The following is a 57,156-nucleotide window of genomic DNA, read 5'->3' as shown; positions in this document are numbered from 1 at the left end:
ACCGCGGCGACGGCCAGGTTCCAGATGAGCTCGTACAGGAACGTGGGCTGCACGATCGCGATCGGGTTCGCGGTGTCGACGGCCACGCCGCCCAGCGGGTCCGACGCGCCGGTCGCCGGGTCGACCCGCTCGTAGATCTCCAGGCCCCACGGCAACGTCGTCGGGGCGCCGTAGAGCTCCTGGTTGAAGTAGTTGCCCAGCCGGCCGATCGCCTGCGCGACGACGATCCCGGGCGCGACCGCGTCGGCGAAGAAGGGCAGCGGGATGCCGCGCCGCCGGCAGCCGATCCAGGCCCCGACCGCGCCGAGCGCGATCGCCCCCCAGATCCCGAGGCCGCCCTCCCAGATCTTGAGCGCGTTGACCGGGTCGCCGCCGGGGCCGAAGTAGGTCCGCCAGTCGGTGGCGACGTGGTAGAGCCGCCCGCCGATCAGGCCGAACGGCACCGCCCACACCGCGACGTCGACGACCGTGCCGGCCGGACCGCCGCGCGCGACGAACCGCTTCTCGCCCCACCAGATCGCGACGACGATCCCGGCGATGATGCAGAGCGCGTACGCCCGGATCGGGATCGGCCCGAGATGCCAGACGCCGCGGTCCGGGCTGGGGAGGTAGGCCAGCACGGTGCTGCTCGCGAGGGCGCTCACGCGGCCACCGTAGCGCGGGCTCGGAGGGGAGCGGCTCCCCCACCTCCCCCGGCGGCACTCCGGGACCGCGCGCAACGCGCGGCCCCGGGCGGCCTCAGGCCCGCTGCGGCAGCCCCGCCCGCGCGACGCCGGCGGCGAGCTCCCGGGCGAGGTCGCGGACCGCGTCGGGCCCGCCCTTCTCCGCGGCGGAGACGAAGGCCGAGCCGACGATGACGCCGTCGGCGAAGCCCGCGATCTCGGCGGCCTGGTCGGCGTTGCGCACCCCGAGCCCGACGCCGATCGGCAGCGAGGTGTGCGGCCGGGTCCGGCCGACGATCTCGCCGGCGGCCGAGTTCACCGAGTCCCGCGCGCCCGTCACGCCCATGATCGAGGTCGCGTACACGAAGCCGCTGGAGGCGGCGGTGGTCGAGGCGATCCGCTCGTCCGTCGACGACGGCGACACCAGGAAGGTCCGGGACAGCCCGTACTTGTCCGAGGCGGCGAACCACTCGTCGGCCTCGTCCGGGATCAGGTCCGGCGTGATCAGGCCGAGCCCGCCGGCGGCGGCGAGGTCCGCGGCGAAGCGGTCCACCCCGTAGCGCAGCACCGGGTTGAAGTAGGTCATCACGACGCAGTTGCCCCCCGCCGCCGTGACGCGCTCGACCGTGCTGAACACGTCCCGCAGCCGGAACCCGTTGCGCAGCGCGGTGTCCGCGGCGGCCTGGATCGTGGGCCCGTCCATCACCGGGTCCGAGTACGGCACGCCGACCTCGAGCAGGTCGCAGCCGCCCTCGCTCATCGCGGCGAGCAGCTCCACCCCCTCGTCGACCGTCGGGTACCCCGCCGGCAGGTAGCCGACCAGGGCGCCGCGGCCCTCGGCGCGGCACTTCGCGAACACGTCGGCGACAGATCGGCCGCTCACGCCTGGATCCCCTCGGTCTCGCTGCCGGCGTCCGCGAAGGAGCCGGTCGGCTGCTCGGTACGGCCCTCGGCGATGGCCGTGCCGTCGGCCGCCTCGGCGCTCTCGTCCTGCCCGATCATCCCGAACCACTTCGCGGCGGTGTCGACGTCCTTGTCGCCGCGGCCGGAGAGGTTCACCAGGATCACCGCGTCGGGCCCCAGCTCCTGGCCCAGCCGCAGCGCGCCGGCCACGGCGTGCGCCGACTCGATGGCCGGGATGATCCCCTCGGTGCGGCAGAGCAGCGCGAACGCGTCCATCGCCTCCGCGTCGGTCACCGGCTGGTACTCGGCGCGGCCGAGGTCCTTGAGCAGCGCGTGCTCCGGCCCGACGCCCGGGTAGTCCAGCCCCGCCGAGATCGAGTACGACTCCGCGGTCTGCCCGTCCTCGTCCTGCAGCAGGTACGAGAAGGCGCCGTGCAGCGCGCCCGGCGACCCCTCGGACAGGGTCGCCCCGTGCCGGCCGGTCTCGACGCCGTCGCCACCGGGCTCGAACCCGACGAGCCGGACGCCCGGGTCGTCGATGAAGGCGTGGAAGATCCCGATCGCGTTGGACCCGCCGCCCACGCACGCGGCGACGGCGGTGGGCAGCCGGCCGGTCCGCTCGAGCACCTGGGCCCGGGCCTCGAGCCCGATCACCCGGTGGAAGTCCCGCACCATCTGCGGGAACGGGTGCGGGCCGGCGACCGTGCCGAGCAGGTAGTGCGTCGAGTCGACGTTGGTGACCCAGTCCCGCAGCGCCTCGTTGATCGCGTCCTTCAGCGTGCGCGAGCCGGTCTTCACCGGGATCACGGTGGCGCCGAGCAGCCGCATCCGGGCCACGTTGAGCGCCTGCCGGCGGGTGTCGACCTCGCCCATGTAGACCACGCACTCGAGGTCCAGCAGTGCGCACGCGGTCGCCGTGGCGACCCCGTGCTGGCCCGCCCCGGTCTCGGCGATCACCCGCTCCTTGCCCATCCGCTTGGTGAGCAGCGCCTGGCCGAGCACGTTGTTGATCTTGTGGGAGCCGGTGTGGTTCAGGTCCTCGCGCTTGAGCAGGATCCGGGCGCCGCCGGCGTGCCGCGAGAGCTTCGGCACGTCCGTCAGCGGGGACGGCCGCCCGGTGTAGTCACGGTGCAGCCGGTCCAGCTCGGTGAGGAACTCGGGATCGTGCCGGGCCTTCTCGTAGGCCGTCTCCAGCTCGTCGAGCGCCGCGACCAGGGCCTCGGGGACCCATCGCCCCCCGTAGCGGCCGAAGTGGCCGCGCCCGTCGGGCTCGTGGCCCGACGGCGTCTCGATGCCCTGACTGGCGGTGACCCGGCTGCTCGCCCGGACGCTCGTGGAGGAACTCACCGCACCATTCTGGAGCACGACGGGTGGAAGCCCGCAGCCACCAGCGCCCGGACGGCCGCGCCCGGATCCCCGCTGGTCACGAGGCCCTCGCCGACGAGCACCGCGTCGGCGCCCCAGCCCGCGTAGGTGAGCAGGTCACCCGGACCGCGCACGCCCGACTCGGCCACGCGCAGCACGTCGTTGGGGAGCCCGGGGGCCAGCCGCCCGAAGATGCCCAGGTCGACCTCGAGGGTCTTGAGGTCCCGCGCGTTGACGCCGATGACCTTCGCCCCGGCCTCGAGCGCCCGGTCGGCCTCCTCCTCGGTGTGCACCTCGACCAGCGCGGTCATCCCGAGGGACTCCACGCGGTCCAGCAGCGACTCCAGGACCGGCTGCTCCAGGGCCGCCACGATCAGCAGCACCAGGTCCGCGCCGTAGGCCCGCGCCTCGTGCACCTGGTACGGCGTGACGACGAAGTCCTTGCGCAGCACGCAGACGTCGACGGCGGCGCGCACGGCGGCCAGGTCGTCGAGGCTGCCGCCGAACCGGCGCTGCTCGGTGAGCACGCTGATCACCCGCGCGCCGTTCTCGGCGTACGCCTTGGCCAGGACGGCCGGGTCCGGGATCGTCGCGAGCGCGCCCTTCGACGGGCTGCGCCGCTTGACCTCGGCGATGACCCCGACACCGGGCTCGTTCAACGCGGCCATGACGTCCTTCGGCGGCGCCGCCGCGGCGGCCCGCCGTTTGATCTCCGCGAAGTCCACCGCGGCCTCCCGGGCCGCGAGGTCCTCCCGGACACCCTCCACGATGGAGTCCAGGACGCTGGGCCGGACTCCCGCACTCACCTCACCGTGCTCGCCCACGGGGCGCACTCCCCTTCCGGGTTCGGGCCTACCAGGCGTTCCGACCATGCTATTCCGTGCCGTGCGGGCGGCCGGGCCGGGGGCCGCCGTCCGGCCCACGGTCCCGCGCGAACGCACCCTCCGTGGTCGGGTCGACACCGGAGTCGAGCTCGTCCCAGGCCGCCCGCTCGGGGTCGGCCGGGCGGCGCGGCGCGCCCGGGGCGTCGTACCGCGCACCCATCCGTGGCAGCCGCCGGTCGGCCACCACCAGCAGCACACCCCCGGCCACGACCAGCAGCCCGCCGAGCACCCCGAGCAGCGGGGCGGCCGTGGTGGACACCGAGGCGCCGGGTGCCGTGGTCGCCCCCGCGGCCGCGCTGCCCACCAGCGCGGGCAGCTCCGACGCGGTCGGCGGGCGCAACCAGCCCGACACCGCGGCGTAGGCGCCGTAGCCGCCGGCCAGCGCCACGATCACACCGAGGACCCGCCGCACGGCGCCCGACACCGCGATCGCCGCGGCCACCGCCGCGACCGCGAGCGCGGCCAGCCCGAGCAGCGCCGGTGCGATCTGTGCGCCGGTGGCCGCGACCGGCACCGCCCCGGTCGCCCCGTGCCCGGCCACCTCGACCTGCGTGGACGCCCAGTCCAGCCGGGTCGTCCCCCACAGCCCGAGCGCACCGAGGAGCAGCAGCGCGGCCGTCAGGAGGAACAGCCGGCCGCTGCGGGCGGGGGCGGGCGTGTCAGGCATGCCCGCCCGGGCGGCCCAGGGTGGCCGCGGTCGCGACCGCGGACAGCACCGCCCGGGCCTTGTTGAGGCATTCGGTGTCCTCGGCCTGCGGGTCCGAGTCGGCGACGATCCCGCCGCCCGCCTGCACGTACGCCCGGCCGTCCCGGATCAGGGCGGTCCGGATGGCGATGGCGGTGTCGGCGTTGCCGGCGAAGTCGAGGTACCCGACGATCCCGCCGTAGAGGCCGCGGCGGGTGGGTTCGAGCTCGTCGATCACCTGCATCGCGCGGACCTTCGGCGCGCCGGACAGGGTGCCCGCGGGGAAGCAGGAGAGCACGGCGTCGACCGCGTTCTTGTCCTCCCGCAGGGTCCCGGTGACCGTGGAGACCAGGTGCATGACGTGGCTGTAGCGCTCCACGGAGAAGAAGTTGCGCACCTTCACCGTGCCCGGCTCGCAGACCCGGCCCAGGTCGTTGCGGCCCAGGTCGACGAGCATGACGTGCTCGGAGCGCTCCTTCTCGTCGTGCCGGAGGTCCTTCTCCAGCAGCTCGTCCTCCTCGTCGGTGGCGCCGCGCCAACGCGTCCCGGCGATGGGGTGCGTGGTGGCCTGCCGGTCGGCCACCGTGACCAGCGCCTCCGGGCTGGACCCGACGATCGTGAACGGGCTGCCGCCCGACTCGTCCTCGATGTTCAGCAGGTACATGTACGGGCTGGGGTTGGTGGTGCGCAGCACCCGGTACACGTCGAGCGGGTCTGCCCCGCAGTCCATCTCGAAGCGCTGCGAGACGACGATCTGGAAGCACTCCCCCGCACGGATCTGCTCCTTCGCCACCTCGACGGCGGCGAAGTGCTCGGCCTGGGTGCGCTTGCGCTCGAAGTCCGGGGACACCGCGCTGAACACCGCGACGGTCGACGCAGCGGGCGCGGCCAGCTCGGCGGTCATCCGGTCCAGCCGGGCCACGGCGTCGTCGTAGGCCTCGTCGACGCGCTCGTCCGAGTCGTCCCAGTTGATCGCGTTGGCGATCAGCGTGATCGTGCCCTCGTGGTGGTCGACGGCGGCGAGGTCCGTGGCCAGCAGCAGGACCAGCTCGGGGATGCGCAGGTCGTCGACCGGCGGGTTCTCCTCGCTGCCGATCCGCTCGATCCGGCGGACGATGTCGTAGCCCATGTACCCGACGAGCCCGCCGGTCAGCGGCGGCATGCCCGGCAGCGGCTCGCTCTGCAGCTCCTCGACGACGCCGCGGACCGCCTCCAGCACGTCGCCCTCGGTGGGCAGGTGGTCGGGGACCTCGCCGGTCCAGCGGATCCGCCCGTCGACCGTGGTCAGCGAGGCGGCGGAGCGCGCACCGACGAACGACCAGCGCGACCAGGAGCGCCCGTTCTCGGCGGACTCGAAGAGGAAGGTGCCGGGACGGGCGCGGCCGTCCGGGGCGGCGAGCTTGCGGTAGACGCCGACCGGCGACTCGTCGTCGGCCAGCAACCGGCGGGTCACCGGGATCACCCGGTGGTTCTCGGCCAGCGCGCGGAACTCCTCGCGGGTGGGGCTGACCGCTCCCAGCGCGGCGGGAGGTGCGGTGGGGCTCGTGGTGGCTGCGGTCACGGGGCTCATTCTCCCGTGCCGGGTGGGTGGGGTGACGGCGGGGAGGGTGAAGATGGCCCCGTGACCACCCGCGAACCGCGCCGCCGCGGCCGCCGCACCTCCGGCGAGGACACGCGCGCCGCCCTGCTCACGGCCGCGCGCGTCGAGTTCGCCGAACGGGGCTACGACGGCGCCACCGTCCGCCGGATCGCCGAGCGGGCCGGCGTCGACGCTGCCATGGTCAACCACTGGTTCGGGGGCAAGGCCCAGCTGTTCACGGCGTCGCTCGACGTGCCGGTCGACCCGTCCGCGATCGTCGCGACCGTCGAGCCCGGCGACCCCGAGCAGCTCGGCGAGCGGATCGTCGCGATGTTCCTGCGGGTGTGGGACGAGGCGTCGGGCGGCGCTCTCGTCACGCTGATCCGCAGCGTGGCCGGGCATCCCGCGGCGGCGCGGATGATGCGCGAGTTCATCGTCCGGGTGGTCATCGGGCCGCTCGTCGGGCGGGTGGCGCCGGACCGGGCCGAGGAGCGGGCGGCGCTGGTCGCGTCGCAGGTCATCGGGCTGGGGATGATCCGGTACGTCGTGCAGCTCGAGCCGCTGGCCTCCGCGTCGCACGCGACCCTGGTCGCACAGGTCGGCCCCACGGTGCAGCGGTACCTCACCGGGCCACTGCCCGACGGGTCGGCGGTGGACGGGTCGGTGGGCCGGTCGTAGCCCGAGCCTGATCGTCGCGCGGGGTCCGCGAGCGGCGCGGCTCGGGCGGGGTGCTGGATCTCGCGGGGACGCGAACCAGCGGCCGGTGGCCCACGGACGCCACGATCGGGTGGCCGGGTCCGCGGCGGGGCCGCATGATGGATCTCGTGGTCGATCTGCAGGTTCCCGGGCTGGGGGACGTGTCCGCCGCCCTCGCGGACCGGGTCGCGGGCCTGCGGGCGCGGCTCGGCGCGGACGTCTTCCAGAAGGTCGCCGGCGACGAGGGGCCGAACCGTCGCGCACGGATCCACTCGGCGCCCGGCCCGCGCTGGTTCGCCGAGGACCGCCCGATCCGGCGGGTGCACGGCGACGCGTCGATGTTCGTCGGCGGGCTGCGGGCGCTGCTGCTGCAGTCGTTGCACCCGTTGGCGATGGCCGGGGTCGCTGGGCACTCGGGCTACCGCGGCGACCCGTGGGGGCGCCTCGCCCGCACCAGCTACTTCCTCGCCGCCACGACCTTCGGGCCCGACGACGAGGCCCGCGCCACGATCGAGCGGATCAAGGCCGTGCACGGCCGGGTCCGCGGGGTCGCGCCCGACGGCCGGCCCTACTCCGCCGGGGACCCGCACCTGCTGGAGTGGGTGCACATCGCCGAGATCGACAGCTTCCTGCGCGCCCACCAGCGGTACGGGTCGCGGCCGCTGGACCGGGAGGGCCGGGACGGCTACGTCGCCGACACCGCCCGCGTCGCCCGGGAGCTCGGCGTCGTCGACCCGCCGGAGAGCGAGGCGGAGCTCGCGGCGCGCCTCCGGACGTTCCGCCCGGAGTTGCGCGGTACCCCCGAGGCGCGGTCCGCGGCCCGGTTCCTGCTGTTCAGGCCGCCGCTCGCGCTGCCCGCCCGGGCGCCGTACGCGCTGCTCGCGGCCGCGGCCGTCGCGTTGCTGCCCCGGTGGGCGCGCGGCCCGCTGCGGCTGCCCTACCTGCCCGTCGCCGAGGCGACGGTCGTCCGCCTGGCCGGCGAGGGCGTCACGCGGGGCATCCGCTGGGTGATGTCCGGCTGAGCTGTGAGTGGCGATAGTCGCCATAGCGACCATCGCCACTCACAGAGTCAGAGCAGGCGGTCGGCGTCGAAGCAGGTGTGGTCGCCGGTGTGGCAGGCCGCGCCCTCCTGGTCGACGACGACGAGCAGGGTGTCGCCGTCGCAGTCCAGCCGGACCTCGTGGACCTGCTGGACGTGTCCGGAGGTCTCACCCTTCACCCAGTAGTCCTGCCGCGAGCGCGACCAGTACGTGCCGCGGCGCGTGGTGAGGGTGCGGTGCAACGCCTCGTCGTCCATCCACGCGACCATCAGGACCTCGTTGGTGCCGCGCTGCTGCACGACCGCGCACACCAGCCCGTCCGCGTCGCGCTTGAGCCGCTTCGCGATCGCGGGGTCCAGCTCGGAGGTCTCGACCCTCATCGGATCTCCACGTGGTCGGCGCGCAGCACGTCCTTGACCTCGCCGATCCGCAGCTGCCCGAAGTGGAACACGCTCGCGGCGAGCACCGCGTCGGCGCCCGCGCGGACCGCCGGCGGGAAGTGCTCCAGCGCGCCCGCGCCGCCCGAGGCGATCACCGGCACGTCGACCACGCGGCGCACCTTCTCGATCAGCTCGAGGTCGAAGCCGGCGCGGGTGCCGTCGGCGTCCATCGAGTTGAGCAGGATCTCGCCGACGCCGAGCTCCTGGCCGCGCGCGGCCCACTCGACGGCATCGATCCCGGTGCCCGTGCGCCCGCCGTGCGTGGTGACCTCGAAGGTCGACGGCGTGGGCGGCCCGTCGACCACGCGGCGCGCGTCGACCGACAGCACGATGCACTGCGAGCCGAACCGCCGCGCCATCTCGCCCAGCAGCTCCGGCCGCGCGATCGCGGCGGTGTTCACGCTCACCTTGTCCGCGCCGGCGCGGAGCATGCGGTCGACGTCGTCGGGCGTGCGGATGCCGCCCCCGACGGTGAGCGGGATGAAGACCTGCTCGGCGGTGCGCCGGACGACGTCGACCATCGTCGCCCGCTCCCCGGACGACGCCGTGACGTCGAGGAACGTGAGCTCGTCGGCGCCCTCGGCGTCGTAGACCGCGGCCATCTCGACCGGGTCGCCGGCGTCGCGCAGCTCCTTGAAGTTGACGCCCTTCACCACCCGCCCGGCGTCGACGTCCAGGCAGGGGATGACGCGGACCGCGACGCCCACTAGCGAACCGCCGCGAGGGCCTCGGGCAGCGTGAACCGCCCGGCGTACAGGGCCTTGCCCACGATCGAACCCTCGATCACCCCGGTCTCCGCCAGCGCGACGAGGTCCTTGATCTCCGAGATCCCGCCGGACGCGACCACCGGCGCCGGGGTCTTCGCCGCGACCTGCTTGAGCAGCTCGATGTTCGGCCCCTGCAGCGTCCCGTCCTTGGACACGTCCGTGACGATGTACCGCGACACGCCGTCGCGGTCCATGCGGGCCAGGGTCTCCCAGAGGTCGCCGCCGTCCTGCGTCCAACCGCGGGCCGCGAGGCGATGCTGCCCGCCGGAGATCTTCACGTCCAGCCCGACGGCGATCTTCTCGCCGTGCTCCGCGCAGACCTTCGCGCACCACTCCGGGTTCTCCAGCGCAGCCGTCCCGAGGTTGACCCGGGCGCAGCCGGTGGACAGGGCGCGGGCCAGCGACTCGTCGTCCCGGATCCCGCCGGACAGCTCCACCTTGACGTCCAGCTCACCGACGACGGCGGCCAGCAGCTCCGCGTTCGAGCCCTTGCCGAAGGCCGCGTCGAGGTCGACGAGATGGATCCACTCGGCGCCGTCCTCCTGCCACTTCAACGCCGCCTCACGCGGCGCGCCGTAGGAGGTCTCGGTGCCGGCCTCGCCCTGGACCAGGCGCACGGCCTGCCCGTCGGCGACGTCCACAGCGGGAAGAAGCGTGAAACTCACCGCACGAGCCTACCCACCGGGCTCCGTGTCCTCGGCGCCGCGCTGCCGTGCACCACCCGTGATCACCGTTGACGGACGCAGAGAGTCGGGAACCGACCGTGCCTGCCCGGGAGCGATCAGGCGGGGTCGGCGCCGCCCGAGGGCTCCGGCCCGTCCGGGACCTGCTCGGCGGCGAGGGACCGGCGGCCGCGCACCGCGGCGTACCCGAGCCCCACCAGCAGCCCGACGACGATCAGCAGCACCCAGCCCCACCACGCCAGCCCGCCCAGCGCGGCCGCGATCACGCCGGCCAGCGCGGCGCCGACGACCGTGCCCAGCGAGCTCGCGGTCGACGTGCGCCGGCGGGTGGTGGTCCGGCGGCGGGAGCGCCCCGTGGTCGTGCGCCCCGTGGTCGTGCGCCGCGGGGACGTGCGCTTCCGGCTCGCCGTCCTCCGCCGCGGGGGGGCCACGGGGGTCAGCCGACCACGTCGCGCAGCCAGTTCGCGAGCACCTGCGCGCCCGCGTCGCCGGACTTCTCCGGGTGGAACTGGGTGGCGGCGAGCGGCCCGTTCTCGACGGCGGCGACGAAGTCCTCGCCGTGGTTCGCCCAGGTGACCAGCGGCGGCCGGATCGCGTGCGACTCCTCCAGCTCCCACCGGCGGGCGGCGAAGGAGTGCACGAAGTAGAAGCGGGTGTCGGCGTCGAGCCCGCTGAACAGGGTGGACCCCGCGGGGGCGCGCACCGTGTTCCAGCCCATGTGCGGCAGCACGTCCGCCTTCAGCCGCTCGACGGTGCCCGGCCACTGCCCGCACCCGTCGGCCTCCACGCCGAACTCGACGCCGCGGTCGAACATCACCTGCATGCCGACGCAGATCCCGAGCACCGGGCGCCCGCCGGCCAGGCGGCGGCCGATGATCTGCGGGCCGCGCACCGCGTGGAGGCCCTCCATGCAGTGCGCGAAGGCACCGACGCCGGGGACGACCAGCCCGTCGGCCTCGCAGGCGGCGTCGAAGTCGGAGGTGACGGTGACGTCCGCCCCCACCCGCCGCAGCGCGCGCTCGGCCGACCGCAGGTTCCCCGATCCGTAGTCCAGCACGACGATCCGCGACACGCCCCCAAGTGTACGGACCGCCGCGGCGCCGCCCGGCCGGGTCAGCAGGCGTCGACGGGCGCGGGCCGGTGGGTCCGCAGGGTGGCCTGTTCGAGGAAGGTGCGGGCGGCCGCGGTGACGGCGCCGGTGCGGCTGACGTAGGCGATGTCCAGGTGCGCGGGCGGCTCCAGCTCGACGACGCGGGCGCCGGCCCGCTCCGCCAGCTCACGCCAGGAGTCGGGAAGCACGGCCATCCCGACCCCGGCGAGCACCAGCGGCAGGATCGCCTCCCGGTGCTCGCACTCCGCCGCGATCACGGCCCCGTGCCGCTCGAGGCCGTCGACCACGGACCGCATGGTGGTGGCGGGCGGCCCGCCGATCAGGCGGCGGCCCTCGAGCTGGTCGGGCCGCACGGGCCCGGCGAGGCCCGACTCCGGGGCCGTGACCAGGACGAACCGCTGACGCGCGACCGGATGCAGGTCCAGCCCGGTCGCGTGGATGGGCCGCGCGCTGGCGAGCAGGCCGAGCTCGGTGGCACCCGACCGGACGGCGGTGATCACCTCGTCGGCGGTGAACGCGGCCCGCACCACCACTCGCACCTGCGGGTAGGCCGCGCAGAACCGGGCGATGGTCCCGGCGAGCGGCGACACCGCCTCCGAGGGCGTCGCGACGATCTCCACGCGCCCGGCGCGCAGCCCCTCGACCGCCTCGACCGCCGCGCGGGCCACCTCCAGCCCGTGCCCGACCTCCCGGGCCGGCCCGACGAGCGCGCGGCCGGCCTCCGTGAGCACGACGTCCGCCCCGACGTGGTGGAAGAGCGCGGTGCGCAGCTCGCGCTCCAGCGCCGCGACCGCCTGGGTCAGCGTGGGTTGCCCGACGGACAGCGCCTCGGCCGCGCGGTGGAACCCACCGTGGTCGACCACGGCCAGGAAGTAACGGAGGTGCCGGGCGTCCATCGCCCCCATCCTGGTCGGTCGGTGGCCGAGTTCCTAGAGGGTGCCCTTGGTCGAGGCGATGCCGGTGATCCGCTCGTCGGGCTCGGTGGCGGCCCGCAGCGCGCGGGCGATGGCCTTGAACTCGGCCTCGGTGATGTGGTGCGGGTCCCGCCCGTCGAGCACCCGGACGTGCAGCGCGAGGTGGCCGTGGAAGGCCAGCGACTCGAACACGTGCCGGTTCAGCACCGTCGGGTAGTGCCCGCCCACCACGAAGCCCTGCATGACCTCGGGCTCGCCGGAGTGCACCGTGTACGGCCGCCCGGAGACGTCGACGACGGCGTGCGCGAGCGCTTCGTCCATCGGGATCCAGGCGTCGCCGAAGCGGCGGATGCCCTTCTTGTCCCCCAGCGCCTGGCGCAGCGCCTGGCCGAGCACGATCGCGGTGTCCTCGACGGTGTGGTGGGCGTCGAGGTGCACGTCGCCCTCGGCCTGCACGGTGAGGTCGAACGCGCCGTGCTTGCCCAGCGCGTCGAGCATGTGGTCGAAGAACGGCACACCGGTGGAGATGTTCGTCTGCCCGGTGCCGTCCAGGTCGATCTCGACCAGGACCTTCGACTCCTTGGTGACCCGCTCGACGCGGCCGATCCGGCTCATGCGATCTCCTCCACCACGTCCCCGGCCGCGGCCAGGAACGCGTCGTTCTCCTCGGGGGTGCCGATCGTGACCCGCAGCCGCTCCGGGATCCCGACGTCCCGGATCAGCACGCCGCGGCCGAGGAACGCCCGCCACGCCCGGGGGGCGTCGGCGAACCGGCCGAACAGCACGAAGTTGGCGTCGCTGGGGACGCAGTCGTAGCCCAGGGCCCGCAGCTCCGGCACGATCCGGTCCCGCTCGGCGGCCAGCAGCGCGACCGAGCCGAGCGTGGCGTCGGCGTGGCGCAACGCCGCCCGCGCGGCGGCCTGGGTGAGCACGGACAGGTGGTAGGGCAGCCGGACGAGCTGCAGCGCGTCGACGACGGCGGGCACGGCGGCCAGGTAGCCCAGCCGGCCGCCGGCGAACGCGAAGGCCTTGCTCATCGTCCGCGAGACGACCAGCTTGTGCCCGTGCGTGGCCAGCAGGGTGGTCGCGCTGGGGTGCGCGGAGAACTCGGCGTACGCCTCGTCGACCACGACGATCCCCGGCGCGGCGTCGATCAGCAGCGCGAGGTCCGCGGGGTCGAGCGACTGGCCGGTGGGGTTGTTCGGGCTGGTCAGGAACGTGACGTCCGGCGCCTTCTCCTTGAGCAGGAGCTGCGCCGCGTCGACGTCGACCGAGAAGTCCGCGGTGCGCGGGATCTCGACCCACTCGGTCTGCGTGCCCGAGCTGATGATCGGGTGCATCGAGTAGCTGGGCACGAACCCGAGCGCGGTCCGGCCCGGTCCACCGAAGGCCTGCAGCACCTGCTGGAGGATCTCGTTGGACCCGTTGGCGGCCCAGAGGTTCGCGACGCCGAGCCGCACCCCGGTCTGCCGGGTCAGGTACGCCGCGAGGTCCTCGCGCAGCGCGACCGCGTCCCGGTCCGGGTAGCGGTGCAGGTTCCGCGCTGCCTCCTCGCAGGCGGCCGTGACGTCCGCGACCAGCTCGGGCGGCGGCGGGTACGGGTTCTCGTTGGTGTTGAGCCGGACGGCCACGTCGAGCTGCGGGGCGCCGTAGGGCGACTTGCCGCGCAACGACTCCCGCAGGGGGAGGTCCTCCAGCCGGACTCCGGCGCCGGGGGTGGTCACCGCGGGAACCTCGCGGTGACGGCCTGGCCGTGGGCGGGCAGGTCCTCGGCGGTGGCGAGCGTGACGACCCGGTCCGCCACCTCGCGCAGCGCCTCCTCGGTGTACTCGACCACGTGCACGCCCCGGAGGAACGTGCCGGTCGAGAGCCCGCCGGAGTGCCGCGCGCAGCCGCCGGTGGGCAGCACGTGGTTCGAGCCGGCGCAGTAGTCGCCGAGCGAGACCGGGGCGTAGGGGCCGATGAAGATCGCGCCGGCGTTGCGCACCCGTGCGCCCACCTCGCGGGCGTCGGCGGTCTGGATCTCGAGGTGCTCGGCGGCGTAGGCGTCGACGACCGCGATGCCGTCGGCGACGTCCCGCACGAGGATCGTGCCCGACTGCGGGCCGGACAGCGCGGTGCGGATGCGCTCGGTGTGCTTGGTGGCCGCGACCTGGCGCTCCAGCTCGGCGTCCACCGCGTCGGCGAGCGAGTCCGAGTCCGTGACCAGCACCGACGCCGCGTTCGGGTCGTGCTCGGCCTGCGAGATCAGGTCCGCGGCGACGTGCACGGGGTCCGCCCCGCCGTCCGCCAGGACCGCGATCTCGGTGGTGCCGGCCTCGGCGTCGATCCCGACCAGCCCGCGGAGCATCCGCTTGGCGGCGGTCAGGTAGATGTTGCCCGGGCCGGTGACCATGTCGACCGGCTCGAGGTCGGCGCCGTCCGTGTCGGTGCCGCCGTGGGCCAGCAGCGCGACGCACTGTGCGCCGCCGACCGCCCACACCTCGTCGACGCCGAGCAGTGCGGCCGCGGCCAGGATCGTGGGATGCGGGAGGCCGCCGTTCTCCGCCTGCGGCGGCGAGGCCACCACCAGCGACTCCACGCCCGCGGCCTGCGCCGGGACCACGTTCATGATCACCGACGACGGGTAGACCGCGAGCCCGCCCGGCGCGTACAGCCCGACCCGGCGGACCGGGACGAACCGCTCGGTGACGGTGCCGCCCGGCACGACCCGGGTGACGACGTCGGACCGGCGCTGCTCCTCGTGGACCTTCCGGGCGCGCTCGATCGAGGTCTCCAGCGCCTCGCGCACCGCGGGGTCGAGGTTCGCCAGGGCCTTCTCCAGCTCGGCGACGGGAACCCGGACCGAGGCCGGGCGGACCTTGTCGAACCGCTCGGTGGCCTCCAGCACGGCCTCGACGCCCCGCTCCCGCACCGACTCGACGATGGGCCGGACCGCCTCGAGCGCCGCGTCGACGTCGATCTCCGCGCGCGGCAGCATCCCGCGCAGCACGGCAGGTCGCGGCAGCGGTTCGGCGCGCAGGTCGAGGCGGCGCAGGAGTGGGCGGACCATGCGTCCAGGGTACGTCCCGCCCACCCTCCCCCTGTGAGTGGCAATCACTGCTATGGCGACTATCGCCACTCACAGCAGAATCACCGGTGTGGCGCTCCCCTCGATCTCGGCTGACCGGCGACGCGCGCGGCTCGTCGCGCGGCACCGGCTGGCCCCCGCGACCCGCACCGACGACGTCCCGCGGATCGTCGACGACCTGGTCGGCCTGCACTCCACCGACCCCGTCACCGTGTACCTCTCGGCCGCGACGCGGATGGCGCACCCGGACCTCGGCACGGTGGAGCGTGCGCTCTACGAGGACCGCAGCCTGCTCCGGCACCACGCCATGCGCCGGACGCTGTGGGTCTTCGGCCCGCACCACGCCCGGCTGGCCCACCATGCCGCGACGGTCGACGTCGCCGCCGTGCAGCGCCGCAACCTGCACAGGCAGCTGACCGCCGGCGGGTACGCCGACCCCGACGCCACCATCGCCGACGCCCGGGGCCGGATCCGGGAGCTGCTGCTCGCCGAGGGCCCGTTGCCCGCCCGCGAGATCGGGCTGCGGCTCCCGGAGCTCACCACGCCGGTCCCCATCGAGGCGACCACACAGTCGTTGCACTCGCGGGTCCTGCTGGTCATGGGGTTCGACGGCGAGGTCCTGCGCGCCCGGCCCACCGGCACGTGGATCAACGGCCAGTACCGCTGGGCCGCCGCCGACGCCTGGGTGCCCGGCGGGCTCGGCGAGCCGTTGCCCAAGCGCGAGGCCGCGGCCGGGCTCGCCCGCGCGTACCTCCGCGCCTTCGGCCCGGCGACCCGCGACGACCTCAGGTGGTGGGCCGGCTGGACCGTCGCGACCACCAAGGCCGCGCTCACTGACGTCGGCGCGGTCGAGACCGACGCGGGCCTCGTGCTGCCCGACGACGTGGATGCGGTCGAGCCGCAGCCCTCCGTCGCCCTCCTCCCGGGCCTCGACCCCACGACCATGGGCTGGAAGCAGCGCGACCACTACCTGGACCCCGCGCTCACGCCGCACCTGTTCGACCGCAACGGCAACGGCGGCCCCACGGTCTGGGTCGACGGCGCGATCGTCGGCGGGTGGGTGCAGCGCAAGGACGGGACGATCGCGCTGAAGCTGCTCGCCGACGTCGGGGCCGAGGCCCGCGCGCAGGTCGACGCCGCCGCGCACGCCCTGGAGGCCCTGCTCGGCGAGGTCCGGTTCACCGTCCGCTTCCCCGCCCCGATGGCGGCCGAGCTGCTGGCCTAGATTCCGCCAGGTGAGCGACTGGTTCCTGGCCGGTGAGGACGAGGCCGACGCGGTGGCCTCGGTGGCGTCCGGCGAGCACTCCTTCGACGACTGGCCCCATCTGTCGATCCCCCTGCGGCGCAGCGAACTCGCCGCCCTGTACGCGGCGCTCACCGAGGTCGGGCCGGCCGACCCCCGCAGTCCCGCCGGCCTGCTCGCCGTCGAGGTCGACGCCGGCATGATCGTGACCCGGGTGCCCGCGGCCGCGATCGAGGCCCTGGCCGAGATGACCCCGCGCACGGCGCCGCCGGTGATGGCCGCCTGGTCGGAGGCCATCGCGCACGACGAGCCCGACGCGCTCGGCGAGATCCTCTCCGACCTTGCGGCCTTCGCCCGGGACGCCGCGGAGTCCGGCCGTCCCGTCCTCGAGCTCGCCCCGTACTAGGAGGCCGCTCCGGCGACCTCGTACACCACCTCGGCGAGGACCTCGTCCGCGACGGGCATCGCGGCGACCTCGGCCGCGAGCCGCTGCGCCGCCCGCCGGAAGGAGGGCTCGCCGAGCAGGCGTCCCAGCGCCGTGGCGACCGCGTCGGGCGTGACCTCCCCGGGTTCCAGGGCGAGGCCCGCGCCGGTCGGCACCAGCGCCGCGGTGTTCGACGGCTGGTCGGTGCCCTGGGGCAGGCACAGCTGCGGCAGGCCGTGGCAGACCGCGCCGATCATCGTGCCGGCACCGGCGTGGGACACCACCGCGCGGCAGCGCGGGAGCACCTGGGCCTGCGGGAGGTACCGCGCCGCGAGGACCCCGGGCGGCTGCGGTCCGAGGCCGGCGGGGTCGACGTCCGGCCCGGTCGTCACCACGACGTTCACGCCCCGGCGCACGCACCCCTCCAGCACCGCGCGGAAGATCTCCGGAGCGCGGTTCGTGACCGTCCCGAGGGTCACGTAGACGGTGTCCTCGTGGGGCAGGGCGTCGAGCGCGGCGGCGAGGTCGGGATCGGGCTCGCCGACCTCACCGGCGGTGGGCCGCACCGGACGCAGGTCCGTCCACGGGTGCGGTTCCGGGCCGCGCAGGCCCGGCGGGCACGGGTCCAGGTAGGGCGCGGCGAACACGGCCGTGATCGGGTCGGGCAGCCCCGCGGCGCCGATCGTCTCCCCGATCACGTGGCCGAAGCGCGCGGTGTCGGGCACCGTCGGCCCGTACCCGTGGGTGACGTGCGGGACCCCGTGCGCCACCGCGGCGGTCGCCGATCCCAGCTCCAGGGTGTCGTGCACGACCAGGTCCGGCCGCCAGTCGTCGAGCAGCGCCGCGACGTCCCGGGCGCGCTCGACCGCGCCCGCGCCGAAGAAGTGCCGCGCGGCGACGAGGGGCCGCTCGTCCGGGGGCAGCCCGCCGGACGTCACGCCGTTCAGCCGGGCGAACGACGCGGCCAGCGTGGCCCCCGAGCGGTGCACGCGGACGCCGAGCCGCGCGGCCGTGGGCGCGAGATCGGCGCCCGTCGACACCACGACCTCCGCCCCGGCGCGCTGCGCGGCCCGGATCAGGGGCACCATCGGCAGCAGGTGACCGAACCCCGGCCACGAGGCGACGAGGATCCGCACGGCGACCACCTCCACCCTCGAGGAGCGGCGGGAGCGGCCGGCGGATACCCGCTACAGGTCCAGGCCCAGGTCCAGCGCCGTCACCGAGTGCGTCAGGGCGCCGACCGAGATGAAGTCGACCCCGGTCTCGGCGTACTCGCGGGCGTCGGCGAGCACGAGGCCGCCGGAGGACTCGAGCAGGGTCGGGGCGGTGCCGCGGCGGCGCACCGCCTCCGCGGTCTGGTGCGGGCTGAAGTTGTCCAGCAGGACCAGCTCCGCCCCCAGCTCCAGCACCTCGTCGAACTGCGCGAGCGAGTCCACCTCGACCTCGCACGGCAGCTCCGGGGCCCGCTCCCGCGCGGCCCGCAGCGCCGCGGACACCGAGCCCGCCGCCGCCACGTGGTTGTCCTTGATCAGGATCGCGTCGCCGAGCCCGAGCCGGTGGTTCACGCCGCCGCCGCAGCGCACGGCGTACTTCTCCAGCAGCCGAAGGCCCGGGAGCGTCTTGCGGGTGTCCCGGATCCGCGCCCGGGTGCCCGCGACGGCGTCGACCCACTGCGCCGTCGCCGTCGCCACCCCGGACAGGTGGCAGAGCAGGTTGAGGGCGGTGCGCTCGGCGGTGAGCAGCGCCCGGACCGGCGCCCGGACGACGAGCGCGGGCTCGCCCGGCGTCAGCCGTGACCCGTCCGGCAGCTCGGCGAGCAGCTCCCACTCCGGCACGACCAGGTCCAGCACGGCCTTCGCGACCGGGACGCCGGCCAGCACCCCGGCCCTGCGGGGCGTGAACGACCCGACGGCCACGGCGTCGGCCGGCACGGTGGCGGCCGTGGTGGCGTCGGGGCCGTAGCGCAGGTCCTCGTCGAGCGCGGTGCGCACCACGCGGGCCAGGTCGTCGGGGTCCGGCACCCCGATCTCGGTGGCGCCGCCGACGCCCGCGGCGATGCCGGCGCTCACGCCGCACCCGCCAGGGCGTCCGTGCCGACGACCGGGCGGCCGCCGTCGTCGAGGGTCACGAGCAGGGACTCCTTCTGCCAGACGTCGTCGCGGTCGGGGAAGTCCGTACGGACGTGGCAGCCGCGGCTCTCCCGGCGGGTGCCGGCGGCCGCGAGCACGGCCTGCGCGAGCAGGGTCAGCGCCGCGTCCTCCACGCCGGTGCGGTCGAGCGGGGTGGCCAGCAGCGTGGCCTGCTCGACGACGTCCGACGCCGTGGCCAGGCCCGTCGCGTCCCGGCCGATCGCGGCGTAGGCGCTCATTGCCCGCTGGACCACGCCCCGGTCGGCCACGCCCACCGCGGGCGCCGGCGCGACGAGCTCGGACGAGGTGGTGCGCGGGTGCGCCAGGTCCTCGACCACGGCCCGGACCGTGCGCTCGCCCACCACGAGCCCCTCGAGCAGGGAGTTCGACGCCAGCCGGTTCGCCCCGTGCAGACCGGTGCGCGCCACCTCGCCGGCGGCGTACAGCCCCGGGACCGCGGTGCGGCCGTCGATGTCGGCGACCACGCCGCCGCACGCGTAGTGCGCCGCCGGGGTGACGGGGATCGGCTCACGGGTGGGGTCGATGCCGGCCTCGCGGCAGGACGCGTACACCGTGGGGAACCGGGCCGCGAAGCCCTCCAGCCCGGTGGCGTCGAGGTACATGCAGTCCGCGCCGGTCTCGGCCATCCGGCGGGTGATCGCGGCGGCCACGACGTCCCGCGGGGCGAGGTCGGCGAGCGGGTGCCGGCCGACCATGAACCGGGTGCCGGCGCGGTCCCGCAGGACCGCGCCCTCGCCGCGGACCGCCTCGGTGACCAGCGGCCGGCGGCCGACCGCGGGCCCGGTGTAGAGCACGGTCGGGTGGAACTGCACGAACTCCAGGTCGGCCGCGGCGGCCCCGGCGCGCAGGGCCAGCGCCACGCCGTCGCCCGTCGACGTCCCGGGGTTGGTCGTGCTCGCGTAGAGCTGCCCGTACCCGCCGGTGGCCAGGAGCACGGCCGGGGCGCGCAGGACGCCGGGGCGGCCGGCGTCGTCGAGCACGGCGAGCCCGGCCACGCGGCCGGACGCGTCCTTGAGGGCGTCGACCGCGACGTGCCCGGTGAGGACCGTGAGCGACCGGGCGGCCTCGACCAGGGCGCGCTCGATCTCCGCGCCGGTCGCGTCGCCGCCCGCGTGCACCACGCGGAAGGCGGAGTGCCCGCCCTCGCGGGTCCGGTCGAGCCGGGCGCCGCGCGCGTCGAACAGCGCCCCGCGCTCGCGCAGCCGGCCGACCGCGGCGGGCCCGCCCGCGACGATCGCGGCGACCGCCTCGGCGTCGTTGAGCCCGCCGCCCGCGGCGAGGGTGTCCGCGGCGTGCGCCTCGACCGTGTCGCCCGGCACGTCGCCGAGCACGACGGCCACGCCGCCCTGGGCCCAGCGGGTGCTGCCGGCGTCGGTCGCGTCCTTGGTCACCACGACCACGCGCAGCCCGGCCTCGGCGGCGTCGAGCGCGGCGGTCAGCCCCGCGACGCCCGACCCGACGACGACCAGGTCGGCGCCCGCCTCCCAGGTCACTCGCCACCCCCGGGCCGGCCGATCGCGATCATCCGCTCGACGGCGGCGCGCCCGCGCGCGGCGAGCTCGGGGTCGACGTGCACCTCGTCCGTGCCCTCGCGGACACTGCGCAGCAGCGCCATGGGCGTGATCATCTTCATGTAGGTGCAGCTCGCGCGCTCGTTCACCGCGCGGAAGTCGATCTCCGGGGCGGCCCGGCGGAGCTGGTGCAGCATGCCGACCTCGGTCGCCACCAGGACCGACTTCGCGTGCGACGCGCGGGCGGCGTCGACCATCCCGCCGGTCGAGAGGATCTTGACCCGGTCCGCCGGCACGGTGCCCGACCCGGCGAGGTAGAGCGCCGACGTGGCGCAGCCGCACTCCGGGTGCACGAAGAGCTCGGCGTCGGGGTGGGCCTCCGCCTGTGCGGTCAGCTCGGCGCCGTTGATGCCGGCGTGGACGTGGCACTCCCCCGCCCAGACGTGCATGTTCTTCCGGTCCAGGGTGCGCCGGACGTGCGCGCCCAGGAACTGGTCCGGCAGGAACAGCACCTCGCGGTCCTCGGGGATCGACGCGACGACGTCGACCGCGTTCGACGAGGTGCAGCAGATGTCGGTCTCCGCCTTCACCGCGGCGGTCGTGTTCACGTAGCTGACCACGACGGCGCCGGGGTGCTCGGCCTTCCACGACCGGAGCTCGTCGACGGTGATCGAGTCGGCGAGCGAGCAGCCGGCCCGCGCGTCGGGGATCAGCACGGTCTTCTCCGGCGAGAGGATCTTCGCCGTCTCGGCCATGAAGTGGACGCCGCAGAACACGATGGTCTCCGCGTCGACCTCGGCCGCGATCCGGGACAGCGCCAGGGAGTCGCCCACGTGGTCCGCCACGTCCTGGATCGCCGGCAGCTGGTAGTTGTGCGCCAGCAGCACGGCGTTCCGGCGCCGCGCGAGCTCGCGCACCTCGTCGGCCCAGCCGGGGTACGGGACGCCGGTCCCCGCCTGCACGTCAGCCGTCACGGTCATCGCTCGTCCTCCTCGGATGTTTTCGCCTGTTGGTCGAAAACACGGCGATCGTAGCATCGCGGCCGCCCGCAGGACACCGTCCGCGTGACCCGGAACTCACCCGCCCGTAACCTGCGCGTCCCGGAACGGACGGTTCGCCCGGATCACCGCGGCGGCCCCTACGATCGGCGCATGCCCGCCCGTCCCACGGGCCACGAGGTGCTCGCGGCCGTCCTGCAGGTCCGTGAGGACGCCCTCCAGGTGCTGCTCTGGCAGCGCGGCAAGGATCCCCACCGGGGCCGCTGGGCGCTGCCGGGCGGCACGCTCGGCGACACCGAGGACGTCGAGGAGTCGGTGCGCCGCCAGCTCGCCGAGAAGGTCGACGTCCGCGAGGTCACCCACGTCGAGCAGCTCGGCGTGTTCAGCGCGCCGGAGCGGGTGCCCGGCATCCGGCTCGTCGCCACGTCGTTCCTCGGGCTCGTGCCGTCCGACGTCGACCCGGCCGTGCCCGCGGACACCGCCTGGTTCCCGGTCGACGACCTGCCGGAGACGGCGTTCGACCACGCCGAGATCGTCCACGACGCCCGGGACCGCCTGCGCGCCAAGCTCTCCTACACCAACCTGGGCTTCGCCCTCGCCCCGCGGGAGTTCACGATCTCCGCGCTCCGCGAGCTCTACGTCGCCGCGCTCGGGCACCCGGTGTCGGCGACCAACCTGCAGCGGGTGCTCACCCGGCGGCACGTCCTGGCGGCCACCGGCGAGACCGCGCCGCCCGGTCCGGCCGGCGGCCGTCCCGCCGCGGTGTTCCGGTTCACCGAGCGGGCCCTGCGCGTCACCGACGCCTCGGCCGTGCTCCGCCCGCCGGGCACCCGCGACTCGGCAGGCGACGGCGCGGTGCGGCCCGTACCGTGACGTCGTGGCTGCGACGATCCCCCTCTTCCCCCTGAGCACGGTGCTCATGCCCGGGGCGTCGCTGCCGCTGCACATCTTCGAGCCGCGCTACCGCCAGCTCACCGTCGACCTCGTGACGGGGGCGGTGCCGGACAAGGAGTTCGGCGTCGTCGCCGTGCGCGAGGGGCACGATCCCGACACCCGCGGGCTCGACGCGCTGCATGCGATCGGCTGCACCGCCCGGCTGCTCGACGTGCGGCGGCTCCCCGACGGGCGCTACGACGTCGTGACCACCGGCGCGCGGCGGTTCCGCCTGCTCGACCTCGACGCGGAGGTCAAGCCGTACCTCTGCGGCGCGGTCGAGTTCGTGCCGGACGACAAGGAGATCTCCGAGTCGGACGACCTGACTCGCATGCTCGCCGGCGCCGCCCGGGCCGCGCACCGCGACTACTGCGCCACGGCGTGGAAGAACGACGACTGGTCCGAGCCCGCCCGCGAGGTCCCGACGGCGGAGCTCGCGCACGTCCTCGCCGCGGACTGCCTGTTGCCGCTCGAGGACCGGCAGGCGCTGCTGGAGCAGACCTGCCCGGTCGAGCGGCTGCGCATGGTGCGACTGCTCATCGCCCGCGAGCGCGGGCTGCTGGAGCGGCTCCGGGCGGTGCCCACGCCGATGAGCACCTTCGCGGAGCCCTTCGGCCCCAACTGATCCGGCGCCGTCACTCCCAGCCGAAGCGGCCGCGCAGCTCGTCCGCCACCCGGTCGAAGCGCCCCCGGTCGAGCACCGCGCCCTCCCGGCGGATGTCGTGCTCGCCGACCTCGAGCACCCGGTCCAGCCGGATGAAGGACTCGCGGCCCTCGCGGTCCCACTCGCCGGACCCGATCGCCACCCAGTCCGGGTCGCCCTCGCGCTTGTGCTGGCTGGACAGCATCAGCCCGAGCAGCTCGCCGCCCTGCCGCCCGACGACGAGCAGCGGCCGGTCCTTGCCCTGGCTCGCGTCCTCCTCGAACGGCACCCAGGTCCACACGATCTCGCCCGGGTCCGCGGCGCCGTCGAGCTCGGGGGCGTAGGCGATGCGCCGGGCCCGGTCGCCCGTCGGCGCGCTGCGGACCCCGCCGTGGCCCTCCGGTGCGGGGCGGGCGGGCGCGTCGTCCGCCTGCGCGAGGATCTTGAAGCCCACGTCGACGGCTTGCTTGAGCAGGTTGCCCCAGTCCATGGTCGACAGCATCTCATCGGTCGACCGATGAGTTTCCGGCGCGGCGGTCGTTCCATGCAGCGACACCACAGCAGCGACACCACAGCAGCGACACCCCACCGCACAGGGAGGAACCACCATGGACTGCAGGCTCGAGGTCGTCGTCGTCCCCGTCTCCGACGTGGAGCGCGCGTACGAGTTCTACGCCGGGAAGCTCGGCTTCCCCGTCGACTCCGACTTCCACCCGAACGAGCACTTCCGCGCCGTCCAGGTCACCCCGCCCGGATCGGCCTGCTCGATCGTGTTCGGCACCGGCCTCGGCGGCGGGGCCGCGCCCGGCTCGCTGCAGGGCTGCCACCTCGTCGTCACGGACATCGAGAAGGCGCACGCCGAACTGGAGGCCGCGGGCGTCGAGAACAGCGGGCCGCAGCACTTCGTCGACGGCGCGCAGACGGCCGGGGTGCACCCGGAGCACGAGGACTACGGCACCTTCGTCTACTTCGCCGACCCCGACGGCAACTCCTGGGCCCTCCAGGAGGTCCGGAGCCCGAAGCGCTGATGGACCCCGCGCTGAGGGGCCCCGACCCGACGGTCGACCTGGAGGCGGGCTTCGCCCGGCACCGGCGCGAGCTGCACGTGCACTGCTACCGCATGCTCGCGTCGGTGGCCGACGCCGAGGACGCCGTCCAGGAGACCTACCTGCGGGCCTGGCGCGGGCGGGAGGGATTCGACGGCACGCACCTCCGGGCCTGGCTGTACCGGATCGCGACCACGGTCTGTCTCGACGCCGCCCGCGCCCGGGCCCGCCGCCCGGCGTCGGCGGCCGAGGTGGCCTGGCTGACGCCCTACCCGGACACCCTGCTCGAGCCCGCGAGCGCCGAGGAGGAGCCCGACGCGCTCGTCGTGGCGCGGGAGACGATCGAGCTCGCGTTCCTCGTGGCCCTGCAGGTCCTGCCGCCCCGGCAGCGGGCAGCGCTGCTGGCCCGCGAGGTGCTGGGGCTGCCCGCGAAGGAGACCGCGGAGATGATCGGGACGAGCGTCGCGGCGGCGAACAGCGCGCTGCAACGGGCCCGGGAGACGCTGCGGACCCACCTGCCGTCGCACCGCGACGACTGGTCCGTCCAGGAGCCGAACCCGGCGGAGAAGGAGCTGCTCGACCGGTTCATCGCGGCACACGAGCGGAACGACGCGGCGGCCGCGCTCGCCGCCGCGGCCGAGGACATCCGGGTCACCATGCCGCCCGCGCCCTTCTGCTTCGAGGGGCACGACCGGCTCCGGACATTGCTCGACCGGGCCTTCGGGCCGGACCGCGACGGCGACTGGCGGCTGCTGCCGACCGGCGTCAACCTCATGCCGGCCGCGGCGAGCTACCTGCGCCGCCCCGGGGACACGGTGTTCCGCCCGTTCAAGCTCGACGTCCTGCGGGTGGAGGGCGACCGGATCGCCGAGATCACCACCTTCGGCTGGTCCTGGTTCCCCGCCCTGAACCTGCCCCCGACCCTGTGAGTGGCGATAGTCGCTATAGCGACTATCGCCACTCACGAGGTCCGTTCGCCGTGGCGGGAGCAGCGGGCGGTCCAGCCGAAGGGGTCGACCTGGACCACCATCCGCCGGGCGCACTCCGGGCAGAACCGCGGCGGCTCCAGGGCGCGCTCGCGGACGCAGCGGGCGTGGTCGCCCTCGCCCGCGGGCGCGCCGCAGCGGTCGCAGAAGGTGCCCACGGCGCTCACAACGTCTCGTTGAGGGCCTTGATCGGCATTTCCAGCTCGCCGAGCAGGTCGATGTCCGACTCGGCCGGCCGCCCGAGCGTCGTCAGGTAGTTGCCGACGATCACGGCGTTGATCCCGCCGAGCAGGCCCTTGCGCGCGCCGAGGTCGCCCAGGGTCAGCTCGCGACCGCCGGCGAACCGCAGCACGGTGCGCGGCAGCGCGAGCCGGAACGCCGCGACCGTGCGCAGCGCGTCGGGCCCCGACATCGGCTCGAGGTCGCCGAACGGCGTGCCCGGGCGCGGGTTGAGGAAGTTCAGCGGCACCTCGTCGGGCGTCAGCGAGGCGAGCTGCGCGGCGAACTCCGCACGCTGCTCCAGGGTCTCCCCCATCCCGACGATCCCGCCGCAGCAGACCTCCATGCCGGCCTCGCGCACCAGCCGCAGCGTCTCCCAACGCTCCTCCCACGTGTGCGTGGTGACCACGTTCGGGAAGTGCGAGCGCGCGGTCTCGAGATTGTGGTTGTAGCGGTGCACGCCCATCTCGGCCAGCGCGGTGACCTGCTCCGGCGTGAGCATGCCGAGCGAGCACGCGACGTTGATGTCCACCGCGTCCTTGATCGCCGCGACGCCCGCCGCGACCTGCGCCATCAGCCGGGCGTCGGGCCCGCGGACCGCCGCGACGATGCAGAACTCCGTGGCGCCCGTCTTCGCCGTCTGCTTGGCCGCCTCGACCAGCATCGGCACGTCCAGCCACGCCGAGCGCACCGGCGACTCGAACAGCCCCGACTGGGAGCAGAAATGGCAGTCCTCGGGGCACCCGCCGGTCTTCAGCGAGATGATCCCCTCGACCTCGACCTCCGGCCCGCACCAGCGCATCCGCACCTCGTGGGCCAGCTCCAGCAGGGCGTCGAGCTCGGAGTCGGGCAGCTGCAGGACCTCGAGGACCTGCTCCTCCGACAGCCCCTCCCCACGCTCGAGGACCTGCTCACGGGCACGGGCGAGGACGAACGACGTCGCTGTGGTCACGGGCGCGAACTATGCCAAACACCACCCAGCGCGGGGGCGAGGGTGTGACGGGCGACCCGGGCGAATTCAGCCGGACGAAGGGCCCCGCTCCGCTCCGGCAGCGCCCCGAGGAGCGGCACGCCGGTGACGGCGGGCAGGTCGGCGAGGTTGCACCGCGCGGCCAGGTCCGGCTCCGCCGGCCAGGACCCGACGACGACGCCGGCGCACGCGAGCCCGCGGTGCGCCAGGGCCTCGGTGGTCAGGGCGGTGTGGTTGAGCGTGCCGAGCCCGGCCGCGGCCACGACGAGCACCGGCGCGCCGAGCTTCGCGGCAATGTCGGCCAGGGTGCCGTCGGGCGTGAACCGCACGAGCAGCCCGCCCGCGCCCTCCACCAGGACCACGTCGTGGTCGCCGGCGAGGTCGCGGGCGGCGTCGACGGCGGCCCCGGGCGTGACGGGCGGGAGCCCGGCGCGGCGGGCCGCGGTCTCCGGGGCGAGCGGCTCGGGATAGCGCGCCAGCTCGGCGGTGGTCACGCCGGGGACCAGCGCCGCGACGGCCGCCAGGTCACCGGGCTCCCCGGGGGCGACCCCGGTCTGGGCGGGCTTGAGCACCGCCACCCGCTCCCCCGCCGCCACGGCCAGGGCGGCGAGCGCGGCCGTGACGACCGTCTTGCCCACGTCCGTGCCGGTGCCGCTGACCACGAGCACCCGCCCGGTCACGGGCGGACCTCCGCGAGCACCTCGTGCAGGACCTCGCGCACGCGCCCCAGCTCCGCGGCGGTGAGGTCGGCGCGCGCCGTGAGCCGCAGCCGGCTCGTCCCCTCCGGCACCGACGGCGGCCGGAAGCACCCCACCCGGACCCCGCGCTCCAGGCACCGCCCGGCCGCCTCGAACGCCACCACCGGCGACCCGAGCACCACCGGCAGGACCGCGGACCCCGTGCGCGGCAACTGCCCCTCTAGGGTCAGTTGCCGCGCACGACCCCCGACGAGCTGCGACGACGTGAGCGCGGCCGCGGTGATCGCGGCCAGCTCCGCGGAGACCCGCAGGACCGCGGCGGCCCGGTCCGGCTCCTCCCGCAGCACCCGCAGAGCGGCGAGCGCCCCGCCGACGGACGCGGGCGCGAGCCCGGTGTCGAAGATGAACGTGCGGGCGGTGTCGACCAGGTGCTCGACCACGGCGCGCGGGCCGAGCACGGCGCCGCCCTGCCCACCCAACGACTTGGACAGGGTCACGGTCGCCACGACGTCGTCGGCGCCGGCGAGGCCCGCCTCGACCAGCACGCCGCGTCCGTCGGGCCCGCAGACGCCGAGGGCGTGCGCCTCGTCGACCACCAGCACCGCACCGCGCGCCCGGCAGACGGCGTGCAGCTCGCGCAGCGGCGCGATCCCGCCGTCGATGCTGTCCACCCCGTCGGTGACGACGAGGGCCCGCTCCTCGGTCCGGGCGGCGAGCGCGGCGTCGACCGCGGCCACATCCGCCCGCGGCGTGACGACGACGCGGGCCCGGGAGAGCCGGCAGGCGTCGACGAGCGAGGCGTGGCTCCGCGCATCGGACACGACGAGCGCGCCGCGGCCGGACAGCGCGGTGACCACGCCCAGGTTGGCGGTGTAGCCGGAGGAGAAGACCAGCGCGGCCTCGGCGCCGCAGAACGCGGCGAGCTCCTCCTCGAGCGTGGCGTGCAGCGCCGTCGAGCCGGTCACCAGCCGGGACCCCGTCGAGCCGGCACCCCACGCGCGCAGGGCCTCGACGGCGCCGTCGACCACCCGCTTGTCGCGGGACAGGCCGAGGTAGTCGTTGCCCGCCAGGTCGATCGCGTCGGCGTGCAGGGTCCGGGGACGCAGCGAGCGCCGCAGGCCTTCCGACCTGCGGCGCTCGGCGTTGTCGTGCAGCCAGTCCAGGGGGTGCGCCACCCCGGAGACCCTAGGCGGCGTCCTCACCCGGACCGGCCGCGGTGTGACGGACCACTACGGGGCGGTCTGCCCCTCCTGCTCCTCCTGCTGGCGGGCCACCTCGGCCTTGACCTGGTCCATGTCGACCTCCTGGACCTTGCCGATCAGCTCCTCCAGCGCCGGCGCCGGCAGCGCGCCGGGCTGCGCGTAGAGCACCACCCCGTCGCGCACCGCCATCAGCGTCGGGATCGACGAGATGCCGAAGGCCTGCGCCAGCTGCGTCTGGGCCTCGGTGTCGACCTTGCCGAAGGTGATGTCCGGGTGCTTCTCCGACGCCTCGTCGAAGACCGGCGCGAACTGCCGGCACGGGCCGCACCAGGAGGCCCAGAAGTCGACGAGCACGGTGCCGTCGCCCGCCACGACCTCGTTGAAGTTGTCGGTCGTCAGTTCCACCGTTGCCATGTCCGCCTCAACTCCTCCGGGTCGGCGTCTGTTCCGGCTACCCGCGCAGCGCCGCGGGCAGTCGCGCACCCGCCTGCGATCCGACTCCCGATCCGACTCCCGATCCGACTCCCGATCCGACCGAGTCGTGCGGCCGGAAGGCGCGGGCGTCGGCGTCGTAGACGAGGACGTCGGCGGTGCGGATGTCGAAGAAGAGGCCCATCAGCTCGGCGTCGACACCGAGCTCGCGCAGCTTGTCCAGCTGCATCGCGACGTTGACCATCGCCAGGCAGTCGCGCTGCGCGAACCCGGCCTCGGCCCCCGCCCGACCGGCCGGGTGCCCCGCGAGCCACGCGTCGAGGCTGGGCCGGCCGCTGCGCAGCCAGTCGCCCAGGGCGCCGTCGGGCATGTCGGTGGGGACGCCGTCGAGCAGGCCCTTCATCGCCCCGCAGCCGGAGTGCCCGCACACCGCGACGAGCGGGACGCGCAGCACCGAGGTCGCGTACTGGACCGCGGCCAGCGCCCCCGTGCCGTGCACGAGGTTGCCGACGTTCTGCACGGTGAACAGGTCGCCCGGCCCGCTGTGGGTGATCATGTTCGGCAGCACGCGGGAGTCGGCGCAGGCCAGCAGCAGCCCCGACGGGTTCTGCCCGCCGGTCAGCCCGGAGAAGGTCGCCCGGACGTGCTCGGCCGTCTCGCGATGGTAGGCGCGGACGCCGGCCAGCATCGGCGCGCTCGGGCCGTCGGGCGCGTCCTCGGCGTGCTCCGACTGCCACTGCGACCAGGTGGCGAACCGGCCGTGCTGCGGATCGGTGCGCGTGCCCGCCGGCTCGCTCACCTCGACCCACCCGCCGGTGGCGCGGTGCCGCCGGGTCCAGGACTCGAGGTGGTCGTAGGCGGTGTGGTCGAGGTAGTCGACGACGAGGTCGACGCGCACGGGCTCGCCGCCCGGCACCTCGTTCAACACCCGCGACAGGGCCGGCACCGAGAGGAAGCTCAGCGTGCCCTCGACGACGACGCGGCGCGGGGTGCTGTCCGTCGGCTCCTCCACTCGCACCCGGGCCCGGGCCGCGCGGCGCACCATCAGCAGCCCGGCGAGGACGAGACCGATCGCCACCCCCTCGAGCAGGTTGAGGAACACCACGCCGAGCACGGTCGCGACGTAGATCAGCAGCTCGCCGTGCGTTCGGGCGGTGCGGATGTCGGCCGGCTTGACCAGCTGCAGCCCGACGACCACGAGCAGGCCGGACAGCGCGGCCAGCGGGATCAGCTCGATCACCGCGACCAGCACGACGCCGAACAGCGCGATCCAGACGCCGTGCAGGACGGTGGAGGCGCGGGTCTGCGCGCCGGCGCGGACGTTGGCCGAGCTGCGGACGATCACCCCGGTGATCGGCAGGCCGCCGAGCAGGCCGGAGACGGTGTTGCTGGCGCCCTGGCCGAGCAGCTCGCGGTCGGCGTCCGTGCGGACGGCGCGGGCACCGCCGTCGCGGTCCTGGGCCATCCGGTCGACGGCGACGGCCGAGAGCAGGCTCTCCACGCTGGCCACCAGCGCGACGGTGAGCATGCCGCCGAGCACGCCGAGCCAGAGCCCGGAGTCGGGGAGGACGGGCAGCGCGATTGACTCGACGAGGTTGCCGGGCAGGTCGACCCGCGGGACGTCGGTCAGGGCGAAGCTCAGGGCGGTCGCGGCACCGACGGCGACGAGCGCGCCGGGCACGGACCGCTGCGGCCCGGGGAGCCGGGGCCACACGATCATGATCGCGATGGCGGTGAGCCCGACGACGACGGCGCCGCCGTGCAGGTTCATCAGCTGCGCCGGGAACTCGCGCAGGTTGTCCAGCGCGCCGGTCTGCGCGCTGCCGCCGAGCACGACGTGCAGCTGCGCCAGCGCGATGGTGATCCCGATGCCGGCGAGCATGCCGTGCACGACGGCCGGCGGGATGGCCTGCGTGAAGCGGGCGAGGCGGGACAGCCCGAAGCCGAGCTGCAGGAGGCCGGCTCCGACGGTGATCAGCGTGGTGACCTGCCAGCCGAACTGGTCGACCAGCCCGGCGACGATCACGGTCAGGCCGGCGGCCGGCCCGCTGACCTGCAGCGGGGAGCCGCCGAGCAGGCCCGCGACGACGCCGCCGACCACGCCGGCGATGAGGCCGGCCATGATCGGCGCGCCCGAGGCGAGCGCGATGCCCAGGGAGAGCGGGACGGCCACCAGGAACACCACGAGCGAGGCGCCGAGGTCGGCGCGCAGCGTGCGGGGGTCGAGGCGGCCGCGGGTGCGGGGCGGGACTGCATCCGGGAAGCGGTCGGGAGCGCGCCCGGTGGGGGCGGCGCTCGAGGTCTGGTCCGGCACGTCGGGTCCTCCGGTCAGGGGTCGGTCTGGCTGGGGGCGCACGAGTGCGGCTGTGCGGCCGTGCGACGGTCTGCCCACTGAGCAAATCGGACGGCGGAGCCGTCCGGTTCCCGTCGGTCCGTGCCGGAACGTCCGATTCCACTGAATCGATCACTCCGTGTGCCCGAGGCTCCGGCACCCACGCCATCGTGATCGTCATGAATCGGTTCTTTCGAGTGAGATCACCGCGCTGCGCGGTGCGCGGCGGGCGCCCTCAGGGCGAACCACTGGCCCGATCGTGTGGATCATGGTGGGCGGCGCCACAGAAGCACCGATCGGGTGATGCGCGGTGAACTCGGCGTTACGCCGCGGCCACGACGGCCGCGACGCCCTCGGTGATCCGGGCGAGGTCCGCGTCGTCACAGACGAACGGCGGCATCGTGTAGACGAGGTCCCGGAAGGGCCGCAGCCACACTCCCGCCTCGAGCGCGGCGGCGGTCGCGGCGGCCATGTCCACCTCGTGGTCCAGCTGGACGACGCCGATCGCCCCGAGAACCCGCACGTCGGTCACGCCGGGTGCCCGGCGCAGCGGGGCGAGCCCGTCGTCGAGCGCCTGCGCGATCCGGCCGACCCGCCCGCGCCAGTCCTGGTCGAGCAGCAGCCGGGTCGACGCCAGCGCCACCGCCGAGGCGAGCGGGTTGCCCATGAACGTGGGCCCGTGCATGAGGACCCCGGCCTCGCCGTCGGTGATCCCGCGGGCCACCTCGCTGCTGCACAGCGCCGCGGCCATCGTCACGTAACCACCGGTCAGGGCCTTGCCGACGCACAGGACGTCCGGGGAGATCCCGGCGTGGTCGGCGGCGAACAGCTCCCCGGTGCGGCCGAAGCCGGTCGCGATCTCGTCGAACACCAGCAGCACGTCGTGGGTCAGGCAGAGCTCGCGCAGCACGTGCAGGTAGCGCGGGTCGTGGAAGCGCATCCCGCCCGCGCCCTGCACGACCGGCTCCACGACGACCGCCGCGAGCTCGTCGGCGTGCCGCTCGATCGCCTCGGCCAGCTCGGCGACGTAGTCGTGGGAGAACTCGCGCGGCGGGGCGCCGACGAACACCTGCTGCGGCAGCACGTCCCGCCACAGGGAGTGCATGCCCCCGTCGGGGTCGCAGACGCTCATCGCGCCGAAGGTGTCGCCGTGGTAGCCGCCGCGCCAGGTCAGCAGCCGGTGCTTGCCCGGGCGCCCGCGTGAGCGCTGGTACTGCAGCGCCATCTTGATCGCGACCTCGACCGACACCGAGCCCGAGTCGGCCAGGAAGACGTGCTGCAACGGGCCCGGGGTGATCTCCACCAGGAGCCGGGCCAGGTCGACGGCCGGGCCGTGGGTGAGCCCGCCGAACATCACGTGGCTCATCCGGCCCAGCTGGTCGGTGATCGCCGCGTCGAGCACCGGGTGCCGGTAGCCGTGGATCGCCGCCCACCAGGACGACATGCCGTCGACAAGCTCCCGGCCGTCGGCCGTGGTCAGCCGCACCCCCTGCGCCCCGACGATCGGCACCGGGTCCACGGCCGCCGGCATCGGCGCGTAGGGGTGCCAGACGTGGGCGCGGTCGGCGGCGAGCAGGCCGGCGGTGTCGGGTCGGGCGTCGGCGGTCGTCACACGGGGACCCTACGTCCCGGCCCGTCGAGCGCGGGGCGGGCGAGGAGGGGCACTATCCTGACCCGACCATGTCCGCCGAAGCCAGCACGGACGTCGGTCCGGGGGGCGCCGACGCCGGGGATCTCGAGGGCCCCCATCCGGTCCTGTCCCGCCGCCGCGGACTCGGCCAGACCAGCGCGCGCTCGCTGCTGCTGACCCTGCTCGGCGAGTTCGTGCTGCCGCGCGACGAGCCTGTCTGGACCCAGGTGCTGATCGACGTCCTGGGCGGGCTCGGGGTGGAGAGCAAGTCCGCGCGGCAGGCCCTCGCCCGCACGGCCGCGGAAGGCCTGGTCAGCTCGGACCGGGCCGGCCGCCGGGTGCGCTGGACGCTCACCGACGCCGGCCGCGACCTGCTCTCCGCGGGCGCCGAGCGGATCTACACCTTCGGCAACCCCGCCCCGGCGTGGGACGGGCGCTGGCTGGTCCTGCTCGTCAGCGTGCCCGAGTCCCGCCGGCAGCTGCGGCACCGGCTGCGCACCCGGCTGGCCTGGGCGGGCCTAGGCTCCCCCGCCCCGGGCGTGTGGGTCTCGCCCGACCCCGGCAAGGAGGCGGAGGTCGCGGACGTGGTCGCCGACCTCGACCTCGAGGCCGTGACCAGCTCGTTCGTCGGCCCCTTCGGCCGGATCGGCGAGCAGGCGGACGTCGTGGCGCAGGCCTGGGACCTCGCCGGCGTCGAGCGGGAGTACGAGGACTTCCTGGCCGAGTTCGCCGACGCCGACCCCGCCCTCCCGGCCGACGTGCTCACCCACCAGGTCCTGCTCGTGCACGCCTGGCGCCGCTTCCCCTTCCTCGACCCCAAGCTCCCCGCCGAGCTGCTGCCCGAGGAGTGGGCGGGCACGCGCGCCGCCGCGCTCTTCGACACCCTGCACAGGCGCTGGCAGCGGCAGGCCCAGGCGCACTGGCGCTCGCTCGTGAGCCGCGCCGCCTGAACACACACGAACGGCGGTCTCGCTCACTAGAGGCGAGCGAGAGCGCCGTTCGTGCTGGTCGGGCTCGGCTCAGCCGAGGCAGCCGGGGCCCAGGAGGGCCTTGAGGTCGCCCATCAGCGCGGGGGTGTTGGTGACCTTGAGGGTGTCGGCGAGCTTCCAGTGCGTGATCTTGGTGCCGTAGACCAGCGCCAGGTGCACCTCCGAGGTGCCCGGGTGGTGGGTGAGCACCTCCTTGAGCTGCGCGACCCGCTCCGGGGTGCACAGCTCGGTGCGCAGGCTGACCTTCACCGGCAGCCCCGCCTCGCCGGCGGCCTGCAGCTCGGGGACGGCGAGGTCGTTGGCGATCAGGGAAACCCGGTCGTCCCGCTTGTTCACCCGGGCCTTGACCAGCACGATCGCGTCCTCCGCCACGTCGACGCCCACCACCTGGTAGGCCCGCGGGAAGAACAGCACCTCGATGCCACCGGCGAGGTCCTCGATCTGGGCCGACGCCCAGGGCTCGCCGTTCTTGTTCACCCGGCGGTTGACGTTGGTGAGGATGCCGCCGACGGTGACCTGCGCGCCCTCGCCGATCGTGCCCTCGAGGATGGACTGGATCGGGGTGTCGGCCTTGGCGGAGAGGGCCTGCTCGACGCCGTCGAGCGGGTGGCCGGAGACGTAGAGGCCCAGCATCTCCCGCTCGACGGCGAGCTTGTGCTTGGTGTCCCACTCGTCCTCGGGCACCTTGACGTCGAAGATGCCGCCGATGTCCGAGTCCTCGTCGCCCGAGCCGTCGAGCGAGCCGAAGAGATCGAACTGGCCCATCGACGCGGCCTTCTTGCTGCTCATGATCGCGTCGATCGCGTCCGCGTGGACGAGCAGCAGGCCCTTGCGCGAGTGGCCGAGCGAGTCGAACGCGCCGGCCTTGATCAGCGACTCGATGACCTTCTTGTTGCAGACCACCGCGTCGACCTTGCGCAGGAAGTCGGAGAAGTCGGTGAAGTCGCCCTTCTCCTTGCGCGCGGCGACGATCGCGTCGACGACGTTGTAGCCGACGTTGCGGATCGCGCCGAGGCCGAACCGGATGTCGTCCCCGACCGGGGCGAAGTTGCGGACCGACTCGTTGACGTCCGGCGCGAGGACCTTGATCCCCATCCGGCGGCACTCGGCCAGGTAGACCGCGGCCTTGTCCTTGTCGTCCCGGACCGAGGTGAGCACCGCGGCCATGTACTCGGCCGGGTAGTTCGCCTTGAGGTAGGCGGTCCAGTAGGAGACCACGCCGTACGCGGCGGAGTGCGCGCGGTTGAAGGCGTAGTCGGAGAAGGGCAGCAGGATGTCCCAGAGGGTCTTGACCGCGTTCTCGGAGTAGCCGTGGTCCTTCATCCCCTGGGCGAAGCCGGCGTACTCCTTGTCCAGGATCTCCTTCTTCTTCTTGCCCATCGCGCGGCGGAGCAGGTCCGCCTTGCCGAGCGAGTAGCCCGCGAGCTTCTGGGCGATCGCCATGACCTGTTCCTGGTAGACGATCAGGCCGTAGGTCTCGCCGAGGATGTCCTTGAGGGGCTCCGCCAGCTCCGGGTGGATGGGCGTGACGTCCTGCCGCCCGTTCTTGCGGTCGGCGTAGTCGTTGTGCGCGTTCGCGCCCATCGGACCCGGCCGGTAGAGCGCGCCGACGGCGGAGATGTCGTCGAACTCCGTGGGCGCCATCCGGCGCAGCAGGTCCCGCATCGGCCCACCGTCCAGCTGGAACACGCCGAGCGTGTCACCCCGGGCGAGCAGGTCGTAGGTCTTCGGGTCGTCCAGCTCGACGGTCTCGATCTCGAGCTTCGGCTTGCCGTTGAGCTCGATGTTCTCCAGCGCGTCGTCGATGATCGTGAGGTTGCGCAGGCCGAGGAAGTCCATCTTCAGCAGCCCGAGCGTCTCGCAGACGCCCATGTCGAACTGCGTGATGATCGCGCCGTCGGCCTCGCGGCGCTGGATCGGGATGACGTCGATCAGCGGCTTGCTCGACATGATCACGCCGGCGGCGTGCACGCCCCACTGCCGCTTCAGGCCCTCGAGGCCGCGCGCGGTGTCGACGATCTCGCGGACCTGCGCGTCCGCCTCGTAGAGCGCACGGACCTCCGTGGCCTCCGAGTACCGCTTGTGGCTCGGGTCGAAGATCCCGGACAGCGGGATGTCCTTGCCCATGACGGCGGGCGGCATGGCCTTGGAGATCCGGTCCGCCACGGAGTAGCCGGGCTGGCCGAACAGCACGCGCGCGGAGTCCTTGATCGCGGCCTTCGCCTTGATCGTGGAGTACGTGATGATCTGGGCGATCCGGTCCTCGCCGTACTTCTCCGTGGTGTAGCGGATCATCTCGCCGCGCCGGCGCTCGTCGAAGTCCATGTCGATGTCCGGCATGGAGATGCGCTCGGGGTTGAGGAACCGCTCGAAGATCAGCTTGTGCCGGATCGGGTCGAGGTCGGTGATCTCCAGCGCGTAGGCGATCAGCGAGCCCGCCGCGGAGCCACGGCCGGGGCCGCAGCGGATGCCGACGGACTTCGCGTACTGAATGAGGTCCGCGGTCACCAGGAAGTAGCCGGGGAAGCCCATCTGGATGATCACGCCGAGCTCGTACTCCGCCTGCCGGCGGTACTGCTCGGTGACGCCGTTCGGGAACCGCTTGTGCAGGCCCCGCTCGACCTCCTTGATCAGCCACGACTCCTCGGTCTCGCCCTCCGGGACGGGGGCGCGCGGCATGAGGTCCTGGCTGGCGAACGACACGTCGACCCGCTCGGCGATGGCGAGCGTGTTGTCGCAGGCCTCGGGGTGGATCGGGTCCCACTGGGCCCGCATCTCGGCGGCGGACTTGAGGTAGAAGTCCTGCGCGTCGAACTTGAAGCGGTTCGGGTCGGCGAGGGTCTTGCCCGTCTGCACGCAGAGCAGCACCTCGTGCGGCTTCGTGTCGTCCGGGTAGGTGTAGTGCAGGTCGTTGGTGGCGACGCCGGGGAGGTCGAGCTTCTTCTTCAGCGCGAAGAGGTCCTCCTGGACCCGCTTCTCGATCTCGATCCCGTGGTCCATCAACTCGCAGAAGAAGTTGTCCTTGCCGAAGATGTCCCGGTAGTCCGACGCGGCCTGGCACGCGTCGTCGAAGCGGTCCTGCTGCAGCAGGCGGGCCACCTCGCCGGACGGACAGCCGGTGGTGGCGATGATCCCCTTGCCGTAGGTCTCCAGCAGCTCCCGGTCCATGCGGGGCTTGTAGTAGTAGCCCTCGAGGCTGGCCAGGCTGGAGAGCCGGAAGAGGTTGTGCATCCCCTCGGTGTTCTCGGCCAGCAGCGTCATGTGGGTGTACATCTCACCCGGGTTGTCGTCGCTGACCGTCTGGCCGCCGAGGGTGGCGCGCTTGCGCTCGTGCCGCGAGCCCGGGGAGAGGTAGCCCTCCATGCCGATGATCGGCTTGACCCCGGCCGCGTTGGCCTTCTTCCAGAACTCGTACGCCCCGTAGACGTTCCCGTGGTCCGTCATCGCCAGCGCGGGCATCTCCATCCGCGCGGCTTCCTTGAACAGGTCGTCGAGTCGGGCCGCACCGTCGAGCATGGAGAACTCGGTGTGCGTGTGGAGGTGGACGAAGGAGTCCCTGCTGTTCCCGCTCGCCGGGGCCATGGGTCGTCGAGACTCCCTTCACGCGCTCGCGCGCGGGTGGTGCGGCGGACCCGCGGGCCCCGACGGCGGCCGCCCGGCCGCCCTCGGGGTACGGCGTCCGGGTGCACGGCCGGCGACCGGGCGGTGGCCCGTGCGGTGCCGGCGGATGTCGGGTCCCCGGGTCCGGGGGTGCGGCCAGACTAGCCCCGGCCACCGACAGTTCCGTGACCGCCGCCGGGCCCGTCGCGAACCCGCAGCTCACCGCGTCGAGGCGTGTCGAGGTCCCGGCGCGTCGCCTCCCGCCGGGCGTGTCGCGGCCCGGCTCAGGCCGCGAGGGCAGGTGCGGCGGGCCGGGCCGCGACCCGGTCGTAGACCCCCTCGAAGGCGTCGAGCGTGGCGTCGAGGGCGTGCCCGGCCACCAGCTCGCGGGCCGCCGCACCCATCCGCCGCCGCGCCGCCGGGTCGCGCAGCAGCGCGGCCAGGACCGAGGTGAGGACGTCGACGTCGCCCGGCGGGAAGAGCCAGCCGGTCCGCCCGGGCCGGACCAGGTGCGGCAGCGCCATCGCGTCGGCCGCGACCACCGGCTTGCCCGCCGCCATCGCCTCCAGCGTGACCAGGCTCTGCAGCTCGGCCACACCGGGCATGCAGAACACGGCGCAGCGCCGGTAGGCCGCGAGCAGGGTCTCCTCGTCGACGAACCCGTGGAACACCACCCGGTCCCCGAGGCCCAGCTCCGCCGCCAGCCGCTGCCACGCGGCCCGCTCGGACCCGTCGCCGACGATCTCGAGCCGGACAGGCGGGGCCAGCCGGGCGGTGGCCCGGAGCAGCTCGTCGACGCGTTTCTCCTGGTCGAGGCGCCCGACGAAGAGGATCGTCGGGGTCGGGTCCTCGCGGCCGCCGGCGTAGCGGGCCGCGTCGACGCCGCAGGAGATCGCGGTGGCCGGGAGCCCGGTCGAGCGCGTCAGCAGCTCGACGGCGCGGGGCGTGGGCGCGGTCAGGGCGTCGGCGCGCCCGAACACCCGGCGGACGTCCCGCCACGCCAGCCGGGCCGCGGCCCGGTGCAGCACGGCGGGGACCCGGGCGTGCGCGACCAGGTTCTCCGGCATGAAGTGGTTGGTCGCGACGAGCGGGCGCCCGGTCCCCGACGCGGCCGCCGCCAGCCCGCGTCCGACCGAGAAGTGCGCCTGCACGTGCACGACGTCCGGTTCCACCTCCGCGAGCACGGTCGCCGCCGCCGGGCCCGCCACCCACGGCAGGCACACGCGGAAGTTCTCGTGCAGCGGGTAGCGGTGCGAGCGCACGCGGTGGACGGTCACCTCCCCGTCGGTGCCGCCGAAGCGGTGCACCGCGGGCGGGCCGTCCGGCGACGGCGCGGCCACGTGGACCTCGTGACCGCGGCCGGCCAGGCCGGTGGCCAGGCGTTCGGCGAACCGGGCCGCGCCGTTGACGTCGGGCGCGAAGGTGTCGGCGCCGAGCAGGATCCTCACGTCGGTACCTCTCTCGGGGTGGAGGGCTGGTGGCTTCGGTTCTGGTGCCGGCTGGACGGGTGCCGGGCGGCGTCGGGGTGGTGCCGGGCGAGCAGGGCCACGCCGGCGGCCGCGACCGCGCCGGCGCCCAGGAGGAAGGCCACGCCGGCGGGGCCGAGCCCGCCTGCCTCGCCGAGCAGGCCGGCCCCGAGCCCGGTGGCCATGAGCGGGTCGACGACGGTCAGCGCGGCCACGACGACCGCCGGCGGGCCGGAGGCGAAGCCCTGCTGCACGAGCCAGCCGCCCGCGGCGAGCGCGACGGCCAGGGCGGCGGCCGCACCGAGGAGCGTCCCGACGTCCGCGGTCGCGATCTGCACCGAGACCGCCCGCAGCAGGGCGGAGACCAGGCCGAACGCCACGGCGCCCGCCGCGGCGCAGGAGACGCACCGGACCCGGCCGGTCGTCCGGGCCGCGAGGACCGCGAGCCCGAGGCCGGCGGCCGCCGCGGCGGTGCAGGAGACCAGGAGGAACCGCCCGAGGTCGGCGGGGGCGTCCGGGGTCGCCGCGGCCGCCGTCCGGACGACGAGCGCGACCCCGGCCACGCACAGGGCCGCACCGGCGACGACCCGGCCGGGAGGCCTGCGGTTCCGCAGGCTGAGACCCACCGCGAGCGGGACGGCGAGGACCCCGATCGGCTGCACGACGCTCACCGGCGCGAGGACCAGCGCGACGGCGTGCAGGCCCGCGCCGGCGACGGCCAGCCCGGCTCCGGCGAGCCAGCGCGGACGGGCGAGGAGCTCCCGGAGGTCGACCCGGCTCGTGATCGCCCCGTGCTGCAGGACGGCGGCCCCGGCGAAGCAGACCGCGCCCACGACGGCGAGGAGCAGCGCGAGCGCGGTCATCGGGCGGTCCCCGGGCGCAGGGCGCGGGCGGTCGTGATCAGCAGCGCGGTCACCGCCCCGTACAGAACCCGCTCCACCCCACCCAGCAGGGGAAATGCGGGTGAACCCGCGACGACGATCGGCAGATGGGCGAGGAGGAACGCCCCCGACAGGGCGGCGGTCAGGAGCGCCGGCGCGACGACCCGGCGGCGCGCGGCGGCCCGGACCGCGGGTCCGCCGGCGAGGAGCAGCACCGCGACCGGCAGGACGGCGAAGATCCACGCCCCGGCGTAGCGGTGCACGGCCGCGGCGAGGTCCGGCGGGGTGCCCGGCAGGTTCGTCGGGACGACCCCGGCGACCACCATCGCCCCCGCCCAGCTGCCGAGGAGGCCGACCGCGGCCCGCGATCCCCCGGCCCTGCGGGCCGCGACCGCCAGCACCGTCGCGCCGAGGGCCAGCGCCGCCGCCGCGATCGCGAGCACCAGGTGCCCGCCCGGCAGCAGGACGTAGTCGCTGACCGTGTGCACCAGCGGGTCCACGGGCGGGTCGTGCAGGGCTCCCGCGACGTGCAGCACGAGAACCGCCCATGCCGCCACCGCCACCCCCGCCGCCACCAGCACGGCAGGGAGGGTGAGGGTGCGGCCGGTGTGTGGAGGCGGAGTGCCCGTCGTCCGTGCTGCGGTCGAGGGCCGCGCCGTCGAGGTCGACGGCAGCGCTGCGCTCGCACGTGGCGGAATCGGAGACGGCAGGGCCGGTGCAGGTGGCAGCGCCGCGACCGAGGTCGGGGCGATCGGCGGCGGTGCGATAGGTGGCGGTGCGATAGGTGGCGGTGCGATAGGTGGCGGTGCGATAGGTGGCGGTGCCGTCGGTGGCGCACCCGCCGGTGTTCCGACGACCGTCCCGCAGGTCGCCGGAGCCGATGCCGCCTGCGCCGACGCGATCATGGTGGTGGGTGCGGCCACCGCCGCCGCACCCGCCTCGCTCCCCCGCTCGCTCACGTGATCAACGCTCGCAGCGCGGCGGCTCCGCGGTAATCCGGTGATCCACCGAGCCGACCCGGGGGTCACCCCGACCTTTCCCGGGGCCGCCCGCCCCACCACGGACGCGCCGAACAGGTCCTCAGGGGCGCGCACCCCAGGCGAAGGCGCGCTGAGTCGAGCGGGCCGCACACCCGTTTCGACGCCCGCCCACACCCGCGGGAGCAGTCGCACACCCGGTCGACCAGAGGTGCCGCGCCGGACGAGGTGTGGGAGCCGGTCGAGACGATGTACGACCTGCTCGCAGGGTGTGCGAGGGGTCAGCAACAGGTGTGCGGCGACAGGAGTGGGTGTGCCGCCACCTCGACGCATCTTCCCCAGCCGAGGGTCCGCCCCGAAGACGGTCAGGGGACGGGGCCGTCGTCCGGGAGGGGGGTGGCGGCGGTGGTCTGTTCCGGGAGGAGCGGGGAGAGGGCGAGCTCGGGCAGCGTGACCCCCACCGGCGCGGCCTCCACCGCCCGCACCCCGGGCGTCCCGGCGAGCGCCTCCAGCCCGGCCCGGTCGGCCGAGACCACCAGCGCCACCACGCAGGCGCACGGCCCCGCGTACGCCGCCGCCTCCGCCCGCGCGACGGCGGCGGGGCGGTCCGTGAGCCGGGAGGCGTCGGCCTCCGCGGCGTGCCCCGCGCGCTGCCGGGCGGTGTCCAGGGCGGCCGCGACCGGGGCTGCGGCGGGGAGGATCTCGAAGCGCAGGGCGGTCTGCACCCGCGGGATCGGCACCCGGAACACCACCTCGGCCGGGCTGGCGGACCCGGCCAGCGCGGCCGCGGCGTCCGTGGTGAGCTCCCGGTCGAGCTGCACCAGCGCGGGCGCACGCTCCCCCGGCGCGGGCAGGGTGGCGGGCAGCTGGGCGAGATAGTCCGGCACGGCCTCGCCCGGGTCGGGCCCGAGCCGCACCTGGCCCTGCGCGACCGCGGGCCCTCGCCCGGCGGAGGACGACCGCGCCTGCGCCGCCGCGTACCCGACGGCGACCAGCACCCCGAGCACGCAGACCACGATCAGCCAGCGGCGCCCCCGACGGGTCAGCAGACCGCCCTCGTCGTGGGAGTCGGGGTCCGGAGGCTCAGTCACGCAGCCGCTCGAGCGCCCGGGCGAGGTCGGGCGGGTACTCGCTCGTGAACTCGACCCACCGCCCGTCGGCCGGGTGCTCGAAGCCCAGCGAGCGGGCGTGCAGCCACTGCCGCTGCAGCCCCAGCCGCTTGGCGAGCGTGGGGTCGGCGCCGTAGGTCAGGTCCCCGACGCACGGATGCCGCAGCGCGGAGAAGTGCACCCGGATCTGGTGCGTGCGCCCGGTCTCGAGGTGCACGTCGAGCAGCGACGCGGCGCGGAACGCCTCGATCGTGTCGTAGTGCGTGACGCTCGGCCTGCCGCCGGCCACCACCGCGAACTTGTAGTCGTGCTTGGGGTGCCGGTCGATGGGCGCGTCGATGGTGCCGCTGGTCGGGTCGGGGTGGCCCTGCACGATCGCGTGGTAGCGCTTCTCGACCGTGCGCTCCTTGAACGCCCGCTTCAGCACGGAGTAGGCGTGCTCGGACTTGGCGACGACCATCACGCCGGTGGTGCCGACGTCGAGCCGGTGCACCACGCCCTGCCGCTCGGCCGCCCCGGAGGTCGACACCCGCACGCCGAGCGCGGCCAGCCCGCCGACGACCGTGGGCCCGGTCCAGCCCGGGCTGGGGTGCGCGGCGACGCCCACGGGCTTGTCGACGACGGCGATGTCGTCGTCCTCGTACAGCACCGTCATGCCGCCCACCAGCTCCGGTGGCGCGGTGATGACCGCCGGAACCTCGGACTCGGGCAGCTCGACCTCGAGCCAGCTGCCGGCGGTGAGCCGGTCCGACTTGCCGGCGGCGCGCCCGTCGAGCGCGATCATCCCGTCCTCGGCGAGGGTGGCGACGACGGTCCGGGACAGGCCCAGCAGCCGGGACAGGCCGGCGTCGACCCGCATCCCGTCGAGGCCGTCGGGGACCGGGAGCTGGCGGAGGTCACTCACCGGCGGGCTCCCGCTCGGCCGCGCCCGCCCGGGTCCCGTCGAGCTCCCGGCCGGTCAGCGCGAGCAGGACCAGCAGGATCCCGCCGCACACGATGCTCGAGTCGGCCAGGTTGAACACCGGGAAGAACGAGCCGTCCGTCCGCACCACGGAGATGACGTCGACGACGTGCCCCTGCAGCGGCCCCGGCGCCCGGAAGACCCGGTCGACCAGGTTGCCCAGCGCCCCGCCGAGCACGAGCCCGAGCGCGATCGCCCAGCCCACCGACCGCAGCTTCCGCGAGATCCGGATGATCACCAGGACCACGCCGAGCGCGATGATCGACAGCACCCAGGTGTAGCCGGTGGCCATGGAGAACGCGGCGCCGGGGTTGCGCACCAGGACCAGGTTGACCAGCCCGCCGAGCAGCCGCACGGGCGGCCGGTCCTCCAGCGTCGCGACCGCGAGGACCTTGGTCAGGATGTCCAGCAGCAGGACGACGGGTGCCACGAGCGCGAGCACCCACACCCGGCGTGGCGGGAGGGGGGCGGGTTCGGTGCGCTCGTCCGGCTCGTCGGTCACACCCTCGATTATGCGGGCCTTCCGGGGCCGTCCGGACGGGGGCCGGGATCGGTGTCCCGCCAGCGCACCAGCGCGCCGCCCCGGTCGACGGCCCGCAGCCGCTCCTCGGTGCGCTCCCGGACGTCGGCGGTGGCCACCACGAGCAGCTGGTCGTGCTCCCGCAGCCGGGTCTGCCCGTTGGGGGTGAAGGCCTGCTCGCCGCGCACGACGAGGCTGACCGTGGCCCCCACGGGCAGCCGCAGCTCCCGCAGGTAGACCCCGCGCAGCTTCGAGCCCGCCGGGATCCGGACCTGGAGCAGGTCGGCGTGCAGCTCGTCGAGCGGCGCGGCGTCGACCTCGACGTCCTTCGGCTCGGCGGTGCGCGCGACCCGCAGCCGCCGGGCGACCCACGGCAGGGTGGTGCCCTGCAGCAGGGTGAGGATCACGACGAGCACGAACACGACGTCGACCAGGTTGGCCGCGCCCGGCGCGCCCTCGACCAGGGAGATCAGCGCGAGCACGATCGGCACGGCCCCGCGCAGCCCCGCCCACGACAGGAAGGCCTGCTCCCGCCACGGCACCCGGAACGGCAGCGCGGCCGCGACCACCGACAGCGGCCGGGCGAGGACGAGCAGGACGCCGGCGGCGATCAGCGCGGGGATCACGGCGTCGACCAGCCGGGCCGGGCTGACGTACAGCCCGAGCAGCACGAACAGCCCGATCTGGGCCAGCCAGCCGGTGCCCTCGGCGAACGACAGCACGCCCCCGCGGTGCGGCAGCCGCGAGTTGCCCAGCACGAGCGCACACACGTAGGTGGCGAGCAGGCCCGACGCGTGCGCCAGCTGCCCGCTCGCGAAGGCCAGTACGCACACGGCCAGCGCGGCGAGCGGGTAGAGACCGGTCGCGGGCAGGGCCGCCCGGCGCAGCGCCCAGGCCCCGCCGAACCCGAGGGCGAGGCCGATCACCCCGCCCGCGACCAGCTCGTAGACCACGAGCAGCGGGGTCATCCAGGTCAACGGGTCGTCCGAGGCGAGGAGGAGGACGGCGAGGACCACCGGGGCGTCGTTCATACCGGACTCGAGCTCGAGGGCCCCGGCGAGCCGCGGCGACACCCCGACCCCGCGCAGCACGCTGAACACGGCGGCGGCGTCGGTCGACGACAGCACCGCGCCCCAGAGGAACGCGACCCGCCAGTCCAGTCCGAGCAGGTGGTGCAGGGCGGTGCCGGCCACGACGATGCTCACGACGACCGCGATCGTCGAGAGCCCGATGCCGATCCCGAGCGACGGCCGCACCGCCTGCCAGCGGGTGGTCAGGCCGCCCTCGACGAGGATGAGCACCAGCGCGGCGAGGCCGAGGTTCTCGGTCAGCGCGGCGTTGGAGAACTGGACGCCGAGGACCGCCTCGCCGAGCAGGATGCCGATGCCGAGGTAGAGCAGCAGCGAGGGCAGGCCGAGCCGGACGGACACGCGCACGGCGAGCACGCCGATCAACAGGACCGCGGCGACGACGCCGAGCAGGACCTCCAGGCTCATCGTCACCCCCGGCTCGTACGCGGACAACCCTATCCGCGCAGGTCACGCGGCCGTCAGGCGGGTGCCGGCACCGTGGGCCGGTGATGGCCGAAACGGCCGAAGAGCCAGATCACGGGCAGTGTGCAGAACAGCGACGCCGCGATCGAGCGCGAGCGCTCCTGCCACCAGACCAGGTCCGGCACCTCGCGCTCCCCAGCCGCCCAGGTTGAGGGGAGGCCAGCTCGGCGAACCCGGCGCGGAACCGCAGGATGTCGACGATCGCCACGAGGCCGACCACCGACACGAGCATGACGACGCCGAAGCGGCGCAACGGCCTTGGCGTTGCCGTGGAAGGTCGTCGGGACGGCGTTGCTGCTCGTCGTCGCCCGGGTCTGCGGCCTGGCTGTGCACGTGGCGGCGCGGGGACGGGCACCTGGTCACCCCCGGTGCGGGCGCACCTCGCCACGAACTCGTCGGGCGTGGTGTTCGCCTGGTTCCTGATCTCCTGATCAGGGCCGCCAGACCAGCGTGGCCGCGGTGCGCGGACGCGGCGGGATCCGGTCGAGCGCCGCGGCGACCTCGGGCTCCCGCTCCGGTGGCAGGCACAGCCGCCGCGTGACCCACACCGGCGAGTGCGGGGCGCGCCGCTCCCGCTCCCAGCGCGTGACCTCCGGCTCGACGCCCTGCTCGCGCAGCACGGCGACGGCGTCGTCGACGGTCGCGGGCTCGGGCCGGTGCAGGTCGTGGAAGCGCGCCCAGAGCGGGTCGAGCCACGCCATCGGGTGCTCGGACAGCATCTCGACGACGACCCCGCGGACCGCCGCCGCGGTCAGGGCGGCGAGGAAGGGCGGCAGGTCGACGACGTTGTGCAGCACGTGGTGCGACACCACGACGTCCGCGGTGCCGACCTGCCCCGCCACGTCGGGCCACGGGCCGAGGACGGTCCGGGCGGGCACGCCGCGGACGTCGGCGCCGGCCTCGAACAGGTCGAGCATGTCCTGCTGGGTGTCGACGCCGGTCGCGTGGGTCATCGGCCCGACCAGTGCGAACGCGGCGTCACCCCCGCCGCAGCCGACGTCGGTGACCGTGCCGGACGCGCCGAGCAGGGTCAGGCCCGCCGCGCGGGACGGCGTGTCCTCGGGGACGTCAGGAGCGGTGAAGTCGGCCGGGTCGTGCCCCCACGGGCTCGCCGGCGCCTGCGCCAGGATCTCGGGCGGGACACCCCGCCCCGACTGCAGCTCCGCCCACCGCTCGGCAGCACTCCCCACGGTGGATCACCCTAACGACCCCTGTGAGTGGCGATAGTCGCTATAGCGACCATCGCCACTCACAGGGTCAGTTCTTCGCGACGGCCACCCGGACCTCGGCGTTGTTCCCCGACGGGTCGGAGACGCCGCCGGTGCCGGTCGGCTCGGCGAGCTCGGCGTACGCCACGCTCGTCGCCAGGACCTCGCAGGCCACGAAGGCCTCGTGGGCCCGGACGGCGTCGAGGACCGGTTCCGGCGCGTCGAGGGTCAGGGCGATCCGGTCCGAGACCTCGAGCCCGGCGTCCCGACGGGCCTGCTGGACCGCGCGCACCACGTCGCGCGCCGTGCCCTCGGCCGCCAGCTCCGGCGTGACGTCCGTGTCGAGGACGACGAGCCCGGTGTTGCCGGGCAGCGCCCCGGTGGACTGCGGGTCCGCCGCGAGGAGCCGCTCGGAGAACTCGCCCTCCAGCAGCCGGATGCCGCCGGCGGTCACGGTGCCGTCCTGGTTCGCCGTCCAGTCCCCTGCCTTCACGGCCTTGATCGCCGTCTGGGTCTCCTTGCCCAGCCGGGGACCGCAGGCGCGGGCGTTGACCGTCAGCTCGAAGCGGCCGTGGGTCGCGACGTCCGTGGTCAGCACGACCTCCTTGACGTTCACCTCGTCCCGCAGGACGTCGGCGAACGGCGCGAGGGTCTCCGCGTCGGCGGCGGCGACGGTCAGGGAGGCCAGCGGCAGCCGGACGCGCAGCTTGCGCGCCTTCCGGAGCGACAGCCCCGCCGAGGCCACCTGCCGGACGCGGTCCATGGCGGCCACCAGCGCCGCGTCGTGCGGCAGCTCGGCGGTCGACGGCCAGTCCGTCAGGTGCACCGACCGGCCGCCGGTGAGCCCCTGCCACAGCTGCTCCATGGTCAGCGGCAACAGCGGCGCGGCGACGCGGGCGGTCACCTCCAGCACCGTGTGCAGCGTGTCGATCGCGTCCCGGTCGCCCTCCCAGAACCGGTCCCGGGAACGCCGCACGTACCAGTTCGTGAGCACCTCGGCGTGGTCGCGGACCTGCTCGCACGCCCCGGCGATGTCGTAGGCGTCGAGCGCGGTGGTCACGCCGTCGACCAGGTCCGCGGTCTTGGCCAGCACGTACCGGTCCAGGACGTGTGTGGAGTCCGTCCGCGTGGTCCCGGTGACCCCGGCCGCCCCGGCGTAGAGCGACAGGAAGTACCAGGTGTTCCACAGCGGCAGGATCGCCTGCCGGACGCCCTCGCGGATGCCCTGCTCGGTGACGACCAGGTTCCCGCCGCGCAGGATCGGGCTCGCCATGAGGAACCACCGCATGGCGTCCGACCCGTCGCGGTCGAAGACCTCGTTGACGTCCGGGTAGTTGCGCAGCGACTTCGACATCTTGGCGCCGTCGTCGCCCAGCACGATCCCGTGCGCCACGCAGCTCTCGAACGCGGGCCGGTCGAACAGCGCCGTGGCCAGCACGTGCAGTGTGTAGAACCAGCCGCGGGTCTGGCCGTTGTACTCGACGATGAAGTCGCCCGGGTAGTGGTCCTCGAACCAGTCCCGGTTCTCGAACGGGTAGTGCACCTGCGCGAACGGCATCGAGCCGGACTCGAACCAGCAGTCCAGCACCTCGGGCACGCGGCGCATGGTCGACTTCCCGGTCGGGTCGTCCGGGTTGGGCCGGGTCAGCTCGTCGATGAAGGGCCGGTGCAGGTCCGTCGGCCGGACGCCGAAGTCCCGCTCCAGCTCGTCGAGCGAGCCGTAGACGTCCGTGCGCGGGTGGCGCGGGTCGTCCGACACCCACACCGGGATCGGGCTCCCCCAGAACCGGTTGCGGGAGATGCCCCAGTCGCGGGCGCCCTCAAGCCACTTGCCGAACTGGCCGTCCCGGATGTTGCCGGGCACCCAGTTGATCTGCTTGTTGAGCTCCACCATCCGCTCGCGGAAGGCGGTGACCTGCACGAACCACGAGTCGACGGCGCGCTGGATCAGCGCGTTGCCACAGCGCCAGCAGTGCGGGTAAGGGTGGTCGTAGGTCTCGTGCCGGAGCAGGACGCCCGTGACGTAGGTGGCGGTGCCGGCCTTGAGGTCCCGGATGATGTTCGGGTTGGCGTCGAACACCTGCTGGCCGGCGTACGGCGGGACCTCGACGGTGAACTCGCCCCGCGAGTCGACCGGCACGACGGCCTCGATGCCGGCCGCGTCGGTGACCGCCTTGTCCTCCTCACCGAAGGCGGGCGCGATGTGCACGAGCCCGGTGCCGTCCTCGGTGGTGACGTAGTCCGCCTCCAGGACCCGGTGCGCGTTCTCCCGGCCGACGAAGAAGTCGAACGGCGGGGTGTAGCCCAGGCCGAGCAGCTCGCGACCGGTGAACGTGCGCAGGACCTCGGGCTCCGCGCCCAGCTCCCGGGCGTAGGCGCCGACGCGCGCGCTCGCCAGGACGTACTTCTCGCCGTTCGCGGAGAGCAGCGCGTACTCGACGTCCGGGTGCACGGCCACGGCGAGGTTCGACGGCAGCGTCCACGGCGTCGTCGTCCAGACCAGGGCCAGGGCGTCGTCGAGCTCCGGGTCGTCGCTCGCGAGCCGCAGCCCGACGGTGACGGCCGGGTCCTGCCGGTCCCGGTAGACGTCGTCCATCTTCGTCTCGGAGTTCGACAGCGGCGTCTCGCAGCGCCAGCAGTACCAGAGCACGCGGAACCCGGAGTAGACCAGCCCCTTGTCCCACAAGGTCTTGAAGGCCCACATGACGCTTTCCATGTAGTCCAGGTCGAGGGTCTTGTAGTCGTTGTCGAAGTCGACCCAGCGGGCCTGGCGGGTCACGTAGTCGCGCCACTCGCCGGTGTAGCGGAGCACGGAGGTGCGGCACGCCTCGTTGAACTCGGCGATGCCCATGCTCTCGATCTCGGACTTGTGGTTGATCCCGAGCTGGCGCTCGGCCTCCACCTCGGCCGGCAGGCCGTGGGTGTCCCAGCCGAAGCGGCGCTCGACGTGCCTGCCGCGCATGGTCTGGTACCGCGGCACGACGTCCTTCACGTACCCGGTGAGCAGGTGGCCGTAGTGCGGCAGGCCGTTGGCGAAGGGCGGGCCGTCGTAGAAGACGAACTCGTTGCTGCCGTTCTCGCCGGCGGGGCGGGCCTCGACGGAGGCGACGAACGTGTCGTCCGCCTCCCAGTACTTGAGGACCTCGCGCTCGAGCTGCGGGAACGCGGGATGCGCGGGAACCGGGGGGTAGCTCTCGCTCATGGCGGTCGGTGCTCCTCGTGCAGTGCGTGGCTGTCGCTGCACGGGGACGACTCGATGGTGCTGAGCCGCGGTACCACCCCGCTTGCCCCGCTCGCGCGGGACCGCTCGTTCGACGGCTGTGACGGGCCGAACCCGTCCGGTTCTACTCCCCGGCCGTGCCGGGTTTCTTCCGGAGGCTCCCCGGTGATGGCCGGATCGGTGCCTGTGCGACCAGGGTAGCGCGGGGCGGCGAACCGTTATTCCGCGAGGTGCACACGCCGACGACGCCCCCGCTCCTCAGGAGCGAACGGGGCGCCGTTCGTGCAGGTCAGCGGCAGGTCAGCGGGCCGCGGCCTGGTGCCGGCCCGCCATGGTGCGGTCCGGGGTGCACCAGCCGCACGGGGTGAAGCCCAGCTCGACGGCCTCCTTGGCCGGCAGCGGGATCACCGGGCGGCCGGGCAGCGACCGGCAGCCCGCGAGGTGGTAGCGCGGCTGCTCGTCGACCACGACGACCTCGTCGTCGAGCTCGGCGACCAGCGCCGCGACCGTCGCGTCCCGCGGTTCCTCCGGGGGCTCGCCGTGCGGCCCGGGCGGGGGCATCGAGCCCAGCGGCGGCGGACCGCCCGCGGGCTGCTGGCCCTGTTGGGCCGGCTGGCCCTGGGGCTGGCCGGGCTGACCCGGCTGCCCCTGCGGGGCCTGTGCGCCGGGCTGGCTCGCGGCCTGCGCGGCGGATCCGGTGTGCGCCGGAGTCGCCACGGTAGGGCCGTCGATGTCCGAAGGCGACGCGGCCGACGCGGACGTCGCGCCGGAACCGGGGGCGGACGTGCTCCCGGACGCTCCCGCCGTGGTCGCCGGGGCGCTCGCGTCGCCGGACGCGGTCTCCGTCGCGGAGCCCTCCGCAAACGTCGCGGACGCTGTGGACACCGCGGCCGGGGACACCCCGGGCGCGGCACCGGAACCAGCGGCCGGGCCGGCTGCCGCCGTGCCGCCGGCCCGACCGGGCTCCGGTGCCTGCTCCGGTGCCTGCTCCGCCGCCTCCGAGGAGGATGCCGAGGGAGCCGACGCCTGGGTCGCACTCTCGGTCGGCCCCGATGCCGCCGCGGGGGCGGCCGCATCCGTGCCCCCGTCCGCGTCGGGCTCCGCCGCGGACCGCTCCGCGGCCGCCGACGCACCCGCCGGCTCCGGGGCGTTCTCGCCGCGGGCGCCCGTCGGGGCGGGCTCCTGCGTCGGGGCGCCGGAGGCCGGCTCCTCGCTCTCGTGCTTCCCGTGTGCCGCAGCGGCCACGCCCGCGACCCCGGCACCGGCGGCACCCGCCGCGGCGCCGGCCGTCACCGCCGGACCGGACCCGGAGCCGCCCTCCCCCGACGGGGAGTCGCGACGCCCCGTGGCGTCGTCATGACCCTCGTCACCAGTCACGCTGCGTGATGAAGAATCGCTCGACCGGGTGTCGTCGTGCACAGCGCCGGACGGTCGCTCGGCTGAGCCGGACGGTCCCACGCGGGGCATCACGGAGGTGGCCTCCGCGTCCGGCCCGGCACCCGGGCCGGAGTCCGACGAGGACTGTCCACGCTCCACCCCGGCCTGCGGCGGGGGTACGCGCCCGGGCGAGCCCTGCCCGACGACCGGGAGCACCTCGGTGACCGGCTCGATGTCACGGCGTGTCCCCTGCGGGCCGCCCTGCGGCGCCGCGGCGGCGCCGGCGGCGGGCTGCTGCGACTCCGCGCCCGCCTTGACGGCCGAGCGGCGTTGCAGCCAGTCGACCAGCAGGGCCGCCGCGGCCGCCACGGAGACGGCCACGGAGATCCACGCCCAGAGGACGCTGCCCGAGAGCAGCGCCACGACCAGCAGGCCGAAGGCGATCAGGACCAGAACCAGAACCAGCAGCAGCACTGTTCACCCCGTGTACGGCGGGCGGCGGCACGAGTGCCGCACTGCCGCCCGCCAGTCGTTCGGACGACGGGCCGGGCCGTCAGCTTCCGGCGTCCGCGCGCTGGCCGTAGCCGGTGGCGGCGTACCCGCCGTTGGCGTTCGACCGGGCGGCGTCCGACGGCGCGGCCGACCCCCGACCCTCGAGGTCGCGCAGCTGCGACTCGAGGTAGGTCTTGAGCCGGGTGCGGTACTCGCGCTCGAAGGTCCGCAGCTCGTCGATCTTCTTCTCCAGCACGCCCTTGTCGCGCGTGATGGTGCCGATGATCTCGGTCTGCTTGCGCTCCGCCTCGCTGACCAGCGAGGACGCCTTGTCGCGCGACTGCCGCTCGAGGGTCTCGGCGCGGGTCCGCGCGTCGTTGAGCATCGTCTCGGCGCGGGCGCGCGCGTCGTTCACCAGGCCGTCGGACTTGGTCCGGGCCTCGCTGAGCAGCTGCTCCGACTTGGCGCGGGCGTCCGACAGCATCGCGTCGGCCTCGTTCTTGGCCTCGGCGGTCAGCCGGTCGGCCATCTCCTGGGCCAGGCCCAGGACCTTGGCGGCCTGGACGTGGTGGTCCCCGCCCCCGGCGTCGCCGTCGCCCATCGGGCCCATGGCGCGCTGCGGCTCGACCGGACGCGGCGGCTGCGGGGGCTCCACGGGCCGGATCTGCTGCGTGGGCGGCGGGCCGGCCTGGGCCCCCATCCCACCCTGCTGCGGGCGCGAACGCGCCTCCTCGAGGTCGGCCTCGGCGTTGCCGAGTCGCTGCTCGAGCTGGGAGACCTGCTCGCGCAGGTCCTCGTTCTCCTCGATCAGCCGGGCCAGCTCGGCCTCGACCAGGTCGAGGAACGCGTCGACCTCGTCCTCGTTGTACCCCCGCTTACCGATCGGGGGCTTGCTGAACGCGACGTTGTGAACGTCGGCGGGCGTCAGCGGCATCGGATCACCTCATGCAGTCCTCGGCGGCAAACCGGCTGGCGGGTGACTGGGGCTCACGCCACCGCCGGTCTGGCAATGCTCATCAGTATGAACACCACCAGCAGCAGAACCATAATCGAGAGGTCCAGTCCGACGCCCCCGATCCGGACGACGGGGATCACTCTCCGCAACAACTTCACGGGCGGGTCGGTGACGCTGAACACCATCTCGAGGGCCGCGGCCGGACGCCCGGCGGGCACCCACTCGCGCGCGAAGGAGTGCACCAGCTCCACCACGATGCGCGCGACGAGCAGGAGCCAGAAGAAGAACAGGATGTAGTAGATGACGAACTGGAGGGCGATCGGCACGCCCTAATCCTGTCGGAAGAGGCCCCGCTCTGCGAGCCTGCGGGCGTCGTCGGCCGAGACCTCGACGTCGGCGGGCGTCAGGAGGAACACGCGGCTGGTCACCTTGTCGATGGAACCGCGCAGCGCGAACGCCAGACCAGCGGCGAAGTCCACCAGGCGGCGCGCGGCGGCCTCGTCGAGGTCGGTCAGGTTGATGATCACGGGCACGCCGTCGCGGTACCGCTCGCCGATCGTGCGGGCCTCGGTGAAGCTGCTCGGCTGCAGGGTCGTGATGCGCGCCAGGGCGGCCGCGCCGCGGTCCCGCTGCTCGGGCACCGAGGAGGGCGCCGCGACCGGCGCCGGCGGCTCGGGGGCGGCGCGCAGCACGGACTCCTCGCGGTCCACGGCCAGGGCGCCGCGGGTCGCCGGGGACGAGGCCGAAAGGCCGCCACTCGCTGCGCCGGTCAGTCCAGCGGAGGCGCGCACGGGTTCCCGCGGGACCCGCGCCGGGCGGGGCGCCTCGCGCGCCGACCGGTGGTTCCAGTCGTCCAGGGGGCGCTCGTCGCGGCCCGCGTCGTACTCGGCGTAGCCGCCGCGGGGGTCCGGCGCGTCGTCGAAGCGGTCGTCCGGATCCGACCAGCGGTCGGCCCGGGCGCGGGGCGAGCGGCGCGGATCGGCGAAGGCCGCCGGCTCGTCGGCGTAGTCCATCTCCTCGGCGGGCACCATGCCGAAGTAGGCCTTGAGCCGGTACATCGCACTCATCCGTGCTCCCAATCCTCGACGCCCCCGATGCCGGTCCGCCCCCGCGGACCGGGCAGTCACCGGGAGGTTAACGTCCGGTCCCCCACAAGGGCCGTTCCGACACGCGCGACCGTCGAACCGTGACGGATCGCCACCTCCAGGTCCCCGCTCATCCCGGCCGACAGCACGGTCGCGCCGGGGTGCGAGGACCGCACCCGCCTACCCGCCGCCTCGATCGCGGCAAACGACTCCTCGACGTCGGCACCCAGCGGGGCGACGCTCATCAGTCCGTCGAGGACGAGCCCGGATGCCCCCGCGACCTGGTCCGCGAGCGCGAGCAGGCCGTCGTCGGGCACGCCGCCGCGGTCCGGGTCACCGTCCACGCTGTACTGGACGAGGACCGGCAGCGGCTCCGTCCGGACGCCCTCGTCGAGCGCCCGGAGCACCGCCTTGTCGAGCGCGGCGGCCAACCGGGCCGAGTCCACGCTCTCGACCCGTGTCACCCACGGGACCACCAGCTTCGCCTTGTTCCGCTGCAGCCCGCCGACGAAGTGCCACCGCAGCGGCGCGTCGGGCCGCAGGGCGCGGAGCTGTTCGACCTTGGCGGCCGCCTCCTGGGCGCGGTTCTCACCGAACGCGACGAGCCCGAGGTCGACCAGCGCCGCGACGTCCGCCGCGGAGATCGTCTTGGTGACCGCGAGCAGCTCCACCTCGTCCGGGTCGCGTCCGGCCGCGGCGCAGGCCTTCGCGATCCGGGCGCGCACCTCCCCGAGGCGCCGCTCGAGCTCGGCGCGCCGTTCCGGGGAGGCCTCCTGGGTCACCCGGCGAACCTTACGGAACGTGTCCGCCGGGACCCGCGAGCCGAAGGGGTGGTGTCGCGAGCGTCACGCAACCGTGATGTCTCCCGAACGTCCCCTGGGTCAGTTCGTGTCCTCCCGGCCCGGGGTGGCGCGGCCTCAGACGCCCGCGTCGAGCCAGACGACGCCGGCGAGGCGCCCGGTCCGCTGGTCCCGCCGGTGGCTGAACAGGGCCGGGTCCTCGAGGGTGCAGCGCGGGTCCACGCCGACCTTGGTGACGCCGAGCCCGGCCAGCTGGCGGTGGAGCCCGGCGCGGACGTCGACCGACGGCATGCCCCGGCGGGTCTCCGCCGCGCTGCCGGGCAGCGCGCCCTCGACCTCCGCGCGCATCTCCGCGGGCACCTCGTAGCAGAGCCCGCACACCGCCGGGCCGAGCAGCACCTCGATGTCCTCGACGGCCGCGCCCAGCTCCTGCATGGCGGCCACGGTCGCGGGCACCACCCCCGCGGCCGCCCCGACCCGCCCGGCGTGCGCCGCGCCGACGACGCCGGCCTTCGGGTCCGACAGCAGGACGGGGGTGCAGTCCGCCGCGAGCACCGCGAGCCCGATCCCGGGGACGGCGGTGACGGCGGCGTCGGTCTCCGGGACGTCCGGTGCGCTGCGCCGCGGCGGCTCGGTGACCGTCACGACGCGCGTGCCGTGCACCTGGTTCAGGAACACGGTGCCGCGCAGGCCCAGCTCGCGCGTGAGCCGGTAGCGGTTGGCGTCGACGGCGGCGGGGTCGTCGCCCACCGCGCGGGACAGGTTGAAGCTGTCGAACGGGGCGGCGGACCGGCCCCCCGCCCGGGTGGTCACGACCCTGCGGACCCGCGCGCGCTGCGCCGTCTCACTCACCCCACGACCCTAACCACGCCGCGAGCGCCCCCTCACACACCGCGTCGCCCTCCCCGCACAACCGCCGCAGATGGTGTGCGGCGGGCGGATGGTGGTGCGGGCGGATGGTTCGGCGCCTGCGGGTCGGGCGGGACAACCGATCGGCCCCGGCACCCGGCGAGCGCGTACACCCGCCGAAGCGCGCCACCCCCAGTCGACCGGATGTGGCAGCGACCTCGAGGGTGTGAGGCCGCACCGCGACGGGTGTACCGGGCCTCGGCAGTTGTGCCTGGCCGGCACCCCGTCCGTGGCTGTCGGAGCTCAGCGGCGCATGAAGGGCGGGACGTCGACGTCGTCGTCGACCTCCGTGTCCCGGCTCTCCGCGGCCGCGGGGGCGGCGGAGGACGAGGGGGACGGGGTCGGCGCCGGGGCCGGGTCGGGCTGGGCGTGGGCGCCCGACGGGGAGGACACCGGGCCCTCACCGACCGGCCCGCCCAGCTCGGTCATGGCCGGGTTCTGCCGGGCCACCTCGGGCTGCCGGGGCGCCGGCGGCGAGTACGGGGCGACGGGCGGGAGCGTCCCGCTCTGGTTCGCACCGGACCCGAACGCCGTCGACGAGCCCGCCGAGTAGCCGGTGTGCCCGTTGCCGGTGTTCCCCGCCACGGGCGGCGGGGTCTGCGGCACCGGCGGCGCGGGGGCCGGGGGCGGCGCGGCGGCCACCGGGGCGGCGGGCTCGGCCGAGCGGAAGGCGGAGGGCTCCAGCTTCTTGTGCGTGGGCGTGCCGCCCTCGAACCCGGCCGCTATCACCGTGATGCGCACCTCGTCGCCGAGGGAGTCGTCGATCACCGTGCCGAAGATGATGTTGGCCTCGGGGTGCGCGGCCTCCTGGACCAGCGACGCGGCCTCGTTGATCTCGAACAGTCCGAGGTCGGAGCCGCCCGCGATCGACAGCAGCACGCCCTGGGCGCCGTCCATCGACGCCTCCAGCAACGGCGAGTTGATCGCCTTGCCCGCGGCCTGCACGGCCCTGCCCTCCCCCCTGGCCGACCCGATGCCCATCAAGGCGGAACCCGCGCCGGACATGACCGACTTGACGTCGGCGAAGTCCAGGTTGATCAGGCCGGGGGTGGTGATCAGGTTCGTGATGCCCTGGACACCGGACAGCAGCACCTCGTCGGCGGAGCGGAAGGCGTCCATGAGGGAGACGCCGACGTCGCCGAGCTGCAGCAGCCGGTCGTTGGGGATGACGATCAGGGTGTCGCACTCGTTGCGGAGCTGGGTGATCCCGTCCTCCGCCTGGCCGGCGCGCCGGCGCCCCTCGAAGGTGAAGGGACGGGTGACCACGCCGATGGTGAGCGCGCCGAGCTTGCGGGCGATGGACGCGACGACCGGCGCGCCGCCGGTGCCCGTCCCGCCGCCCTCGCCGGCGGTCACGAAGACCATGTCGGCCCCCTTGAGGACCTCCTCGATCTCCTCGCGGTGGTCCTCGGCGGCCTTCCGGCCGACCTCGGGGTTGGCGCCCGCGCCGAGGCCACGGGTCAGCTCGCGCCCGATGTCGAGCTTCACGTCCGCGTCGGACATGAGGAGGGCCTGCGCGTCGGTGTTCACCGCGATGAACTCGACGCCCTTGAGGCCGACCTCGATCATGCGGTTGACGGCGTTCACGCCGCCGCCACCGATGCCGACCACCTTGATCACGGCCAGGTAGTTGTGCGGGGGCGTCATGCGCGGCACCTCTCGGTTGCTCGGGTCCGGGTCAGCTCCGTCCAGCAGGTCTGTCCGGGCCGTTCGCGATCGAACGCTAGGTCCGAGGAGGGGGCACGGTCCAGCAGGCGCGCCGCGCGTCGGCAACACCTCGATGGTGTGGGAGCGACTATCCGTGACCTGCTCGTGACCCAGCGTCCGTCCGGCCTGACGGACAGCGACGCACTGGTCCGGACGGAGCAGCGGATGTCTCAGGAACGGCGGGTCAGCGCGTGACGGTCGGGAGCTCCGGGCTCGAGACGTCGTAGACCGAGCCCTCCTGGGTCAGCAGCGGCACCAGCACGGCGATCTTCCGGTCCGCGCGCTCGGTGGAGCCGAACAGCACCTGCCGCTCCCCCAGCCCGAGCCGGACGGTGGGCTCGGTGGCCGCGTTGTCGACGTCGATCGTGGTGACCTGCCCCCGGAGGTCCGGCGGCAGCGCCTCGAGGACGGCGAGGGCCGCCCTGGTCGACGGGTCGTCCGGCCCGACGGCGCCGAAGCCCAGCATGGGCAGCGCCGGCGGCACCTCCGGCGCCTTCTGGTAGGCGACGCCGGTGGCGTCGACCAGCGTGACGCCCTGCGGGGTCCGCGCCAGCGCCACCGCCGTCCGCTCGACGACGGCGATCTCGACGGTGTGCGGCCAGCCGCGGCTGACCTGCACCGAGCCGACCCCGGGCAGCCGGGCGACCCGCCCGGCCACGGCCTTCGTGTCGACCTCGACGAGCGGGCCCCCGGTCTCGACGGCCGCGGCGCCGAGCACCGCGTCCCGGGACACGGTGAGCGTGCCGGTGACCTCGACGGTCTCGACGTCGGCCAGCCCGGAGCGGGCGAGCAGCAGCCACGACCCCACCCCGAGCGCGGCCAGCAGCACCAGGACGAGCAGGGTCAGCGCCACCCGCCGCCGTACCCGGAACCGCCGGTCGACGGGCCGGGCCGCCTTCCGGGCCGCCTTCGTCGACTTCCGGGCCGACCGGCGCGCCGTCCTCCGCGCCCGCTTCTCCTCCACCCGCCGCTGCTGCGGCAGCAGCCGGCCCCGCTGCGCCGCCCGCTCCTCGCGGATGCGGCGGGCGCGCTCGGCGGCGGCCGGACGCGCGGGCATGCGGTCGGCGGAGCGGTCGGCGGAGCGGTCGGCGGAGCGGTCGGCGGAGCGGTCGGCGGACCGCTCGGCCGCGG

At 74.7% G+C, this 57,156-nt stretch carries 55 protein-coding genes (1 of these 55 only partly in view); 9 read left to right on the top strand and 46 right to left on the bottom strand.

Annotated features, from left to right (window positions below; translation table 11 throughout):
• From lgt to PKE99_RS26635, 6 genes are all read right to left on the bottom strand, one after another.
• Positions 1-644 carry the 5' portion of a prolipoprotein diacylglyceryl transferase gene (gene lgt / locus PKE99_RS26660; RefSeq protein ID WP_081923807.1) on the bottom strand. The gene continues 331 nt to the left of window position 1, outside the view, so only the first 644 of its 975 coding nucleotides appear in the window; it begins with the start codon at positions 642-644; its stop codon lies beyond the left edge, outside the window.
• Between the two features lie 94 nt (positions 645-738).
• Positions 739-1,545 carry a tryptophan synthase subunit alpha gene (trpA, locus tag PKE99_RS26655; protein ID WP_037041378.1) on the bottom strand — a complete coding sequence of 269 codons (807 nt, stop codon included), beginning with the start codon at positions 1,543-1,545 and terminating at the stop codon, positions 739-741.
• A complete protein-coding gene (gene trpB / locus PKE99_RS26650; protein WP_231498069.1) occupies positions 1,542-2,858 on the bottom strand; it encodes a tryptophan synthase subunit beta in 1,317 nt (438 codons plus the stop codon). Before trpB ends, trpA begins: the two co-directional genes overlap by 4 nt.
• Before the next feature lie 50 nt (positions 2,859-2,908).
• Positions 2,909-3,736, bottom strand: coding sequence for an indole-3-glycerol phosphate synthase TrpC (gene trpC, locus PKE99_RS26645; protein WP_037041802.1), 828 nt, complete (start codon positions 3,734-3,736; stop codon positions 2,909-2,911).
• 67 nt (positions 3,737-3,803) lie between these two features.
• Positions 3,804-4,481, bottom strand: a complete 678-nt coding sequence (locus PKE99_RS26640; protein WP_051736862.1) for a Trp biosynthesis-associated membrane protein — start codon at positions 4,479-4,481, stop codon at positions 3,804-3,806.
• Positions 4,474-6,060 carry an anthranilate synthase component I gene (locus PKE99_RS26635; RefSeq protein WP_231498054.1) on the bottom strand — a complete coding sequence of 529 codons (1,587 nt, stop codon included), beginning with the start codon at positions 6,058-6,060 and terminating at the stop codon, positions 4,474-4,476. Before PKE99_RS26635 ends, PKE99_RS26640 begins: the two co-directional genes overlap by 8 nt.
• Positions 6,061-6,120: 60 nt before the next feature.
• Here PKE99_RS26635 and PKE99_RS26630 point away from each other — a divergent pair, with 60 nt between their 5' ends.
• Together PKE99_RS26630 and PKE99_RS26625 are read left to right on the top strand one after the other, a co-directional pair.
• Positions 6,121-6,756, top strand: a complete 636-nt coding sequence (locus tag PKE99_RS26630; RefSeq protein ID WP_037041375.1) for a TetR/AcrR family transcriptional regulator — start codon at positions 6,121-6,123, stop codon at positions 6,754-6,756.
• Between the two features lie 146 nt (positions 6,757-6,902).
• A complete protein-coding gene (locus PKE99_RS26625) occupies positions 6,903-7,796 on the top strand; it encodes an oxygenase MpaB family protein (RefSeq protein ID WP_231498053.1) in 894 nt (297 codons plus the stop codon).
• Between the two features lie 47 nt (positions 7,797-7,843).
• Here the strand turns inward: PKE99_RS26625 and hisI are convergent, their stop codons facing one another.
• From hisI to hisD, 9 genes are all read right to left on the bottom strand, one after another.
• Positions 7,844-8,194, bottom strand: coding sequence for a phosphoribosyl-AMP cyclohydrolase (gene hisI, locus PKE99_RS26620; RefSeq protein ID WP_037041374.1), 351 nt, complete (start codon positions 8,192-8,194; stop codon positions 7,844-7,846).
• Positions 8,191-8,961 (bottom strand): imidazole glycerol phosphate synthase subunit HisF, encoded by a 771-nt coding sequence (gene hisF / locus PKE99_RS26615; RefSeq protein WP_037041373.1) that lies wholly within the window; start codon positions 8,959-8,961, stop codon positions 8,191-8,193. Before hisF ends, hisI begins: the two co-directional genes overlap by 4 nt.
• Complete coding sequence (gene priA / locus PKE99_RS26610; protein WP_037041371.1) at positions 8,961-9,686, bottom strand: bifunctional 1-(5-phosphoribosyl)-5-((5-phosphoribosylamino)methylideneamino)imidazole-4-carboxamide isomerase/phosphoribosylanthranilate isomerase PriA; 726 nt, start codon at positions 9,684-9,686, stop codon at positions 8,961-8,963. The genes hisF and priA overlap by 1 nt, the downstream gene beginning before the upstream one ends.
• A gap of 116 nt (positions 9,687-9,802) precedes the next feature.
• Positions 9,803-10,135, bottom strand: a complete 333-nt coding sequence (locus tag PKE99_RS26605) for a hypothetical protein (protein WP_037041369.1) — start codon at positions 10,133-10,135, stop codon at positions 9,803-9,805.
• Between the two features lie 5 nt (positions 10,136-10,140).
• Positions 10,141-10,776 carry an imidazole glycerol phosphate synthase subunit HisH gene (gene hisH, locus PKE99_RS26600; protein WP_037041367.1) on the bottom strand — a complete coding sequence of 212 codons (636 nt, stop codon included), beginning with the start codon at positions 10,774-10,776 and terminating at the stop codon, positions 10,141-10,143.
• A gap of 41 nt (positions 10,777-10,817) precedes the next feature.
• Complete coding sequence (locus PKE99_RS26595; RefSeq protein WP_037041365.1) at positions 10,818-11,711, bottom strand: LysR family transcriptional regulator; 894 nt, start codon at positions 11,709-11,711, stop codon at positions 10,818-10,820.
• A gap of 33 nt (positions 11,712-11,744) precedes the next feature.
• Entirely contained in the window at positions 11,745-12,344 is a 600-nt protein-coding gene (hisB, locus tag PKE99_RS26590) for an imidazoleglycerol-phosphate dehydratase HisB (protein WP_037041363.1), read from the bottom strand.
• Entirely contained in the window at positions 12,341-13,453 is a 1,113-nt protein-coding gene (locus PKE99_RS26585) for a histidinol-phosphate transaminase (protein ID WP_037041361.1), read from the bottom strand. The genes hisB and PKE99_RS26585 overlap by 4 nt, the downstream gene beginning before the upstream one ends.
• Positions 13,450-14,781, bottom strand: a complete 1,332-nt coding sequence (hisD, locus tag PKE99_RS26580; RefSeq protein ID WP_037041360.1) for a histidinol dehydrogenase — start codon at positions 14,779-14,781, stop codon at positions 13,450-13,452. The genes PKE99_RS26585 and hisD overlap by 4 nt, the downstream gene beginning before the upstream one ends.
• Before the next feature lie 88 nt (positions 14,782-14,869).
• On the opposite strand from hisD, the gene PKE99_RS26575 reads away from it, so the two are divergent.
• Positions 14,870-16,024 carry a winged helix DNA-binding domain-containing protein gene (locus PKE99_RS26575; RefSeq protein ID WP_037041357.1) on the top strand — a complete coding sequence of 385 codons (1,155 nt, stop codon included), beginning with the start codon at positions 14,870-14,872 and terminating at the stop codon, positions 16,022-16,024.
• A 10-nt stretch (positions 16,025-16,034) separates the two neighbouring features.
• A complete protein-coding gene (locus tag PKE99_RS26570) occupies positions 16,035-16,448 on the top strand; it encodes a hypothetical protein (RefSeq protein WP_037041356.1) in 414 nt (137 codons plus the stop codon).
• Here the strand turns inward: PKE99_RS26570 and PKE99_RS26565 are convergent.
• From PKE99_RS26565 to nadA, 4 genes are read right to left on the bottom strand one after another with little or no spacing between them, the layout of a single operon-like run.
• Positions 16,445-17,602: a glycosyltransferase gene (locus PKE99_RS26565; RefSeq protein WP_156067201.1), complete on the bottom strand. Its 1,158-nt coding sequence runs from the start codon at positions 17,600-17,602 to the stop codon at positions 16,445-16,447. The two genes, PKE99_RS26570 and PKE99_RS26565, sit on opposite strands and share 4 nt — an antisense overlap.
• A 51-nt stretch (positions 17,603-17,653) precedes the next feature.
• Positions 17,654-18,535, bottom strand: coding sequence for a carboxylating nicotinate-nucleotide diphosphorylase (nadC, locus tag PKE99_RS26560; protein ID WP_081923805.1), 882 nt, complete (start codon positions 18,533-18,535; stop codon positions 17,654-17,656).
• Positions 18,532-20,109, bottom strand: coding sequence for an L-aspartate oxidase (locus tag PKE99_RS26555; protein ID WP_037041352.1), 1,578 nt, complete (start codon positions 20,107-20,109; stop codon positions 18,532-18,534). Before PKE99_RS26555 ends, nadC begins: the two co-directional genes overlap by 4 nt.
• Positions 20,106-21,107, bottom strand: a complete 1,002-nt coding sequence (gene nadA / locus PKE99_RS26550) for a quinolinate synthase NadA (RefSeq protein ID WP_037041350.1) — start codon at positions 21,105-21,107, stop codon at positions 20,106-20,108. The genes PKE99_RS26555 and nadA overlap by 4 nt, the downstream gene beginning before the upstream one ends.
• Before the next feature lie 171 nt (positions 21,108-21,278).
• On the opposite strand from nadA, the gene PKE99_RS26545 reads away from it, so the two are divergent.
• Both PKE99_RS26545 and PKE99_RS26540 read left to right on the top strand, forming a co-directional pair.
• On the top strand, positions 21,279-21,998 hold the full coding sequence (locus PKE99_RS26545; RefSeq protein WP_037041348.1) for an NUDIX hydrolase: 720 nt from the start codon (positions 21,279-21,281) through the stop codon (positions 21,996-21,998).
• 4 nt (positions 21,999-22,002) lie between these two features.
• Entirely contained in the window at positions 22,003-22,683 is a 681-nt protein-coding gene (locus PKE99_RS26540; protein WP_037041346.1) for an LON peptidase substrate-binding domain-containing protein, read from the top strand.
• 10 nt (positions 22,684-22,693) lie between these two features.
• Here PKE99_RS26540 and PKE99_RS26535 read toward each other — a convergent pair whose 3' ends face one another.
• On the bottom strand, positions 22,694-23,191 hold the full coding sequence (locus PKE99_RS26535; protein ID WP_231498052.1) for a type II toxin-antitoxin system PemK/MazF family toxin: 498 nt from the start codon (positions 23,189-23,191) through the stop codon (positions 22,694-22,696).
• A 118-nt stretch (positions 23,192-23,309) separates the two neighbouring features.
• Between PKE99_RS26535 and PKE99_RS26530 the strand changes: the two genes are divergently transcribed.
• On the top strand, positions 23,310-23,729 hold the full coding sequence (locus tag PKE99_RS26530; protein WP_037041343.1) for a VOC family protein: 420 nt from the start codon (positions 23,310-23,312) through the stop codon (positions 23,727-23,729).
• On the top strand, positions 23,729-24,676 hold the full coding sequence (locus PKE99_RS26525) for an RNA polymerase subunit sigma-70 (protein WP_051736859.1): 948 nt from the start codon (positions 23,729-23,731) through the stop codon (positions 24,674-24,676). The genes PKE99_RS26530 and PKE99_RS26525 overlap by 1 nt, the downstream gene beginning before the upstream one ends.
• A gap of 32 nt (positions 24,677-24,708) precedes the next feature.
• On the opposite strand, the gene bsaP is transcribed toward PKE99_RS26525, so the two are convergent.
• The 7 genes from bsaP to PKE99_RS26490 all read right to left on the bottom strand — a co-directional run bounded on the left by bsaP (position 24,709) and on the right by PKE99_RS26490 (position 32,198).
• Complete coding sequence (bsaP, locus tag PKE99_RS26520) at positions 24,709-24,900, bottom strand: biotin synthase auxiliary protein BsaP (RefSeq protein WP_197040477.1); 192 nt, start codon at positions 24,898-24,900, stop codon at positions 24,709-24,711.
• Positions 24,897-25,904, bottom strand: a complete 1,008-nt coding sequence (gene bioB, locus PKE99_RS26515; protein ID WP_037041340.1) for a biotin synthase BioB — start codon at positions 25,902-25,904, stop codon at positions 24,897-24,899. Before bioB ends, bsaP begins: the two co-directional genes overlap by 4 nt.
• Entirely contained in the window at positions 25,901-26,602 is a 702-nt protein-coding gene (gene bioD, locus PKE99_RS26510) for a dethiobiotin synthase (RefSeq protein ID WP_051736858.1), read from the bottom strand. Before bioD ends, bioB begins: the two co-directional genes overlap by 4 nt.
• Complete coding sequence (locus PKE99_RS26505; RefSeq protein WP_037041338.1) at positions 26,599-27,795, bottom strand: 8-amino-7-oxononanoate synthase; 1,197 nt, start codon at positions 27,793-27,795, stop codon at positions 26,599-26,601. Before PKE99_RS26505 ends, bioD begins: the two co-directional genes overlap by 4 nt.
• 54 nt (positions 27,796-27,849) lie before the next feature.
• Entirely contained in the window at positions 27,850-28,236 is a 387-nt protein-coding gene (gene trxA, locus PKE99_RS26500; RefSeq protein WP_037041336.1) for a thioredoxin, read from the bottom strand.
• A gap of 37 nt (positions 28,237-28,273) precedes the next feature.
• Positions 28,274-30,568: a SulP family inorganic anion transporter gene (locus PKE99_RS26495; RefSeq protein WP_063739655.1), complete on the bottom strand. Its 2,295-nt coding sequence runs from the start codon at positions 30,566-30,568 to the stop codon at positions 28,274-28,276.
• A 340-nt stretch (positions 30,569-30,908) separates the two neighbouring features.
• Positions 30,909-32,198, bottom strand: coding sequence for an adenosylmethionine--8-amino-7-oxononanoate transaminase (locus tag PKE99_RS26490; protein ID WP_037041333.1), 1,290 nt, complete (start codon positions 32,196-32,198; stop codon positions 30,909-30,911).
• A 68-nt stretch (positions 32,199-32,266) separates the two neighbouring features.
• Between PKE99_RS26490 and PKE99_RS26485 the strand changes: the two genes are divergently transcribed.
• Positions 32,267-33,166: a PaaX family transcriptional regulator gene (locus PKE99_RS26485; protein WP_081923804.1), complete on the top strand. Its 900-nt coding sequence runs from the start codon at positions 32,267-32,269 to the stop codon at positions 33,164-33,166.
• A 69-nt stretch (positions 33,167-33,235) separates the two neighbouring features.
• Here the strand turns inward: PKE99_RS26485 and dnaE are convergent, their stop codons facing one another.
• The 19 genes from dnaE to PKE99_RS26390 all read right to left on the bottom strand — a co-directional run.
• Positions 33,236-36,787, bottom strand: a complete 3,552-nt coding sequence (dnaE, locus tag PKE99_RS26480; RefSeq protein ID WP_037041332.1) for a DNA polymerase III subunit alpha — start codon at positions 36,785-36,787, stop codon at positions 33,236-33,238.
• A 302-nt stretch (positions 36,788-37,089) separates the two neighbouring features.
• A complete protein-coding gene (locus PKE99_RS26475; protein WP_037041329.1) occupies positions 37,090-38,253 on the bottom strand; it encodes a glycosyltransferase in 1,164 nt (387 codons plus the stop codon).
• Positions 38,250-39,134: a hypothetical protein gene (locus PKE99_RS26470; RefSeq protein WP_063739654.1), complete on the bottom strand. Its 885-nt coding sequence runs from the start codon at positions 39,132-39,134 to the stop codon at positions 38,250-38,252. Before PKE99_RS26470 ends, PKE99_RS26475 begins: the two co-directional genes overlap by 4 nt.
• The gene (locus tag PKE99_RS26465; RefSeq protein ID WP_197040476.1) at positions 39,131-39,733 is read right to left on the bottom strand and encodes a DUF998 domain-containing protein; all 603 of its coding nucleotides are present in this window, start codon (positions 39,731-39,733) and stop codon (positions 39,131-39,133) included. Before PKE99_RS26465 ends, PKE99_RS26470 begins: the two co-directional genes overlap by 4 nt.
• A 761-nt stretch (positions 39,734-40,494) precedes the next feature.
• The gene (locus PKE99_RS26460; RefSeq protein WP_051736856.1) at positions 40,495-41,220 is read right to left on the bottom strand and encodes a hypothetical protein; all 726 of its coding nucleotides are present in this window, start codon (positions 41,218-41,220) and stop codon (positions 40,495-40,497) included.
• A complete protein-coding gene (locus PKE99_RS26455) occupies positions 41,213-42,097 on the bottom strand; it encodes an RluA family pseudouridine synthase (protein WP_051736907.1) in 885 nt (294 codons plus the stop codon). Before PKE99_RS26455 ends, PKE99_RS26460 begins: the two co-directional genes overlap by 8 nt.
• Positions 42,098-42,134: 37 nt before the next feature.
• The gene (gene lspA, locus PKE99_RS26450) at positions 42,135-42,701 is read right to left on the bottom strand and encodes a signal peptidase II (RefSeq protein ID WP_037041326.1); all 567 of its coding nucleotides are present in this window, start codon (positions 42,699-42,701) and stop codon (positions 42,135-42,137) included.
• 8 nt (positions 42,702-42,709) lie between these two features.
• Positions 42,710-44,215, bottom strand: coding sequence for a potassium/proton antiporter (locus PKE99_RS26445; RefSeq protein WP_037041776.1), 1,506 nt, complete (start codon positions 44,213-44,215; stop codon positions 42,710-42,712).
• 53 nt (positions 44,216-44,268) lie between these two features.
• Positions 44,269-44,397: a hypothetical protein gene (locus PKE99_RS26440; RefSeq protein WP_269322915.1), complete on the bottom strand. Its 129-nt coding sequence runs from the start codon at positions 44,395-44,397 to the stop codon at positions 44,269-44,271.
• 306 nt (positions 44,398-44,703) lie between these two features.
• Positions 44,704-45,462, bottom strand: a complete 759-nt coding sequence (locus PKE99_RS26435; RefSeq protein WP_037041324.1) for a class I SAM-dependent methyltransferase — start codon at positions 45,460-45,462, stop codon at positions 44,704-44,706.
• 67 nt (positions 45,463-45,529) lie between these two features.
• Positions 45,530-48,682: an isoleucine--tRNA ligase gene (gene ileS, locus PKE99_RS26430; RefSeq protein WP_037041323.1), complete on the bottom strand. Its 3,153-nt coding sequence runs from the start codon at positions 48,680-48,682 to the stop codon at positions 45,530-45,532.
• Positions 48,683-49,000: 318 nt separating this feature from the next.
• A complete protein-coding gene (locus tag PKE99_RS26425) occupies positions 49,001-50,551 on the bottom strand; it encodes a hypothetical protein (protein ID WP_037041320.1) in 1,551 nt (516 codons plus the stop codon).
• A 79-nt stretch (positions 50,552-50,630) separates the two neighbouring features.
• On the bottom strand, positions 50,631-51,503 hold the full coding sequence (wag31, locus tag PKE99_RS26420) for a DivIVA-like cell division protein Wag31 (protein ID WP_037041318.1): 873 nt from the start codon (positions 51,501-51,503) through the stop codon (positions 50,631-50,633).
• Between the two features lie 53 nt (positions 51,504-51,556).
• Positions 51,557-51,850: a YggT family protein gene (locus PKE99_RS26415; protein ID WP_037041316.1), complete on the bottom strand. Its 294-nt coding sequence runs from the start codon at positions 51,848-51,850 to the stop codon at positions 51,557-51,559.
• A gap of 3 nt (positions 51,851-51,853) precedes the next feature.
• Positions 51,854-52,591 (bottom strand): cell division protein SepF, encoded by a 738-nt coding sequence (locus PKE99_RS26410; protein ID WP_037041314.1) that lies wholly within the window; start codon positions 52,589-52,591, stop codon positions 51,854-51,856.
• A gap of 56 nt (positions 52,592-52,647) precedes the next feature.
• Entirely contained in the window at positions 52,648-53,391 is a 744-nt protein-coding gene (locus PKE99_RS26405) for a YggS family pyridoxal phosphate-dependent enzyme (protein WP_037041313.1), read from the bottom strand.
• Between the two features lie 135 nt (positions 53,392-53,526).
• The gene (gene pgeF, locus PKE99_RS26400) at positions 53,527-54,261 is read right to left on the bottom strand and encodes a peptidoglycan editing factor PgeF (protein ID WP_051736854.1); all 735 of its coding nucleotides are present in this window, start codon (positions 54,259-54,261) and stop codon (positions 53,527-53,529) included.
• 300 nt (positions 54,262-54,561) lie between these two features.
• Positions 54,562-55,965, bottom strand: a complete 1,404-nt coding sequence (gene ftsZ, locus PKE99_RS26395; protein WP_037041311.1) for a cell division protein FtsZ — start codon at positions 55,963-55,965, stop codon at positions 54,562-54,564.
• Between the two features lie 244 nt (positions 55,966-56,209).
• The coding region (locus PKE99_RS26390) for a cell division protein FtsQ/DivIB (RefSeq protein ID WP_271214928.1) at positions 56,210-57,156 on the bottom strand (947 nt) is incomplete at its 5' end.

This window comes from Pseudonocardia halophobica, from assembly GCF_027922425.1.
GTDB classification, from domain to species: domain Bacteria; phylum Actinomycetota; class Actinomycetes; order Mycobacteriales; family Pseudonocardiaceae; genus Pseudonocardia; species Pseudonocardia halophobica.
Note: the sequence above shows the minus strand (reverse complement) of the source record. Positions and strands in the feature narration are given on the sequence as shown.

Excerpts from the sequence above, each read along its gene's own strand:
- PKE99_RS26640 (WP_051736862.1), bottom strand. The coding sequence starts at position 4,481 with ATGCCTGACACGCCCGCCCCCGCCCGCAGCGGCCGGCTGTTCCTCCTG.
- hisI (WP_037041374.1), bottom strand. The coding sequence starts at position 8,194 with ATGAGGGTCGAGACCTCCGAGCTGGACCCCGCGATCGCGAAGCGGCTC.
- PKE99_RS26595 (WP_037041365.1), bottom strand. The coding sequence starts at position 11,711 with ATGGACGCCCGGCACCTCCGTTACTTCCTGGCCGTGGTCGACCACGGT.
- hisB (WP_037041363.1), bottom strand. The coding sequence starts at position 12,344 with ATGAGCCGGATCGGCCGCGTCGAGCGGGTCACCAAGGAGTCGAAGGTC.
- hisD (WP_037041360.1), bottom strand. The coding sequence starts at position 14,781 with ATGGTCCGCCCACTCCTGCGCCGCCTCGACCTGCGCGCCGAACCGCTG.
- nadA (WP_037041350.1), bottom strand. The coding sequence starts at position 21,107 with ATGACCGTGACGGCTGACGTGCAGGCGGGGACCGGCGTCCCGTACCCC.
- PKE99_RS26545 (WP_037041348.1), top strand. The coding sequence starts at position 21,279 with ATGCCCGCCCGTCCCACGGGCCACGAGGTGCTCGCGGCCGTCCTGCAG.
- PKE99_RS26535 (WP_231498052.1), bottom strand. The coding sequence starts at position 23,191 with ATGGACTGGGGCAACCTGCTCAAGCAAGCCGTCGACGTGGGCTTCAAG.
- PKE99_RS26530 (WP_037041343.1), top strand. The coding sequence starts at position 23,310 with ATGGACTGCAGGCTCGAGGTCGTCGTCGTCCCCGTCTCCGACGTGGAG.
- PKE99_RS26525 (WP_051736859.1), top strand. The coding sequence starts at position 23,729 with ATGGACCCCGCGCTGAGGGGCCCCGACCCGACGGTCGACCTGGAGGCG.
- trxA (WP_037041336.1), bottom strand. The coding sequence starts at position 28,236 with ATGGCAACGGTGGAACTGACGACCGACAACTTCAACGAGGTCGTGGCG.
- PKE99_RS26485 (WP_081923804.1), top strand. The coding sequence starts at position 32,267 with ATGTCCGCCGAAGCCAGCACGGACGTCGGTCCGGGGGGCGCCGACGCC.
- dnaE (WP_037041332.1), bottom strand. The coding sequence starts at position 36,787 with ATGGCCCCGGCGAGCGGGAACAGCAGGGACTCCTTCGTCCACCTCCAC.
- PKE99_RS26470 (WP_063739654.1), bottom strand. The coding sequence starts at position 39,134 with ATGACCGCGCTCGCGCTGCTCCTCGCCGTCGTGGGCGCGGTCTGCTTC.
- PKE99_RS26455 (WP_051736907.1), bottom strand. The coding sequence starts at position 42,097 with ATGCGGGTCGACGCCGGCCTGTCCCGGCTGCTGGGCCTGTCCCGGACC.
- PKE99_RS26445 (WP_037041776.1), bottom strand. The coding sequence starts at position 44,215 with ATGAGCCTGGAGGTCCTGCTCGGCGTCGTCGCCGCGGTCCTGTTGATC.
- ileS (WP_037041323.1), bottom strand. The coding sequence starts at position 48,682 with ATGAGCGAGAGCTACCCCCCGGTTCCCGCGCATCCCGCGTTCCCGCAG.
- wag31 (WP_037041318.1), bottom strand. The coding sequence starts at position 51,503 with ATGCCGCTGACGCCCGCCGACGTTCACAACGTCGCGTTCAGCAAGCCC.
- PKE99_RS26410 (WP_037041314.1), bottom strand. The coding sequence starts at position 52,591 with ATGAGTGCGATGTACCGGCTCAAGGCCTACTTCGGCATGGTGCCCGCC.
- ftsZ (WP_037041311.1), bottom strand. The coding sequence starts at position 55,965 with ATGACGCCCCCGCACAACTACCTGGCCGTGATCAAGGTGGTCGGCATC.